General features: G+C 72.1%; 49 protein-coding genes and 1 pseudogene (1 of these 50 cut by a window edge). 21 read left to right on the top strand and 29 right to left on the bottom strand.

The features are described from left to right. Positions 1 to 203 carry the start of an ABC transporter substrate-binding protein gene (locus tag IF20_RS20465; RefSeq protein ID WP_052866707.1) on the bottom strand. The gene continues 775 nt to the left of window position 1, outside the view, so 203 of the gene's 978 nt are visible here — the first part of the coding sequence; its start codon is at positions 201 to 203; the stop codon falls past the left edge of the window. A gap of 189 nt (positions 204 to 392) precedes the next feature. Further along, entirely contained in the window at positions 393 to 974 is a 582-nt protein-coding gene (locus IF20_RS20460) for a helix-turn-helix domain-containing protein (RefSeq protein WP_052866706.1), read from the bottom strand. A 106-nt stretch (positions 975 to 1,080) separates the two neighbouring features. On the opposite strand from IF20_RS20460, the gene IF20_RS20455 reads away from it, so the two are divergent. The 4 genes from IF20_RS20455 to IF20_RS20440 all read left to right on the top strand — a co-directional run bounded on the left by IF20_RS20455 (position 1,081) and on the right by IF20_RS20440 (position 5,237). Then, complete coding sequence (locus IF20_RS20455; protein WP_052866705.1) at positions 1,081 to 1,710, top strand: SAM-dependent methyltransferase; 630 nt, start codon at positions 1,081 to 1,083, stop codon at positions 1,708 to 1,710. Positions 1,711 to 1,852: 142 nt separating this feature from the next. Then, positions 1,853 to 2,851, top strand: coding sequence for an NADPH:quinone oxidoreductase family protein (locus IF20_RS20450; RefSeq protein WP_052866704.1), 999 nt, complete (start codon positions 1,853 to 1,855; stop codon positions 2,849 to 2,851). After that, positions 2,848 to 4,068 carry an acyl-CoA dehydrogenase family protein gene (locus IF20_RS20445; RefSeq protein WP_052866703.1) on the top strand — a complete coding sequence of 407 codons (1,221 nt, stop codon included), beginning with the start codon at positions 2,848 to 2,850 and terminating at the stop codon, positions 4,066 to 4,068. Before IF20_RS20450 ends, IF20_RS20445 begins: the two co-directional genes overlap by 4 nt. Further along, the gene (locus IF20_RS20440; protein WP_052866702.1) at positions 4,065 to 5,237 is read left to right on the top strand and encodes an acyl-CoA dehydrogenase family protein; all 1,173 of its coding nucleotides are present in this window, start codon (positions 4,065 to 4,067) and stop codon (positions 5,235 to 5,237) included. Before IF20_RS20445 ends, IF20_RS20440 begins: the two co-directional genes overlap by 4 nt. Before the next feature lie 162 nt (positions 5,238 to 5,399). On the opposite strand, the gene IF20_RS20435 is transcribed toward IF20_RS20440, so the two are convergent. Then, positions 5,400 to 6,338 (bottom strand): GntR family transcriptional regulator, encoded by a 939-nt coding sequence (locus tag IF20_RS20435; protein ID WP_052866814.1) that lies wholly within the window; start codon positions 6,336 to 6,338, stop codon positions 5,400 to 5,402. 173 nt (positions 6,339 to 6,511) lie between these two features. Here IF20_RS20435 and IF20_RS20430 point away from each other — a divergent pair, with 173 nt between their 5' ends. The 8 genes and pseudogenes from IF20_RS20430 (at position 6,512) to IF20_RS20395 (ending at position 14,774) form a co-directional block, all read left to right on the top strand. Then, positions 6,512 to 7,621, top strand: a complete 1,110-nt coding sequence (locus tag IF20_RS20430) for an FAD-dependent monooxygenase (RefSeq protein ID WP_052866701.1) — start codon at positions 6,512 to 6,514, stop codon at positions 7,619 to 7,621. 72 nt (positions 7,622 to 7,693) lie between these two features. After that, positions 7,694 to 9,127 (top strand): hypothetical protein, encoded by a 1,434-nt coding sequence (locus IF20_RS20425; protein WP_052866700.1) that lies wholly within the window; start codon positions 7,694 to 7,696, stop codon positions 9,125 to 9,127. A 126-nt stretch (positions 9,128 to 9,253) separates the two neighbouring features. Then, a complete protein-coding gene (locus IF20_RS20420; RefSeq protein ID WP_052866699.1) occupies positions 9,254 to 10,864 on the top strand; it encodes an ABC transporter substrate-binding protein in 1,611 nt (536 codons plus the stop codon). Between the two features lie 38 nt (positions 10,865 to 10,902). Continuing rightward, positions 10,903 to 11,859, top strand: coding sequence for an ABC transporter permease (locus tag IF20_RS20415; protein WP_199896693.1), 957 nt, complete (start codon positions 10,903 to 10,905; stop codon positions 11,857 to 11,859). Further along, positions 11,852 to 12,727, top strand: a complete 876-nt coding sequence (locus tag IF20_RS20410; protein WP_052866697.1) for an ABC transporter permease — start codon at positions 11,852 to 11,854, stop codon at positions 12,725 to 12,727. The genes IF20_RS20415 and IF20_RS20410 overlap by 8 nt, the downstream gene beginning before the upstream one ends. Before the next feature lie 62 nt (positions 12,728 to 12,789). Then, positions 12,790 to 13,732 (top strand): annotated as a pseudogene (locus IF20_RS20405) (ABC transporter ATP-binding protein). Further along, on the top strand, positions 13,725 to 14,390 hold the full coding sequence (locus IF20_RS20400) for an ABC transporter ATP-binding protein (protein ID WP_052866696.1): 666 nt from the start codon (positions 13,725 to 13,727) through the stop codon (positions 14,388 to 14,390). Before IF20_RS20405 ends, IF20_RS20400 begins: the two are co-directional and overlap by 8 nt. Before the next feature lie 189 nt (positions 14,391 to 14,579). Then, entirely contained in the window at positions 14,580 to 14,774 is a 195-nt protein-coding gene (locus tag IF20_RS20395) for a hypothetical protein (RefSeq protein ID WP_052866695.1), read from the top strand. A 48-nt stretch (positions 14,775 to 14,822) separates the two neighbouring features. Here IF20_RS20395 and IF20_RS20390 read toward each other — a convergent pair whose 3' ends face one another. Beyond that, a complete protein-coding gene (locus IF20_RS20390; RefSeq protein WP_052866813.1) occupies positions 14,823 to 16,034 on the bottom strand; it encodes a phosphodiester glycosidase family protein in 1,212 nt (403 codons plus the stop codon). 198 nt (positions 16,035 to 16,232) lie between these two features. On the opposite strand from IF20_RS20390, the gene IF20_RS20385 reads away from it, so the two are divergent. Further along, positions 16,233 to 17,075 carry a phosphatidylinositol-specific phospholipase C/glycerophosphodiester phosphodiesterase family protein gene (locus tag IF20_RS20385; protein WP_234426749.1) on the top strand — a complete coding sequence of 281 codons (843 nt, stop codon included), beginning with the start codon at positions 16,233 to 16,235 and terminating at the stop codon, positions 17,073 to 17,075. Between the two features lie 22 nt (positions 17,076 to 17,097). Here IF20_RS20385 and IF20_RS20380 read toward each other — a convergent pair whose 3' ends face one another. From IF20_RS20380 to IF20_RS20295, 19 genes are all read right to left on the bottom strand, one after another. Beyond that, positions 17,098 to 17,724: an N-acetylmuramoyl-L-alanine amidase gene (locus tag IF20_RS20380; RefSeq protein WP_052866694.1), complete on the bottom strand. Its 627-nt coding sequence runs from the start codon at positions 17,722 to 17,724 to the stop codon at positions 17,098 to 17,100. Positions 17,725 to 18,078: 354 nt separating this feature from the next. After that, positions 18,079 to 19,494 carry a family 2B encapsulin nanocompartment shell protein gene (locus IF20_RS20375; protein ID WP_052866811.1) on the bottom strand — a complete coding sequence of 472 codons (1,416 nt, stop codon included), beginning with the start codon at positions 19,492 to 19,494 and terminating at the stop codon, positions 18,079 to 18,081. A gap of 146 nt (positions 19,495 to 19,640) precedes the next feature. Beyond that, entirely contained in the window at positions 19,641 to 21,074 is a 1,434-nt protein-coding gene (locus IF20_RS20370) for a family 2B encapsulin nanocompartment shell protein (protein ID WP_052866693.1), read from the bottom strand. A gap of 276 nt (positions 21,075 to 21,350) precedes the next feature. Further along, the gene (xylB, locus tag IF20_RS20365; protein WP_052866692.1) at positions 21,351 to 22,781 is read right to left on the bottom strand and encodes a xylulokinase; all 1,431 of its coding nucleotides are present in this window, start codon (positions 22,779 to 22,781) and stop codon (positions 21,351 to 21,353) included. 79 nt (positions 22,782 to 22,860) lie between these two features. After that, positions 22,861 to 23,826 carry an acetylxylan esterase gene (locus tag IF20_RS20360; protein ID WP_052866691.1) on the bottom strand — a complete coding sequence of 322 codons (966 nt, stop codon included), beginning with the start codon at positions 23,824 to 23,826 and terminating at the stop codon, positions 22,861 to 22,863. A 158-nt stretch (positions 23,827 to 23,984) separates the two neighbouring features. Then, a complete protein-coding gene (locus tag IF20_RS20355; protein WP_052866810.1) occupies positions 23,985 to 24,827 on the bottom strand; it encodes an amino acid ABC transporter ATP-binding protein in 843 nt (280 codons plus the stop codon). A 5-nt stretch (positions 24,828 to 24,832) separates the two neighbouring features. Then, the gene (locus IF20_RS20350) at positions 24,833 to 25,618 is read right to left on the bottom strand and encodes an amino acid ABC transporter permease (RefSeq protein WP_052866690.1); all 786 of its coding nucleotides are present in this window, start codon (positions 25,616 to 25,618) and stop codon (positions 24,833 to 24,835) included. A 34-nt stretch (positions 25,619 to 25,652) separates the two neighbouring features. Then, positions 25,653 to 26,450, bottom strand: a complete 798-nt coding sequence (locus IF20_RS20345; RefSeq protein WP_052866689.1) for a basic amino acid ABC transporter substrate-binding protein — start codon at positions 26,448 to 26,450, stop codon at positions 25,653 to 25,655. Between the two features lie 183 nt (positions 26,451 to 26,633). Beyond that, positions 26,634 to 27,554 (bottom strand): homocysteine S-methyltransferase, encoded by a 921-nt coding sequence (mmuM, locus tag IF20_RS20340; RefSeq protein ID WP_052866688.1) that lies wholly within the window; start codon positions 27,552 to 27,554, stop codon positions 26,634 to 26,636. 13 nt (positions 27,555 to 27,567) lie between these two features. Further along, positions 27,568 to 30,519 (bottom strand): glycoside hydrolase family 2 TIM barrel-domain containing protein, encoded by a 2,952-nt coding sequence (locus IF20_RS20335; protein WP_052866687.1) that lies wholly within the window; start codon positions 30,517 to 30,519, stop codon positions 27,568 to 27,570. A gap of 71 nt (positions 30,520 to 30,590) precedes the next feature. Then, a complete protein-coding gene (locus tag IF20_RS20330; protein WP_052866686.1) occupies positions 30,591 to 31,781 on the bottom strand; it encodes an SfnB family sulfur acquisition oxidoreductase in 1,191 nt (396 codons plus the stop codon). Then, positions 31,778 to 32,329 (bottom strand): NADPH-dependent FMN reductase, encoded by a 552-nt coding sequence (ssuE, locus tag IF20_RS20325; protein WP_052866685.1) that lies wholly within the window; start codon positions 32,327 to 32,329, stop codon positions 31,778 to 31,780. Before ssuE ends, IF20_RS20330 begins: the two co-directional genes overlap by 4 nt. A 159-nt stretch (positions 32,330 to 32,488) precedes the next feature. Continuing rightward, positions 32,489 to 33,727 carry an acyl-CoA dehydrogenase family protein gene (locus tag IF20_RS20320; RefSeq protein WP_052866684.1) on the bottom strand — a complete coding sequence of 413 codons (1,239 nt, stop codon included), beginning with the start codon at positions 33,725 to 33,727 and terminating at the stop codon, positions 32,489 to 32,491. Beyond that, entirely contained in the window at positions 33,724 to 34,863 is a 1,140-nt protein-coding gene (gene sfnG, locus IF20_RS20315; protein ID WP_052866683.1) for a dimethylsulfone monooxygenase SfnG, read from the bottom strand. Before sfnG ends, IF20_RS20320 begins: the two co-directional genes overlap by 4 nt. Positions 34,864 to 35,105: 242 nt before the next feature. After that, positions 35,106 to 35,213 (bottom strand): putative leader peptide, encoded by a 108-nt coding sequence (locus tag IF20_RS40725; protein ID WP_324605585.1) that lies wholly within the window; start codon positions 35,211 to 35,213, stop codon positions 35,106 to 35,108. Positions 35,214 to 35,520: 307 nt separating this feature from the next. Further along, positions 35,521 to 36,882 carry a cytochrome P450 gene (locus tag IF20_RS20310; RefSeq protein WP_110944369.1) on the bottom strand — a complete coding sequence of 454 codons (1,362 nt, stop codon included), beginning with the start codon at positions 36,880 to 36,882 and terminating at the stop codon, positions 35,521 to 35,523. A gap of 233 nt (positions 36,883 to 37,115) precedes the next feature. Further along, complete coding sequence (locus IF20_RS20305; protein ID WP_234426747.1) at positions 37,116 to 37,967, bottom strand: aminoglycoside phosphotransferase family protein; 852 nt, start codon at positions 37,965 to 37,967, stop codon at positions 37,116 to 37,118. A gap of 273 nt (positions 37,968 to 38,240) precedes the next feature. After that, positions 38,241 to 39,581, bottom strand: a complete 1,341-nt coding sequence (locus tag IF20_RS20300; RefSeq protein WP_052866681.1) for an SWIM zinc finger family protein — start codon at positions 39,579 to 39,581, stop codon at positions 38,241 to 38,243. Next, entirely contained in the window at positions 39,578 to 42,589 is a 3,012-nt protein-coding gene (locus tag IF20_RS20295; protein WP_052866680.1) for a DEAD/DEAH box helicase, read from the bottom strand. Before IF20_RS20295 ends, IF20_RS20300 begins: the two co-directional genes overlap by 4 nt. Before the next feature lie 147 nt (positions 42,590 to 42,736). Between IF20_RS20295 and IF20_RS20290 the strand changes: the two genes are divergently transcribed. After that, positions 42,737 to 42,919 carry a hypothetical protein gene (locus IF20_RS20290; RefSeq protein WP_030612121.1) on the top strand — a complete coding sequence of 61 codons (183 nt, stop codon included), beginning with the start codon at positions 42,737 to 42,739 and terminating at the stop codon, positions 42,917 to 42,919. 192 nt (positions 42,920 to 43,111) lie between these two features. Here IF20_RS20290 and IF20_RS20285 read toward each other — a convergent pair whose 3' ends face one another. Together IF20_RS20285 and IF20_RS20280 are read right to left on the bottom strand one after the other, a co-directional pair. Continuing rightward, positions 43,112 to 43,924: a hypothetical protein gene (locus IF20_RS20285; RefSeq protein ID WP_052866679.1), complete on the bottom strand. Its 813-nt coding sequence runs from the start codon at positions 43,922 to 43,924 to the stop codon at positions 43,112 to 43,114. A 130-nt stretch (positions 43,925 to 44,054) separates the two neighbouring features. Further along, positions 44,055 to 44,366: a hypothetical protein gene (locus IF20_RS20280; protein ID WP_052866678.1), complete on the bottom strand. Its 312-nt coding sequence runs from the start codon at positions 44,364 to 44,366 to the stop codon at positions 44,055 to 44,057. A 94-nt stretch (positions 44,367 to 44,460) separates the two neighbouring features. On the opposite strand from IF20_RS20280, the gene IF20_RS20275 reads away from it, so the two are divergent. Beyond that, positions 44,461 to 45,360, top strand: a complete 900-nt coding sequence (locus tag IF20_RS20275) for an oxygenase MpaB family protein (protein WP_052866677.1) — start codon at positions 44,461 to 44,463, stop codon at positions 45,358 to 45,360. A gap of 33 nt (positions 45,361 to 45,393) precedes the next feature. On the opposite strand, the gene IF20_RS20270 is transcribed toward IF20_RS20275, so the two are convergent. Continuing rightward, positions 45,394 to 46,047, bottom strand: a complete 654-nt coding sequence (locus IF20_RS20270) for a class I SAM-dependent methyltransferase (RefSeq protein WP_110944392.1) — start codon at positions 46,045 to 46,047, stop codon at positions 45,394 to 45,396. Between the two features lie 182 nt (positions 46,048 to 46,229). Here IF20_RS20270 and IF20_RS20265 point away from each other — a divergent pair, with 182 nt between their 5' ends. The 3 genes from IF20_RS20265 (at position 46,230) to IF20_RS20255 (ending at position 49,790) form a co-directional block, all read left to right on the top strand. After that, complete coding sequence (locus IF20_RS20265) at positions 46,230 to 48,512, top strand: sensor histidine kinase (RefSeq protein WP_052866675.1); 2,283 nt, start codon at positions 46,230 to 46,232, stop codon at positions 48,510 to 48,512. Continuing rightward, complete coding sequence (locus IF20_RS20260) at positions 48,512 to 48,934, top strand: roadblock/LC7 domain-containing protein (protein ID WP_052866674.1); 423 nt, start codon at positions 48,512 to 48,514, stop codon at positions 48,932 to 48,934. The genes IF20_RS20265 and IF20_RS20260 overlap by 1 nt, the downstream gene beginning before the upstream one ends. A 247-nt stretch (positions 48,935 to 49,181) precedes the next feature. Continuing rightward, positions 49,182 to 49,790: a GTP-binding protein gene (locus IF20_RS20255; RefSeq protein ID WP_052866808.1), complete on the top strand. Its 609-nt coding sequence runs from the start codon at positions 49,182 to 49,184 to the stop codon at positions 49,788 to 49,790. Positions 49,791 to 49,809: 19 nt separating this feature from the next. Here the strand turns inward: IF20_RS20255 and IF20_RS20250 are convergent, their stop codons facing one another. After that, entirely contained in the window at positions 49,810 to 50,238 is a 429-nt protein-coding gene (locus IF20_RS20250) for a PPOX class F420-dependent oxidoreductase (RefSeq protein ID WP_052866673.1), read from the bottom strand. 164 nt (positions 50,239 to 50,402) lie between these two features. Between IF20_RS20250 and IF20_RS20245 the strand changes: the two genes are divergently transcribed. Both IF20_RS20245 and IF20_RS20240 read left to right on the top strand, forming a co-directional pair. After that, positions 50,403 to 50,810: a roadblock/LC7 domain-containing protein gene (locus tag IF20_RS20245; RefSeq protein ID WP_052866672.1), complete on the top strand. Its 408-nt coding sequence runs from the start codon at positions 50,403 to 50,405 to the stop codon at positions 50,808 to 50,810. A gap of 80 nt (positions 50,811 to 50,890) precedes the next feature. Beyond that, the gene (locus IF20_RS20240) at positions 50,891 to 52,267 is read left to right on the top strand and encodes a DUF6397 family protein (protein ID WP_110944367.1); all 1,377 of its coding nucleotides are present in this window, start codon (positions 50,891 to 50,893) and stop codon (positions 52,265 to 52,267) included. Here the strand turns inward: IF20_RS20240 and IF20_RS20235 are convergent. Both IF20_RS20235 and IF20_RS20230 read right to left on the bottom strand, forming a co-directional pair. Then, positions 52,198 to 53,067 carry an acyl-CoA thioesterase gene (locus IF20_RS20235; protein WP_052866671.1) on the bottom strand — a complete coding sequence of 290 codons (870 nt, stop codon included), beginning with the start codon at positions 53,065 to 53,067 and terminating at the stop codon, positions 52,198 to 52,200. The genes IF20_RS20240 and IF20_RS20235 overlap by 70 nt on opposite strands. A 124-nt stretch (positions 53,068 to 53,191) precedes the next feature. Next, positions 53,192 to 55,705: a DEAD/DEAH box helicase gene (locus IF20_RS20230; protein ID WP_052866670.1), complete on the bottom strand. Its 2,514-nt coding sequence runs from the start codon at positions 55,703 to 55,705 to the stop codon at positions 53,192 to 53,194. A gap of 190 nt (positions 55,706 to 55,895) precedes the next feature. Between IF20_RS20230 and IF20_RS20225 the strand changes: the two genes are divergently transcribed. After that, complete coding sequence (locus IF20_RS20225; protein ID WP_052866669.1) at positions 55,896 to 56,687, top strand: metal-dependent hydrolase; 792 nt, start codon at positions 55,896 to 55,898, stop codon at positions 56,685 to 56,687. Positions 56,688 to 56,782: the final 95 nt, after the last annotated feature.

Here is a 56,782-nt window from a genome sequence, read left to right as displayed (position 1 = left end):
TCGCGGATGTGCTGCGGCAGTTCGGCGGCCAGCGGGGCGGACGGGCTCGTGCCCTTCCGCCCGTCCTCCGCGCCGCCCCCGCCGCCGCACGCCGCCAGCAGGAGCGCTCCGACGGCGAGCGGCGCCGCCCTCGCCACCGCCCGGCGTGCCAGGAACGGCCGGGACCCGGCCGGGGCCGTACGGAAGGCGCTGTTCGCCGTCATGGTCGGACACCTCCGGCAGCGCGGGCCGACGCGGGGCGGCAGGTCTCCGCACGCCGTCTTCGCGCGCCGCGACCCGGTCGTGCGCGCGGGACCGGCCTGCTGCGCATTATGGGCGCGGCGCCGACGGCCCTCCAGACGCCTTGCGGCCATGTCGGCGCGGGGACTGGCCGGGGACGCGCGGCAGCTCCGTCAGCGGCCGTCCGCCGGCCGCGTACGGGTGCGTATCCGTTCGCCCTGGGGCCCGTACAGGTGCAGCAGTTCCACCGGTTCCGGGCCCGCGTTCTCGAAGCCGTGCGGGGTGCGGGTGTCGAATTCGGCGGCTTCGCCCGCGCCGAGGAACAGGTCGTGCTCGGCCAGGGCCAGGCGCAGCGTGCCGGAGAGCACGTAGAGCCATCCGTAGCCTTCGTGCGCCCGTTGCGCGGGCCGCCCGGCGTCGGGGCGTCCGGCGGGCAGGATGCGCTTGTACGCGCGCAGCCCGCCGAGCCGGCCGGTGAGGGGCACGAAGACGTGGCCGTGCCGGGTGACGGGGCGCGGGACGCCCGTGGGCTCCGCGCCGACCAGTTCGTCCAGCCGCACGCCGTACTCCCTCGCCAGCGGCAGCAGCAGTTCCAAGGTGGGCTTGCGCTCCCCGGACTCCAGGCGCGAAAGGGTGCTGGGCGAGATCCCGGTGCGCTCGCTCAGCGCGGCCAGGGTCGTGCCCCGCTGTCGGCGCAGCGCCCGGAGGCGGGGTCCCACGGCGGCGAGCACGAGTGCGAGGTCGTTGTCCGGCATGTGGCTATTTGCTGGTCCGGCAAGAAACTTTGTCAAGCCGTGGCGAGGCGCCGGACCATCGGCAGCGGTGAGTGACGCACCGACTCGACGACGGAGGAGTGCACCGATGACCGAGACGCAGATTTCGGACCGCGAATTCTGGGACGCCCGGTACCGCGAGAGCGGGCGGATCTGGAGCGGCGAGCCCAACGCCGCGCTGGTCCGGGAGGTGACCGGCCTGACGCCCGGCCGGGCCCTGGACGTGGGGTGCGGGGAAGGCGGCGACGCGATCTGGCTCGCCCGGCAGGGCTGGCAGGTCACGGCGGTCGACGTCTCGCGCGTCGCGCTGGACCGCGCGGCCGGGCACGCGGCCGACGCCGGGGTGGCGGACCGGATCGACTGGCAGCGCCACACCCTGGGCGAGACCTTCCCCGAGGGCACCTTCGACCTGGTCTCCTCCCACTTCCTGCACACCCTCGGCGAGCTGCCGCGGGAGGAGGTGCTGCGCACCGCCGCCGGCGCGGTGGCGCCGGGCGGGACGCTCCTGATCGTCGGCCACTCCGGGATGCCCCCGTGGGAGACCGACGCGCATCCGGATGTGCACCTGCCCGGCCCCGAAGAGGTGCTCGCGGACCTGCGGCTGGCCGAGGGGGAGTGGGAGGTGCTCGTCTGCGCGGAGCACGAGCGCCACCAGATCGCCCCGGACGGGCAGCCGGCGGTCCGTACCGACAACACGGTCAAGGCGCGGCGCCTGTAGGGCTGACCGGCCCGGTACACCACGTGCGCGGCGGACCGGCCGCCCGTCCCGATTGCCTCCCTGACACCTGTTCCCTCAGCCATACCGACCGCTTAGTATGCCGGTGGCACCGAGGCCGACCGACGTCGTGAGGGGAAGCTCAGTGAAGGCATGGCGGGTACACGCGAACGGCGAGCCACGCGAGGCGATGCAGCTGGAGGAAGTCCCCGACCCGCAGCCCGGGCCGGGGCAGCTGCTCCTCCGGGTGAAGGCCGCGAACGTCAACTTCCCCGATGCGCTGCTGTGCCGAGGCCAGTACCAGGTGCGCCCGCCGCTGCCCTTCACGCCCGGCGTGGAGATCTGCGGCGAGGTGCTCGCCGCCGGTGACGGCGCCGGGGTCGCCGTGGGCACCCGGGTGCTGGCCCAGCCGCCGCTGCCCGACGGCGGGTTCGCCGAACTGGCCGTGGTGGACGCCGGGACCGTCCTGCCGGCGCCGGACGCGCTGGACGACGCCGAGGCCGCCGCGCTGCACATCGGCTACCAGACCGGCTGGTTCGCGCTGCACCGCCGCGCCCACCTCCAGGCCGGCGAGACGCTGCTGGTGCACGCGGCGGCGGGCGGCGTCGGCAGCGCCGCCGTCCAGCTCGGCCGGGCGGCCGGCGCCCGCGTCATCGGCGTCGTCGGCGGCCCCGAGAAGGCGGCGGTCGCCCGTGAACTCGGCTGCGACGTGGTCATCGACCGGCGCAGCGAGGACGTCATCAAGGCCGTCAAGGAAGCCACCGGCGGCCGCGGCGCCGACGTGATCTACGACCCGGTGGGCGGCGACGCCTACGCGCAGTCCGCCAAGTGCGTCGCCTTCGAGGGCCGCATCATCGTCGTCGGCTTCGCCAGCGGCACCATCCCCAGCCCCGCGCTCAACCACGCGCTGGTCAAGAACTACGCGATCCTCGGCCTGCACTGGGGCCTGTACAACACGAAGGACCCCGCCGCCATCGGGGCCTGCCACGAGGAGCTGACCAAGCTGGCCGCCCAGGGTGTCATCAAGCCCCTCATCGGCGACCGCGTGCCCCTGGAGGGCGCCGCGGGCGCCGTACAGAGGGTCGCCGACGGCGTCACCATGGGACGCGTGGTCGTCGTCCCCGGAGAGGCGGGCACTCGATGAGCATCACCGCCGAGGAGCTGCGCCGGCGCACCGCCGAACTGCTCGCCGCGCACCCGCCCGCCGGCACCGACCGCATGGACTTCCTGCGCGCCCGTTTCGACGCGGGGCTCGCCTGGGTGCACTTCCCCGAAGGGCTCGGCGGCCTCGACGCCCCACGCGCCCTGCAGGCCGTCGTCGACGCCGAACTGGCCGCTGCCGGGGCGCCGGACAACGACCCGCGCCGGATCGGCATCGGCCTGGGCATGGCCGCGCCGACCATCCTGCGCTTCGGCACCGAGGAGCAGAAGCAGCGGTTCCTCAAGCCGCTGTGGACCGGCGAGGAGGTGTGGTGCCAGCTCTTCAGTGAGCCCGGCGCCGGCTCCGACCTCGCGGCCCTCGCCACCCGGGCCGTGCGCGACGATGGGGGCACCTCCCGCTCGAGCGAAGCCGAGAGTGGGGGACACTGGGTGGTCAACGGCCAGAAGGTGTGGACCTCCGGCGCGCACAAGTCCCGCTGGGCCATCCTCATCGCCCGTACGGACCCCGAGGCCCCGAAGCACCGCGGCATCACGTACTTCGTGTGCGACATGACCGACCCCGGCGTGGACGTCCGGCCGCTGCGCCAGATCACCGGCGAGGCCGAGTTCAACGAGGTCTTCCTCTCCGACGTCCGCATCCCCGACGCGCACCGGCTCGGCGAGGTGGGGGAGGGCTGGAAGGTCGCCCAGACCACGCTGATGAACGAGCGGGTCGCCATCGGCGGGGCCCGCATCCCCCGTGAAGGCGGCATGATCGGCGTCGCCGCCGCCGACTGGCGCGAGCGACCCGAACTGCGCACGCACGACCTGCACCAGCGGCTGCTGCGCCTGTGGGTGGACGCCGAGGTGGCCCGCCTCACCGGCGAGCGGCTGCGCCAGCAGCTGACGAAGGGCCACCCGGGCCCCGAAGGCAGCGGTATGAAGCTCGCCTTCGCCCGGCTCGCCCAGGAGATCAGCGGCTGGGAGGTGGAGTTCCTGGGGGAGGACGGCCTCACGTACGACGACTGGACGCTGCGCCGCCCCGAAGGCGTGGACTTCACCGGGCGCGAGGCCGGCTACCGCTATCTGCGCGCCAAGGGCAACAGCATCGAGGGCGGCACCTCCGAAGTGCTCCTCAACATCGTCGCCGAACGCGTACTCGGCCTGCCGTCCGAGCCGCGCACCGACAAGGACGTCGCGTGGAAGGACCTGCCCCGATGACCGACCAGCAGACGCTCGCGGACACCGCGGCGGCCGACCTGCCCGAAGGCCCGGACCTGCTCTACTCGGAGCACGAGGAGGACCTGCGCGCCGCCGTACGGTCCCTGCTGGCCGACCGCGGCGGCCCGGCCGGGGTGCTCGCCGAGCTGGAGTCCGGGCGCACGCACGACACCGCCCTCTGGCGCTCGCTCGCAACGGACATCGGGGCGGCCGGGCTGCTCGTCCCCGAGAAGCTCGGCGGCCAAGGCGCCGGCGCCCGAGAGGCGGCCGTCGTCCTGGAGGAGCTGGGCCGGGCCGTGGCACCCGTGCCGTACCTGACCAGCGCCGTCCTCGCGGTGACCGCCCTGCTCGGCTGCGACACCGGCGCGGCGGAGCCGGCCGGACTGCTGGCCGCCCTGGCCGGCGGCGAGCGCGTGGGCGTGCTGGCGCTGCCGCTGACGGCCGCGCCCGGCGGGCCGCTGGAGCCGACCGTCCGGGCCGGGGCCGACGGCGCGCTGCTCGGCACGGTCACCTCGGTCGCCGACGCGGCCGCCGCCGACGTGCTGCTGGTACCGGTACGCGCGGCGGACGGCATCGAGTTGTACGCCGTGGACGCCGGCGCGGCGGGGCTGCACATCGAGGCGCTCACCCCGCTGGATCTCACCCGCGGGCTCGCTCGCATCACCTTCGACGGGGCGGCGGGCCGCCGGCTCGCCGGCGCCGACCGGGCCGGTGCAGCCGTACGAAAGGCGCTGCTCACGGGAGCCGGGCTGCTCGCCTCCGAACAGCTGGGCGTCGCCGAATGGTGCCTGACCGAGATCGTGGCGTACACGAAGCAGCGCAACCAGTTCGGCCGTGCGGTCGGCTCGTTTCAGGCGCTGAAGCACCGGATGGCGGAGCTCTGGCTGGAGGTGGTGTCGGCACGGGCCGCGGCGCGCAATGCGGCGGACGCGCTGGCGACGGAGAGCCCCGACGCCCCCGTGGCGGTGGCCGTCGCGCAGGCGTACTGCGCCCCGGTCGCGGTCCGGGCCGCGCAGGAATGCCTCCAACTGCACGGCGGCATCGGCATGACGTGGGAGCACCCGCTGCACGTCTTCCTCAAGCGCGCCAAGGCCGACGAGATCGCCCTCGGCGCCCCCGGCCACCACCGGGCGGCCCTCGCCGAATTGGTGGACCTCACGGCCCCTTAGAAGCCCGGGAACGGGGTACCCGCGCCGGACCGGGGAGCGGGGTCGGAACGGACGCCGGCCGGCGGCTGTGGGGGCTGCTGGCCGGCGTCGCGCGTCCGGGCCCGTGTTCGGCTCCGGCCCCGGTCGGCATCCGGACCGCGACCGGGAGCGTGCGGCGGGTGCTCAAGGCCGGGGCCCGGTCCAGCTGTCGAGCAGCGCCCGGAGGCCGATCTCGAACAGCTCGTCCAGGTCCAGGTCGTAACCCTCCGCACCGAAGGACTCCATGACCCGGGTGAACGTCGGCAGGCGGCCCGACGCGACGATCGCCTCGAAGCGGTCCTCCTGCGTCGCCAGCCACTGGTCCTGGGAAAGGCCGGTCGCGCTCTCGGCCTGGGCCTCCCCTTCGAGGTGGACGGCGAGCCCCTGGACGTGGCTGTAGAGGAGCGCGTTGGCGTTCATCATGGTGGCCCCGTCGTACCCCAGGCCATCGAGGCCGGCGAGCATCCACTCGGAGTACGCCAGCAGGCCGGGCAGCGCCAGGGGGCGGGTGAGCGGGCCGAGCTGCGCGAGCCACGGATGGGCCCGGTGCAGGACCCAGAGGGCCCGGGCGCCCGCCTCCAGCCGCGTCCGGCGGCAGGCGGGCGGCTCGGCAGGCAGCCCGATCCCGGCGAACACGCTGTCCGCCATCAGCAGGATCAGTTCGTCCTTGCTCTTCACATACCGGTACGGGGACATCGCAGCAGCCCCCAGGCGGGCCGCCACGCCCCGCATCGACAGCGCGGCCAGTCCTTCCACGTCGGCGATCTCGACGGCCGCACGCACGATGCGCTCACGCGTCAGCTCGTGGTCGGGCGCGGCCGCGGCACGAGGGGAGCGAGCGGCGCGGCCCCCGGAGCCCTGCGCGGGCGCCACCACCGTGCCGACGCGTGGCCGGGCCAGCACCGTGCCTTCCTGGCGCAGGACGTTGAGCGCCTTCGTGGCCGTGGCCAGGGCGACGTGCCACTCCTCGGCGATCTTCCGGGTGGACGGCACCCGGTCCCCCGGAGCCAGCTCGCCCTCCTCGATGCGCCGTCGGATCTCTCCGGCGATGCGCAGGTACGGCGCAACATTTTCCTCGGTCATGAACACCCCTCCCGCAGCTGTACTAGCACAGAGATGAGCGGCGACGATGCGCGAAGCCGGCTCTCTGTACTAGGTCAGGCGGCATGTTACAGGCCCGCTCACCCGCTTGTCCGTCCGTTGCGTACGCCGTACATTCAAGCGCGTACGCTGTACGTACTGTTCTAGGGGGAACCATGAGAACCGTGCTCGTCTCCGGTGCCGGCATCGCCGGTCTCGCCACCGCCTACTGGCTGCGCCGTCGCGGCTTCGCGCCCACCGTGGTCGAGCGCGCTCCCGGGATCCGTCCCGGCGGGCAGGCGATCGACGTCCGGGGCGTCGCGCTCGACGTCCTGGACCGGATGGACGTCCTGGGGGAGGCGCGTCGGCTGCGCACACGGATGCGCGGCATGTCGATGCTCGACAGCGCGGGGGAGGAGCTGTGGCGTTCCACGGAGAAGACCTTCAGCAGCGGGCGGCTGGACAGCGCGGACATCGAACTGCTCCGTGACGACCTCACCGCGCTGCTGCACGAACGGACGGGGCGCGGTGTCGAGTACCTCTACGGGGACTCCATCGCCGCGCTCCACGAGGAGCCGGACGGCGTGCGCGTCGCCTTCGACAGCGGCCGCAGCCGCACCTTCGACCTCGTGGTGGGCGCGGACGGGCTGCGCTCCACGGTGCGCCGGCTGGCGTTCGCCCCCGAGGCGGAGTGCCTGCGCCATCTCGACGCGTACGTCGCCGTGTTCAGCACCGACAATTTCCTCGGGCTGGAGGACTGGCAGGTGTGGCTCCAGGACGACGGCGCGACCTACTGCGTCTACCCGGCGCGCGGCAACGGCGAGCTGCGGGCGACGCTCGGTTTCCGCTCCGGGCCACTGGCGTACGACCACCGCGACATCGAGGGGCAGAAGGCGCTGCTGCAGAAGAGCCTGGAGCACCTGGGGTGGGAGACGCCGAAGCTGCTCGCGGCCATGTGGCGGGCGCCCGACTTCTACTTCGACGCCATGGCGCAGGTGCACCTCGACCGCTGGACCACCGGCCGGGTGGCGCTCGTCGGGGACGCGGGCTACTGCCCCTCCCCGCTGTCCGGCCAGGGGACCGGTCTGGCCCTGGTGGGCGCCTACGTGCTCGCCGACGAACTCGGTCGCGCGGATACCGGGCACGCCGCGGCGTTCGAGCGCTACGAAGCGCGGATGCGACCCTTCGTCGCCCGCAATCAGGCGCTGGTCCGGGCGGTCTCCTCGGGGCCCGCGGACGAGGAAGCCATCGACAGCGCCAAGAACGCCATCGCCCTCGATGGTTGACCCCGGCAACGGGTGCCCCGGGCGACTCGCGCCGCATGTCGGGAAAGCGAAGTTCGCAGTAGCGTCGTAGGCATGAAGGTCGCACCCGGACGACCCCGGCACCGGACGGCCCCGGCCCTGACGGCCGCGTCCGCGGCGCTGCTGCTCGCGGCGCCGGCCGGTGCCGTCGCCGTCCCGGCCGCCCACGCCGCGGCCGGGCATCCGCCCGGCGCCTACGAGGCCCCGCCGGCCGCCGCCGGCTCCGTGGCGCGGGACGGGGGCGGATTGCAGGCGGCGGCCGACGCGCTCTCCAAGGGGCCGGTGTACGTCGACCCGCGGGCCGCTGACCAGCTGCCGGCGGGGCAGGCGGACGCGCTGGCGAAGGACATCGAAGGGGCCGGCAAGCCGGTCTTCGTGGCCGTGCTGCCCGCGACCTCCGAGTACCCGCCCGCGACGCTCTTCGAAGACCTGCGCACCCGCGTCGGCATCAAGGGCGTCTACGCGGTGCAGCTCGGCGACCGCTTCGATGCCCGGGCGGACGGCGACGTGCTCTCCCGCGAGTCGGTACGCCACCTCGTGGGGGCCGCCCAGCGGGCGCACCCGGGAGACGCGACCGCCCAGCTGAAGGACTTCACCGCGCAGGCCACGAAGCAGGTCGGGAAGGGCAGGCCGGAGTCCTGGCAGGGCCCGGGCGGGGCCGGAATCAGCAGCGGCGCCCTGGTCGGACTCGGGGCGCTGGTCGTCCTCGGGGCCGGCGGCGCCTACACCGTCCACCGGCGGGCCAAGCGGCGCCGGGAGGCCGAGGAGCAGGCCGCGCTGGACTCGCTGCGGGTGGTGGTCGACGAGGACATCACCGCGTACGGCGAGGAGCTGGACCGGTTGGACTTCCGGCCCGGCGAGCCGGGCGCCGACGACGCCATGCGCGCGGACTACGCGCACGCCCTGGACGCGTACGAGAACGCCAAGCAGGCCATGGTGCGGGCGCGCCGTCCCGAGGACGTGCGGGCGGTCACCGAGGTGTTGGAGGACGGCCGGTTCGCGCTGGCCACGCTGGCGGCCAGGCGCGAGGACCGGCCGCTCCCGGAGCGCCGCCCGCCGTGCTTCTTCGACCCGCGGCACGGCCCCTCCGTCGCCGACGTGCGGTGGGCGCCGGTCGGCGGTACGGAGCGCACCGTCCCCGTGTGCGCGGCCGATCAGGCGCGGCTGGCGGACGGCCAGGAACCGATGGCCCGTACGGTGCGCACCCCGTACGGCGAGGACCGCCCGTACTGGGACGCGGGCCCCGTCTACGCACCCTGGGCCGGCGGTTACTACGGCGCGCTCGGCGGCGGGCTGCTGCCCGGCCTCTTCCTCGGAACGCTGCTCGGCTCTTCGATGACGGGCCCCGCCGCCTACGGGTGGGGCGACGGTGTTGGCCACGGGGACCAGTTCGGCGGCAGCGACTACTCCGGCGGCGACTTCGACAGCGGCGACTTCGGTGGCGGCTTCGGGGACGGCGGGGGTTTCGGCGGCGGGTTCGGCGACTGACCGCACCGCCGGGCGCTCGGTAAGGACCGCGACTAACAGCACTCTCTTACATGTTGTTTAATTGCAATTCGTTCGCAAAAGCTTTGCGTCGGCATGAGACAGCATGAGGCAAGAGGAGAGTGGTGCATGTCAGCGCGGTCCGTACAAGGAGTCTCGGCAGCGGCCCTGGCGACGACGCTGGCCCTCGGTGCCGCCGCCTGCTCCACGCCGTCCGACGGCAAGAGCGCAGCGGACGCGAAGGACGCGGCCGTGGTCGGCATCGCCTACGAACCGGACAGCCTCAGCCCGCTGCTGGGCTACGGCAAGGACGGCAACTCCAAGATCTTCGACGGGCTGCTGACCCACGATGCGGACATGAAGCTGAAGCCGGCGCTCGCCGCGAAGCTCCCCGAGGTCACCGACGACGGCCGGACCTACACCTACCCCCTGCGCAAGGGTGTGGAGTTCAGCGACGGCAAGCCCTTCACCGCCGACGACGTGGTCTTCACCTACCGGACCATCCTCGACGCGAAGACCAACAACGCCTCCAGGACCGAGCTCGACGCGGTCAGGAGCGTGACGAAGAAGGACGACCACACCGTGGTCTTCCATCTCAAGTACCCCTACGCGCCGTTCGCCGAGCGCACCGTCCTGCCCATCGCCCCGAAGCACATAGCCGGCAAGCAGGACGTGAACAACGGGCCTTTCACCACCCACCCGGTCGGCACCGGCCCGTACGTCCTCACCCGCTGGTCCAAGGGCGAGAAGCTCTCCTTCAAGGCCAACCCGCACTACTGGGGCGGCGCGCCGGCGGTGAAGAAGTTCACCATGGCGATCATCAAGGACGACGACGTGCGCGCCACCCGGCTGCGCTCCGGCGACCTCGACGGCGCCATCCTGCCGCCCAACCTCGCCGCCACCTTCAAGTCCGCGCAGGGCACGAAGACGTACACGGCGAAGACCTTCGACTACCGCAACGTCACGCTGCCCAGCGCGAACCCGGTCACCGGCGCGAAGGCCGTCCGGCGCGCCCTGGACCTCGCCGTGGACCGCGACGCCATGGTCGAGGGCATCCTCAACGGCGCGGGCAAGCCCGCCTACGGGCCCGTGCCCACCGACAGCCCCTGGTTCACCGAGGGCACCGAGCGCGCCCACGACCTGAAGCAGGCGGAGCGCATCCTCGACGACGCGGGCTGGCGGAAGGGCCCGGACGGCATCCGCGAGAAGGGGAAGCAGCGCGCCTCCTTCACCCTCTGGTACCTCTCCGGCGACAAACTCCGCCAGGAGCACGCCCTCGCCTTCGCCTCCGACGCCAAGAAGGCCGGCATCGAGGCCAAGGTCGAGTCCGGCACCTGGGAGGTCATCCAGCCCCGTATGAAGCACGACGCGGTGCTCGCGGGCGGCGGCAGCCCCGCCGACCCCGACTTCGACCAGTACCTGCTGCTGCACTCCTCGCTCGCGGGCGACGGCTTCAACAACATGTCCCGGTACGAGAACGACACGGTCGACAAGGCGCTCGTCGATGCCCGCCGCACCGACGACCACGACCGCCGCAAGGCCGGCTACGACACGATCCAGCGGGAGCTGCGGAAGGACCCGGCGTACATCTTCCTCACCCACATCGACCACCTCTACGTCGTCGCCGACAAGTGGCGGGTCCCGGGCGAGCAGGGCCTGTCCACCCAGATCGAGCCGCACGACCACGGCCTGGCCTCCGGCCCTTGGTGGAACGTCGAGGACTGGCAGCCGACGAAGTGAGAGCGCTGACGTCCCTGCCCTGGGGGCCGATGGCGCGGATGACCGGCCGGCGGGCGCTGCTCGCCGTCCCGGTCCTCCTCGCCGTCACCTTCGGGGTGTTCGCGATCGCGGCGGCCTCGCCGTTCGACCCGGTCAAGGCGTACGCAGGGGCCGCGGGCCTGACCGCGTCCCAGGAGAACCTCGACCAGATCCGCCACAACCTCGGCGTCGACCAGCCGCTCCTCACCCGCTGGTGGGACTGGCTGACCGGCGCCCTCACCGGCGACCTCGGCGACTCCGCCTCGCTGCGCGCCCCGGTCTCCCAGGTCATCGGTGAACGCCTCGGCTGGTCCGTCCTGTTGTGCACGCTGGCCTTCGTGGTCGCCGTCCTGCTCGGCACCGTACTGGGTGTGCTCGCCGCACGATGGCGCGGCGGCATGTTCGACCGCATGGTGACCGGCGCCGCGTACGCACTGGAGGCCGCGCCGCCCTTCTGGCTCGGCCTGCTCGCCATCTGGCTGTGCGCGCTGAAACTCGGCGTGCTGCCGGCCGGCGGCCTCACCGACACCGGCAGCCCTACCGCCACCGCCGGCCAGATCGCCGGCCACGTGGTCCTGCCCGCCCTCGTGCTGGCCGTCTCGCAGCTCCCGTGGTTCGTGCTGTACGTGCGCCAAGGGGTCGGCGACGCGCTGGCCGAGGATGCGGTGCGCGGCGCGCGCTCCAGAGGCCTGCGCGAGCGCACCGTCCTGCTCCAGCACGCACTGCGCAGCGGCCTGCTGCCGGTGCTCACCCTGATCGGCTCCCGGGTACCCGAACTGATCACCGGGGCGCTGCTGGTCGAGACCGTCTTCAGCTGGCCGGGCATCGCCGCGGCCACCGTCCAGGCGGCCACCGGTGTCGACTTCCCGCTGCTGGCCGCTTTGACCGTGCTGGCGACGGCCGCGGTGCTGATCGGGAACCTGCTGTCGGACCTGCTGTACGGACTCGCCGACCCGAGGGTGGCGTTCGATGGCTGAGCTCACCTGGCACCCTGCGCGCCGCGGTACCGCACGGGACCGCGGCAACCGCCCCCTGAGGCTCGTCGCCTCGGCCGCCATCATGGCCGCCGTCCTGCTCGCCGTGCTGCTCGTCCCCTCGCTCGTCCCGATGGACGCGCAGGCCGTCGATCTGGCCGCCAAGCTGCAACCGCCGTCGCCCGCGCACCCCTTCGGTGCCGACGAGGTCGGCCGGGACCTGCTGCTGCGCTGCGTCTACGGGCTGCGCGTCTCCCTCCTGGTCGGTGTGGTCGCCGCGCTCACCGCCACGGTCCTCGGCACCGCGGTCGGCGCGCTGGCGGGTGCGCTCGGCGGCTGGGCGGACCGGGCCGTGATGCGCATCGTCGACCTCTTCTCGTCCGTACCGCACCTGCTGCTGGGCATCTTCATCGTGGCGATGTTCCGGCCCGGCGTCTGGCCGGTGATCATCTCGGTGGGGCTCACCCACTGGCTGTCCACCGCGCGCATCGTGCGGGCCGAGGTGCTCTCGCTGCGCGGCCGGCCGTTCGTGGACGCCGCGGTCTCCGGAGGCGCCTCGCGGTGGCGGGTGGCCGTACGCCACCTCCTCCCCGGCGTACTGCCACGCGCCGGGCTGGCCGCCGTCCTGATGGTGCCGCACGCCATCTGGCACGAGTCCGCGCTGTCCTTCCTGGGCCTCGGCCTGCCCGCCCACGAGGCGAGCCTCGGCATCATGGTCAACTCGGCGCGCAGCTCCCTGCTGGCGGGCGGCTGGTGGCCCACGCTCTTCCCCGGCCTGTTCATCATCGTGCCCACCCTCGCCGTCGCCGGCCTCGCGGGCGCCTGGCGGGAACGGCTCGACCCGCGTCGCCGATCGGAGCTGATGCTGTGACCACCGCAGACGCACCACCCGGGGCCGTGCTGTCCGTACGCGGGCTCTCCGTACGCTTCCGTATGCGCGGCGGCCGGCACGTCGCCGCCGTCACCGACGCCTCCTTCGACCTCGCGCCCGGCGAGTGCCTGGCCCTGGTCGGCGAGAGCGGCTGCGGCAAGTCCGTACTGGCCTCCGCGCTGCTCGGCCTGCTCCCGGGCAACGCGCGGACGGCCGGCTCGGCGCGGCTCGCCGGCACCGCCGCGCAGCCCGCCATCGACCTGCTCACCGCCTCCGAGCGTGAACTCGCCCGCAGCGTGCGCGGCCGGCGGGCCGGCCTGGTGCCGCAGAGCCCGGCCGCGCACCTCACGCCCGTACGCACCGTACGGGCCCAACTGGAGGAGACCGTCCGCGAGCTGACGGACGTCTCCTGCCATGAACTGCGCTCGGCCGCAGAGGGGGCAGCCGAGCGCGCGGCCTTCCCCGTCGACCACCTGGACCGGTATCCGCACCAGCTCTCCGGGGGGGCTCGCGCAGCGCGCGGCCACGGCGCTCGCGCTGGTCGGCGAGGCCCCGCTGCTGATCGCCGACGAGCCGACCACCGGGTTGGACCGCGACCTGGTCGACCGTACGGTGGACGAGTTGCGCCGGCACGCGGCGGACGGGCGCGCGTTGCTGATGATCACGCACGACCTCGCGGCGGCGGAGCGGATCGCCGACCGGGTCGCCGTGATGTACGCCGGGCGAATCGTCGAACTCGGCGCGGCCGCCGACTTCTTCGGCGCCCCGGGCCCCCGGCACCCGTACGCGCGCGGTCTGCTCGACGCGCTCCCCGAACGCGCCTTCACCCCCATCCCCGGGCAGCCGCCCGAGCTGGGCGCGCTCCCGGACGGCTGCGCGTTCGCCGCCCGCTGCCCGCACGCCACAGCCGCCTGCGAGGCCGTCCCCGAGCCGATCGACGGCGTGTCCTGCCACTACGTACCGACGGACGCGCAGGCCCGCGCACAGGAGCCCGCCGATGCTTGAACTGACGGACATCACCGCCGGCTACGAGCGCGGCAGGCCCGTCGTCCGCGACGTCTCCCTGGCCGTGGCCCCCGGCGAGGCGGTCGGGCTGCTCGGTCCCAGCGGCTGCGGCAAGTCCACGCTCGCCAGGGTCGCGGCCCTGCTGCACCGGCCCGAACGGGGCAGCGTCGTCGTGGACGGACAGGCCGCGCCCGGCTGGCGGCACCGCGCACCGCGCACACTCCGCACCGCCTTCGGCGTCGTCTTCCAGCAGCCCCGGCTCGCCGCCGACCCCCGGCTGCGCCTCGCGGACCTGATCGCCGAGCCGCTGCGCGCGGCCGGCCCGCGCGGTGCGGCGGCCGAGCGGCTCGCCGAACTGGTGCCGCGGGTGGGTCTGAGCCCCGAACTCCTCGGCCGCCGCCCGCACGAGGTCAGCGACGGCCAGCTGCAACGCGCCTGTCTAGCCCGGGCCCTGATCCTCCGGCCACGCTGGCTGATCTGCGACGAGATGACCGCGATGCTGGACGCCTCCACCACGGCCGCGCTGGTCGCGGTGGTGGAGGAGTACCGGAGCATGACCGGCGCGGGCCTGCTGGCCGTGGGCCACGACCGGGTGCTGCTGGAACGGTGGTGCAACCGCACGGTCCGCTGGGAGTTGCTGACGCGCGACGCCTCCTGAGCGGTGCCTGACCTCACCCGCACGCCCCCGGCCGGGAGCGCCTCCGGAGCCCCGGCGGGCCCCGCGGCCGTCCGGTGACCCGCAGTGATCACCCGTTCGGCGGACGTCCGACGGCGGGGTGAAGGGCGCGAAATACGCCAAACTGGCGGCGGTGAGATGGCCCGTTCGGGCCACCGAGGGAGGTTCGCCATGGCCATTTCGATCTCAGTCGTCCTGCTGCTCGTCGTGCTCGCCGTTGTCTTCCTGCGCAGCGGCCAGCTGAAGGTGCCGCACGCCATCGTGTGCATGCTGCTCGGTTTCTTCCTGGCCGGCAGCAGCCTCGCCCCGGACATCAGCAACGGTCTGTCCGGCGCCGCCGACCTGGTCAGCAGCGTACGGCCCTGAGGGGAGCACTCCTCAGGGCCGCCGCTCACGGGTGCGGGCCGGGCACGGTCAGGGTTGCCGCGCGAACACCCCGATCCCGTTCGGTACCGGTCGCTCAGCGCCGCCCGAGGGATGATTGCGCACGGTCGCCGCTGCGCTTCCCGGTTCACGTAGGACCAGCGTCGAGGACCCGCCGCCGTCCAGGTTCATCGCGTCCCGGGCCCCGACCCGCTGCAGCAACCCGGCGAGTTCGCCGATCGTCAGCCCGGCGTTCCCCTTCGTGCCGTCCAGCGCGAGCAGGTACAGCACACGACCGCCGGCTCCGATGCCCGCCGCGGTCCGCACCGCCGACGCGACGGTGTCGAGACCGGGGAGCGGGGCACCGTCCCGCACGATCGGGAAGCCGCCCACCGCGAACCGCGGCGTCCCCGGCCGTTGCCCCACCAGCCGATCGGTGACCCGTACCCGTTCGCCCACCGACAACTTCCGCAGCTGCCGCGCCCCTTCCTCGCGGCCGACCAGCACGGTCGTGCCCGCGACCACCCCGCCGCTCCCCGGCGTGTCCGCGACCTTCTCGACCCGGCCGCGACGCACCGTGACCTCCGTGGTGTCCGTACTGCACGGCGCCGCCCGCTCGGTGTCCGTACCGCAGGTGGCGCGGACCCGCGACGTGGTGCCCCACTGCGACGTGTACGCGCCGATGCCTTCGACCGGCAGCGCGTAGAGATTCAGCCCACGCAGCGGAATCGTCCCGTCCGGCGTGGCCACCGAGCCCCACAGGGACAGCCGGTCCAGCCGGGCCCGCCGGTCGGCGCCCACCGCGAGCACGTCCCGGGTCGTCGTGCCGGGTGGCAGCGCCGGCCCGAACCGCTGCCCGTCCGGCACCGCCGACTTCAGCCGCCGCCCGGCGTCGATCGCGGGCCCCACGGAGGCGCCCGTCGCCTCGACGCCCGGATGCTGAGTCTCCGTTATGTTGAAGAAGTCACCGTTCACCCCGGCCACCGCGCCCTGCGCCCCGGCCATCGCGGAGACCGCCTTCCGCGCCCCGACCGCACCCGCGTACAGCAGGCCGACCGAGACGCCCGGTCTCGCCAGGTCCACCGTCAGCAGATGGCCGCGTGCGACGCCGCGCGGTACCGCCATCGAGAACTGCCGATACGTCACCCCGGACGCCGCCGGGGCCGCCCGGCCCGTCCGGAGCACGTCCGCCGAGGCGGCGGCGCTCCCGCCGCCCGCCACCCCTCCGCCGGCCAGCAAGCCGGCCGCCACCAGAACCGTCATCACCGCGCGAACACGACCGAAACGCTGCTTCACGATCACCCCAGTTGTCACGCCAACTGTCCTTTGGGCCAACGAAGTACACCACCGACCGAAGCCATCGGGAATCCCGGAGATGTCATGAATCACTCCGTTCCGATAAATCCGTCCCTGCGCAGTCGTTCGTACACCGGCGCCGGCCCGTTCACGCGCAGAAGCGCCGTGGCGTCGCTATGCGCCGCTCTGCTGGCGGGGGCGGTGCCGCCGGCCGCCGCCCGTGGCACGGGTCCGCACCGGACGGCGGAGCGTGGCCAGGCACCGCTGCGCCGGGCGCACGCCCACAACGACTACGCGCACGACCGTCCGCTGTTCGACGCGCTGGACCACGGCTTCGGCAGTGTGGAGGCCGACGTCTGGCTCGTGGACGGCCGGCTGCTGGTCGCCCACGAGGAGGCGGACCTGGACCCGCGACGCACCCTGGAAGCGCTGTACCTCGATCCGCTGCGGCCGCTGGTCGCGGCCAACGGCGGCACGGTCTTCCGCGGCCATGGGCTGTCCCTGCAACTGCTCGTCGACCTCAAGACCGCGGGCGCGCCGACCTACCAGGAGCTGGCCCGCCGCCTCCGGCCGTACGCGCCGATCCTCAGCGTCTGCGCGGCGGGCCGGGTCCGTACGCGCGCCGTCACCGCCGTGGTCTCGGGCGACCGCGGGGCCCGCGGGCCGATGGCGGCGGAACGGGTACGCCGCGCTTTCTACGACGGCCGGCTCACCGATCTGGGCACCGCCGCGCCCGCGTCGTTCGTCCCGTTGGTCTCCGCGAACTGGTCCGAGCGGTTCGACTGGGTCGGCGTCGGGACCGTGCCCGCGGCCGAGCGCGCCGAACTGCGCCGGATCGTGGCCGCCGCCCACGGGGAGGGACGGCGGCTGCGCTTCTGGGCCACGCCCGACGCACCGGGCCCCGCACGCGAGGCCGTGTGGCGGGAACTGCTCGCGGCGGACGTGGACCACCTCAACACCGACGACCTGGCCGGGCTGGAGCGCTTCCTCCGCGCGGCCGGTCGGTGACGCCCGAAGGCGTGGCCGCCGATTACCGGAAGGACGCCTTCACCAAACTCATGTAGCGCGCCCAGTCCCAGTAGGGGCCCGGGTCCGTGTGGTCGGTCCCGGGCACTTCGACGTGGCCGATGATGTGCTCGCGGTCGACCGGTATGCCGTACCGCGCGCAGACCGCGGCCGTGAGCAGCGCCGACTGCTCGTACATCGCGGCGGTGAACCACTGCGGCTGGTCCACCCAGCCTTCGTGCTCGATGCCGATGCTGCGGGTGTTGTAGCCCCAGTTGCCCGCGTGCCAGGCGACGTCGTCCTCGCGCACGAACTGACCGATGTACCCGTCGGCCGAACGCACGCAGTAGTGCGCCGAGACCCCCTTCTTCGGGTTCTGGAAGATCTTCACGGTGTCGGCGTACGTCTCCTGCGTGACGTGCACGATGACCGTGTCGATCCCGTACTGCGTCGGGCGGTCGGCCGCGGTGAAGTTGGCGCCGGCGGCCGGGGTCCAGTGCACGTCGGGGTAGGCGCGCGGCGCTCTGCCGGCGCGGTGGGGGGCGGCGTGCGCCGAGCCGGTGCCGAGGGGGAGGAGGGCGGCGGCCGCGGCAGCGGCGGCGGCACCGGTGAGCAGTCTGCGGCGGGACGGCCGGGGGATGTCGTGCTGCATGCGATCTCCTGCCTGAGGACCATGGGGGGAGGGGGAAGCTCGCGTACCTGCCATGGCTCACGCGCCACGGCGTGATGTCATGAACATGCGGCTCCGCCATCATGCGGAACCGCACGCCCACTGCCAAGGTTCTTCCCGGTACGCCAATGGCTCGACCAATAACGGCGCAAAAACTTCCGCCGTCGTCCGGCCCCCGCTCCGTCCGCACCGTCGCCACCACAGGAGAACGGCGATGGCCGCCCGGGGCGTCATCGCCGTCACACTCCGAAGGGGGCCTCCTCGCCATGAGGCGCGTACGGAGAGGTGTCCGGTCCCTGCGTGGCACCGCACCGCCCGCAGGGACCGGCGGGCCCCTCAGTGCCCGATCTCGACGTCCTCCAGGACGCCCAGCGCGTCCGGCACCAGCACGGCTGCCGAGAAGTACGCGCTGACCAAGTACTTGATGACCGCCTGCTCGTTGATGCCCATGAAGCGCACCGACAGACCGGGCTGGTACTCGTCCGGCAGGCCCGTCTGGTGCAGGCCCACCACGCCCTGGTTCTCCTGGCCCAGTCGCATGGCGATGATCGAGCTGGTCTGGTCGGGATTGACCGGGATCTTGTTGCAGGGCAGCAGCGGAATGCCGCGCCAGGCCCGTACCTCCTGGCCGCCGAACTCCACGCCTGTGGGGTAGATGCCGCGGGCGTTCCACTCCCGGCCGATGGCCGCGATGGTGCGCGGGTGCGCCAGCAGGACCTGCGTCTTCCGGCGGCGGGAGATCAGCTCGTCCAGGTCGTCCGGGGTGGGCGGGCCGGAGCGGGTGTGGATGCGCTGCTTGAGATCGGCGTTGTGCAGCAGGCCGAACTCCTTGTTGTTGATCATTTCGTGCTCTTGCCGCTCGCGCAGCGCCTCGACCGTCAGCCGCAGCTGCTGGTCCAGCTGGTTCATCGGGTCGTTGTACAGGTCGGCGACCCGGGTGTGAATCTTCAGCACCGTCTGCGCGACGTTGAGTTCGTACTCCCGCGGCTTCAGCTCGTAATCCGCGAAGGTGCCCGGCAGCTGCGGCTCACCGACGTGGCCGGACGCCACCTCGATGGCCGCCTCGCCGTGCTTGTTCTGCGCCGGGATCAGCGCGTCGCGGAACTGCTCGATGTGGCTGCGCAGCGCGTCGGACCGGTCCGCCACCTCCTCGTACGCGGAGCGCGGCAGCACCAGCGCGGTGCCCCGGGTGACCGCGCGGACGGTGTACTCCCAGGTGCCGTCCCCGGAGAGCAGCGCTGTGGCACCTGCGTGGTCGCCGTCGGCGAGCACACCGAGCACCGTGTCGTCGCCGTACTTCCCCTCGCCCACCCGCTCCAGCTTGCCGTGCGCGATCAGTACGACCTGGTCGGTGGGCGTGCCGCGCTCGATGAGCACGTCGCCGGGGGTGAAGTCGCGCTGCTCGAAGCGGCCGGCCAGAGCCTCCAGCGCGGCTTGGTCGGTGAGCCCGCGCAGCGGTGCCAGTTCCCGCAACTCGACGGGGATGACGCTGACCTCGCTGCCGGTGCTGGTGAACTCCACCCGGCCGTCGCCGAGGGTGTGGGAGAGCCGCCGGTTCACCCGGTACGTACCGCCGGAGACCTCCGTCCAGGGCAGGACACGCAGCAGCCAGCGGGAGGAGATCCCCTGCATCTGCGGGACGGTCTTGGTCGTGGTCGCCAGATTCCGGGCCGCCGCCGTGGCGAGGCTCGACCGGGCCTGTTCGTTCGCGGAGTCGTCGAGGCCGGACGTCGGGTCGAGCGGAGTGGTCATGGAGATGCTCACCTATTCCTGTGCCAGTGTGAAACGTGCGGCCGAAGGACCGCCCGGCGGGGCGGGCGGCATTCGGCGGGGTACCGTCCCCCGGGATGTGCCATACGGCGGCTGAAATGCGTGCCCCGCTGGCCGGAATTACTCGCTCAGTGGCCGATGGACACGTCGTCGAGAATTCCGAGTGCGTCCGGGACCAGGACGGCCGCGGAGTAGTAAGCACTCACGAGGTAGTTCAGAACGGCCTTGTCGTCGACGCCCATGAAACGAACGGAGAGGCCTGGCTGGTATTCATCGGGAATTCCGGTCTGATGCAGCCCGACGACGCCCTGACGCTCCTCGCCGGTACGCATCACCATGAAGGAGGTGGTGTTGTCCGCGCTGACCGGGATCTTGCCGCTGGGGAAGATCGGCACCCCGCGCCACGACGGCAGGGAGTGGCCCATGAAGTCCACGGCCGTCGGATACAGGCCACGCTTGCTGCACTCGCGCCCGAAGGCCGCGATGGCCTTGGGGTGGGCCAGCAGGAAGGACGGCTCCTTCCACACGGTGGAGAGGAGTTCGTCCAGGTCGTCAGGGGTGGGCGGGCCGCCGCGGGTGGGGATCCGCTGGCGCGGGTCGGCGTTGTGCAGCAGCCCGAACTCGCGGTTGTTGACCATCTCGTGTTCCTGCCGCTCGCGCAGCGCCTCGATGGTCAGCCGCAGCTGCTCCTCGACCTGGTTCATCGGGTCGTTGTACAGATCCCCGACGCGGGTGTGCGTGCGCAGCACGGTTTGCGCCACGCTCAGCTCGTACTCCCGCGGCTTGAGCTCGTAGTCCACGAACGTGCTGTCCAGGACGGGCTCGCCGCTGTGGCCCGAAGCGATCTTTATGGCCGCCTCGCCGCTCTCGTTGTGCGGCGCCGGGGCGCCGGACCGCTGCGCTTCGAGGTGGTCCCGTAGCCCTTCCGAACGGTCCCGGACCTCGGCCAACGCGGCACCGGGCAGGATCAGGACGGTCACCCGGGTCACCGCGCGGTAGGTGAACTGCCAGGTCGCGTCCGACGCGGTGAACGGCTCGTCACCGAGATGGTCGCCGCCGGCCAGCGCGCCGAGCACGGTCTCGTCGCCGTACTTGCCCGCGCCGATCCGGTCCACCCTGCCGTGCGCGACGAGCACGACGCGGTCGGCGGGGCTCCCGGCCTCGGCGATCACGTCACCCGCTGCGTACTGCTGTCGCTCGAACCGGTCGGCCAGCGCGCCGAGCACCTCGCGGTCCGTGAAGTTCCGCAGTACGGGCAGCTCGCGCAGCTCGTCGGGGATGACGCGCAGGTCCCCGCCCTCCGAGGCGAACTCGATGTGCCCGTCCCCGACGGCATAGGTCAGGCGCCGGTTGACCCGGTACGTACCGCCGGACACCTCTACCCAGGGCAGCAGACGCAGCAGCCACCGCGAGGTGATGTTCTGCATCTGTGGCACGGTCTTGGTGGTGGTCGCCAGATTGCGCGCGGCAGTCGTGGCCAGACTGGTCGGGTTCGTATTCTGGCTTTCGCCTGCGGCGTCGGAGAGTGTTTCTTCCGGAACCGTCACAGCTGCCCCACCCATCTCTGGAAGTTGAAATCGGCCTATCCGCCGAACAGAGAAGGTAGTCGCACTGATTTTATCTACACAATCCCTCAAATGAGTGGCATGAAATAGGAATTGAGTGGAAAGGCTCGCCGGAATAGCTGCATCGTCGGGCGCGCACCGGCCGGTTGGGTCGCAATGATGCGCTGGCGTGCGACGGCACGCACGAAGGCGGCTGCACGCACAGCTTTGAGGGGCGAGGGGCCCGCATGCACGAAGGGCGGCGCGGCACGCCGCCCTTCGTGCTCGGCGTCCTCAGGCTCCGAAGAGCGGCCCCGCCGCCGTGAGGGTGCCCGCCAGCCGCTCCCACGCCACCGCGTCCCGCTCCACCGCTTCGAGCCGCTCGCCGCGGCCCGTTCCCCAACGGCGCGCCACCGCCGCCGGGTCCTCGCCCAGCAGCAGCCCCGCCGCCTGGGCCGCCGCGCCCAGCGCCACCAACTCGCCCTCGGCCGGCACGACCACGGGCCGCCCCGACAGCCGCCGCACGGTGTCCCGCCAGGCCCGGCCGCGCGCCCCGCCACCGATCAGCAGCAGCGCCTCGTCCGCCGCCGTTTCTGGCCCCGCCACCAGGTCCAGCGCCCGGAGCAGTGCGAAGACCGCGCCGTCGTACGCGGCCTGCAACACCTGCCCGCCCCTGGTGTCGTGCCGCAGCCCGTGCAGCAGGCCCGTGGCGTCCGGAAGGTTTGGCGTGCGCTCGCCGTCCAGGAACGGCAGCACCACCGCCGCGCCGCCCGGCTCCACGGCCTCCTGGTCCCGGCCCAGCAGCGCCGCCATCCGGTCCACCGCCAGCGTGCAGTTCAGGGTGCAGGCCAGCGGCAGCCAGTCGCCGCGCGCGTCAGCGAAACCCGCGACCGTACCGGTCGGGTCGGCCGGGCGCCGGCCGGTCACCGCGTACACCGTCCCCGAAGTGCCGAGGCTGATCACCGGGTGCCCGGGGCGCAGCCCGAGGCCGAGTGCCGCCGCCATGTTGTCGCCCGTACCGGCCGCCACGAGGGTGCCGCGCGACAGCGGCAACGCATCGGGCCGTACGGTCCCGGCCGCTTCACCGGGGCGCGCCACCCTGGGCAGCATCTCCGTACGCAGCCCCACATGACCGAGAACGTCCGCGTCGTAGGACCCGGTGGCCGAGGACCACCAGCCCGTTCCCGAGGCGTCCCCGCGGTCGGTGACGGCTTCGCCGGTGAGCCGCTCGGTGAGGTAGTCGTGCGGCAGGCGTACCGCAGTGGTGGCACGCGCCGCCGCCGGCTCCCGGTCGCGCAGCCAGGCCCACTTGGACACCGTGAACGCCGGGCCCGGCAGACTGCCCACCCGCTCCGCCCAGCCCTCCGGGCCGCCCAGCTCTTCCATCAGGCGGCGGCTCTGCGGTGCCGGCCGTACGTCGTTCCACAGCAGCGCCGGTCGCACCGGGCGCCCGGCCGCGTCCAGTGTCACCAGCCCGTGCTGCTGGCCCGCGACGGAGACGGCGGACGCCTGCCGTGCCGCGTCACCGCAGGCCGCCAGCGCCCGACCGAGCGCCTCCCACCACTCCTCGGGGTCGCTCTCCTTGCCGGTCCCGGCGGTGACGGTGTGCGGTGCCTGGCCCCGTGCCGCGACCTCTCCTGTGGCCGCGTCCACGACCACCACCTTGGTCGACTGCGTGGAACTGTCCACGCCGACCACCAGAGGACCCGCTCCCCACGCGCTCATCGCCGCTCCTCCTTAAGGTCCTTGAGGTCCTTCAGGTGTCCTGAGCCCGCCGCTCCTTCGTGGCCCCGCGGACGCGGCCTCATGCGAACAGCTCCCGTACGTACATGATCTCGTCCGCCTGATGGTGCGTCCCGCCGCCTTCGTGGCCGTTGAACCGCCACACCCGAAGGTCCTTCGGGCCCGCGTAGTGGTGGTACGCGGCGAAGCCGGTGGACGCCGGCGTGACGGTGTCGGCCAGGCCCGTACCGAAGAGCGCGGGCGCCTCCGCGCGTGCGGCGAAGTTCAGCACGTCGAAGTGGTCCAGCGTGTCCAGGGCGGTGTCGACGTGCAGCCGCTCCCCGGCGAAGTACGCGGCCAGCTCGGTGTACGGGCCGGTCTCGGCCACCTCCACGGCGCGCCGGATGTGGGCCATGAACGGCACCCGCACCAGTGCGGCGGCGAGTCCCGGCACCAGCCCCGCCACCGCCAGCGCCTGCGCGCCGCCCTGGCTGTTGCCCTCCACGACGATCCGGTCCGGGTCCACCGCCGCGTGCTCGCGGGCCGCCTCCACGGCCCGTACGGCGTCCGTGTAGAGCCGGCGGAAGTAGTACGCGTCGGGGTCGAGCACACCCCGCGTCATCATGCCGCCGACGGACGGATTGTCGGAGCCCACCGGGTCGGGGGTGTCCCCGGACCGATTGGGGCCGGTCTGGCCCCGAGGGTCCATCACGAGGGTGGCGTACCCGGCGGCCGGCCAGAGCAGCCAGTCGTGCGGCAGGCTGCGCCCGCCCCCGTAGCCCAGGTACCGCACGACGCAGGGGAGCGGCCGGCCCGCACCGCGCGGCACGAGGAACCAGCCGCGGACACGGTGCCCGCCGAACCCGGAGAACTCCAGGTCGTAGGTGTCGAACAGGTCCAGGCCCACGTCGACGGCGGTGAAGCGCGCATCGAGGGGGAAAGTACGCGCCTCTTTGAGAGTGCGCTGCCAGAAGGCGTCGAAGCCGGCCGGTTCGGGCCGGTCGGGACGGTAGGTACGCAGGTCTTCGAGGGGCATGTCGCGGAACACCGGCGGGCTCCTGAGGCTCGGGGAAAACCGATCACCGGACACCATGCCCCGGCAGCGGCCGGTCCGACCCCGAACCGGCGCGACCGGTCCAGGAGGTCGCCTCAGCCGCCCGCAGGGCCTCGGCGGTCCCAGGGGCTCACCCGAGTCGTCCACGCGGCTCAGCGGTCCACTCGCTTGCCTTCCGGACCGGCATCGGCGACCTCGCCGACCTCGGCCGCCGCGGGGTCCAGCACGCGGGCCAGGAAGGTACGCGTCCGCTCGTGCTGCGGGGCGCCCACCACGCGGTCCGGTGGTCCCTCCTCGACGATCACCCCGCCGTCCATGAAAACCACCCGGTCGGCGACCTCCCGCGCGAAGCTCATCTCGTGCGTGACGACGAGCATGGTCATGCCTTCGTCGGCGAGCGAGCGCATGACGGCGAGCACGTCGCCCACCAGCTCCGGGTCGAGCGCGGAGGTCGGCTCGTCGAAGAGCATCAGCTCCGGATCCATGGACAGTGCGCGGGCGATGGCCACCCGCTGCTGCTGGCCCCCGGAGAGCTGGGCGGGGTAGGAGCGCTCCTTGTCGCTGAGCCCGACGCGCGCCAGGTTCGCCCGCGCGATCCGCTCCGCCTCGGCCTTGTCCCGGCGCAGTACGCGCTGCTGGGCGATCGTCAGGTTCTCCAGCGCGGTCAGGTGCGGGAAGAGGTTGAAGGACTGGAAGACCATCCCGATCCGGCGCCGCACCCGGTCGATGTCCACGTCCGGGTCGGTGACCTCGGTACCGGCCACCACGACCGTTCCCGAGGTGGGCTCCTCCAGCAGGTTGACGCAGCGCAGCAGCGTCGACTTGCCCGATCCCGAGGGCCCGATGACGCACACCACCTCGCCGCGCCGCACCGTGAAGTCGATGCCCTTGAGCACTTCGAGGTCGCCGAAGGCCTTGTGCAGCCCGGTGACCGCGATGGCGGTCGGGTCCCCGGCGGCCGGTGCCCGGCCGGTCTTCGCCGTATCTGTCGTCATGCCGGTCACCTGGCCTTCGCGGTACGGGCTTCGAGTCGCCGGACCAGGTGGCCGAGCGGGAGGGTGATGACGAGGTAGAGCAGGCCCGCCACCAGGATCGGGGTCAGGCTCTTGTACTCGTTGAGCGCGTCCCGGCCGAAGTTGGCCAGCTCGTACTGGCCGAGCGAGAGCCCCAGCAGGTACACCAGTGAGGAGTCCTTGGTCAGCAGGATCAGCTCGTTGGTGAGCGGCGGCAGGACGATGCGGAACGCCTGCGGGATGACGATGGAGAGCATCGCCCGGCCGTGCGACATGCCCAGCGAGCGGGCCGCCTCGGTCTGCCCCTTGGGCACGGCCCGGATGCCCGCCCTGATGGTCTCCGCCATGTAGGCGGCGCCGACCAGCCCCAGGGAGAGCATCACGGTCACGTACTGGTCCAGCGCCATCTCGAAGGCGAGCGGCACTCCGAAGCCCAGCGCGATGAAGACCAGAAGGGCGGGCACGCCCCGGAAGAACTCGATGTACGTGACGGCGATCCAGCGGTACGGCGGCACCGAAGAGAGCCGCATCAGCGCCAGCAGGAGCCCGGCCACCAGTCCGAAACCGAAGCCCAGCAGGGTGTAGAGCACCGTGTTGACCAGCGCGGTGGTGAGGACTTCGGGGAACAGGTCGGCCACGATGCCGACGTCGAAGAAGGCCCGTTGCAGCCGGCCCCAGTCGGCGACCAGCGCGACGACGATCACGACGAGGACCAGAAGGGCGTACTGCGATCCACGGACCACTCGGGTCCGCTGCCGTTTGGTCAGGGGCATGCGGGCAGAGCTCCTCAGTGGTGGGCGGCGGGGATCAGCTCTGCGGCGCGGTACCGAACCACTTCTTGTAGATGCGGTCGTAACTGCCGTTCGACCTGGCCTTCTTGAGCGACGCGTTGACCTGCTTCAGCAGCGCATCGTTGCCCTTGCGCACCGCGATCCCGTAGTGCTCACCCGTGTCGAACTCGGCGGTGACCTCGGTGTCGGGGTTGGACTTGACGTAGTCGAGCAGTACGCCGTTGTCCATGATGCCGGCGTCCACCTTGCCGGTCTTCACCGCGGTGAGCAGCAGCCCGAGGTCCTCGTACTCCACGAGGTCCACGTCCTTGCCCGCGTGCTTCTTGGCGTAGATGCCGCCGGTGGTGGCCTTCTGGTAGCCCAGCTTGTGGCCCTTGAGGTCCTCGAACTTCTTGTAGGGCTTGCCCTTCTTCGTGATCAGCGCCTGCGTGGCGTTGAAGTACGGGTCGGAGAAGTCCATGACCTTCTTGCGCTCGGGCGTGATCGTCATGCCCGCCGCGGCCAGGTCGCACTTGCGAATATTGAAGTCCTGGCCGGTCTCGATGCCCTCGAAGGGGGTGTTGACGACCTCCTGCTCGACCTTCATGTCCTTGGCCACGAGGTCGACCAGGTCCACATCGAATCCGACGATCTCGCCGCCCTTCTTCACCTGGAAGGGCGCGTACGGCAGGTGTGTGCAGGTCTTGAGCGTCCCCTTGGACACCAGCTGCAACCCGGACCCCTGGTTCCCCTCGGACTTGGTGCTGGTGCAGCCGGCCGCCAGAGCGACGGCCGCGACGGCGGCTATGACAGGCAGCGACGAGCGAGCTGACACCGGTCCTCCAGGGAAGGTGAAGATCAACAGCAGGCTGCTGACGGTGAGTTGCGCTGCATCCTGCCACCGGCCGTGTCCGCTGTCTCCGCCGAGAGGGTTGCGTCTGCATAACGACCTTGATCCGTGACGCACGCGCAACGGCCCCGCCGCATACGGGCGGGGCCGTTGCGAGGCACGGGAGGATCAGGGCGTGAGGAGGCCCGCGAGGGCGGCGACGGAGTCGGGGCCCACGCGGCAGCAGCCACCGATGAGGCGTGCGCCGCCCGTCGCCCACGCCGTCACCCGCTCCGCCGTGAACGTCGCGTGCCCGCGCCACGCACGCGCCTGTGCGTCCCACTCCTCACCGCTGTTCGGGTAGACCACGACGGGCTTGCCGGTCACCCGCGACGCCGTCTCCACCGCCGCGTCCGCGTCTTCCGGCACGCAGCAGTTGACCCCCACGGCCACGATCTCCGGCGCCTCGGCCGCGAGCGCGAAGGCCTCCTCCAGCGGCTGCCCGGCCCGCGTCCGACCGCCCTCGATGCTGTACGAAAGCCAGGCCGGCACCCCGAGCCCCCGCACCGCGCGCACCAGCGCCCGGCCCTCGTCCGCGTCCGGCACCGTCTCCAGCGCCAGTACGTCCGGCTCCGCCGCCGCCAGCTCCTCCAGCCGCGGCCGGTGGAACCGCTCCAACTCCTCGACGCTGAGCCCGTACCGGCCGCGGTACTCCGAGCCGTCCGCGAGCATCGCGCCGTACGGGCCGGCGGAGGCCGCGACATACAGGGGAGCCGGCACGCCGTTCTCCATGGCGCGCCGGGCGGCCTCCCGGGCCGACTCCACACTGCGGCGCAGGAGCCCGGCCGCCGCCTCCCGAGCGATGCCGCGCCGCGCGAACCCCTCGAACGTCGCTTGGTAGCTGGCCGTGATCGCGACCCGGGCGCCCGCCTCGTAGTACGCCTGGTGCGCGGCGGTGATCGCCTCCGGTTGTTCGGCGAGCAGCCGGGCCGACCACAGCTCGTCACTGAGGTCGTGCCCGGCCGACTCCAGTTGGTTGGACAGCCCGCCGTCGAGGACGACGGGGCCGTCGGCCAGGGCGGTCACGAAGGAGTGGGAGGTAGTGCTCATACGGGGAAGCCTGTCATTCCGCCGGCCGGAACGTGAAGGCGAACGTGGCCGGCGCGGCGTCGAGGCGGTAGCGGGAAAGCACCCCGGGACCGCACGACTGGCTCCCGATCCCGTGCTGCGCATGGTCGAGGTGCAGCCACACCCGGTCGCCCGGCACGAGGTCGGGCGTGTGCCGGGCGGCGTCCAGCTCCTCGGTCGTCCACCGCCGGGCCGTGAGAAAGAAGTCCGGCTCTCCCTCGATGCGCAGCCCCGTACCGTCCGGGCGCCTCAGCTCCGCCCATCGCACGCCGATGCGCGCGCCGTTCTCCTGCGGCCGTACGTACGGGGTCTGGAGCTCGTCGACGGACAGCGCCCAGCGGCCCACGCGGGCCGCTGCGGACGTGTCCGGGTACGCCTCACCCGGACCGCCACCGAACCACCGCACGGCGCTCAGCTCGCCGTCCACGCCCATCCGCAGGCCCAACCGCGGCAAGGGGGCCGGCCAGTCACCTTCGGGCGTCACGGCCACCTCCACCCGCAGCGCCGCACCGTCCGAGATCCAGCGGTGCACCACCCCGAAACCGAGTGCCGTGGCGGCCGGCGCGACCCTGGTGCGGACGATCAGCGCGTCCCCGTCCGCGACCACCGCGTCCGTACGGTGCCGCATCCGGTGCAGGCCGATCCGCCGCCACTCGGGTCCGCAGCGCTGCCCCGGCTGCCAGGGCGCGCCCTCGTCGTTGTCCGTGGGCGCCCGCCAGACGTCCAGCCGCGGGCCGGTCACCGCCCGGCCGTCGAACCCGCTCAGAACCCCGGTGGCGGCGTCGAAGACGCCCGGACCGAGCGCGATCGTGCCGCCCTCGCCCCGTCGCGGCGCCACGGCCGACGTGAGTGGTCGCGGTACCGGTCGCGGCCCGGCCGGCAGCTGGCCCCACGCGACCTCGTGCCCGGCGGCGGCCCAGGCGGTGTCCTCGGCCAGCACCGCCCGTACGGTCCACAGGGCCTCGCCGACCGGCGGGCCGTCGGCGGGCGGCGGCAGCTTCAGCTCGGCGCTCTCGCCGGGCAGCAGCGGCGGCACCGTGAGCGTTCCCTCCGCGGCCGGCCGGCCCTCGACCTCGTAACGCCATGGGAAGACCAGTGCCGAGAGGTCCGCGAAGTCCTGCAGATTGGTGACGCGCACTGCTCCGGGCGCGGTGTCCGGACCGACCGCCTCGATGCGCACCGGCTCGATGACCTTCTTGTACTCGACCAGCCCGGGCGACGGCGTGCGCTCCGGGAACACGAGCCCGTCGCACACGAAGTTGCCGTCGTGCAGCTCCTCCCCGAAGTCGCCGCCGTACGCGTGGTACGGGATGCCGTCCGCGGTCTCCTGGCGCAGCCCGTGGTCGATCCACTCCCACACGAAGCCGCCCTGGCAGCGCTCGTATGTCTCGAACAGCCGTTGGTAGTCGCTCAGCCCGCCGGGCCCGTTGCCCATGGCGTGCGCGTACTCGCACAACACGAAGGGCAGACTGCGGCGCCGCGCATCCAGGGCCGCGTCGCGCAGCGGCTCCTCCGTTCGCCGGCCGATGCGTTCGACCTCCGCGTGGTCGGCGTACATCCGCGAGTAGACGTCGGTGTCGGCACAGCTGGGGTCGCCTTCGTAGTGCAGCGGCCGGGACGGGTCGCGCTCCCGCATCCACGCAGCCATCGCGGAGAGCCCGCGTCCCGTGCCGCACTCGTTGCCGAGCGACCACATGATGACGGACGGGTGGTTCTTGTCGCGCTCGACCATGCGGCGGGCCCGATCGAGCAGGGCCGGCGTCCACCGCTCGTCGTCGACGGGGTTGTCCCGCCAGCCCTGCTGGGCGAAGCCGTGCGTCTCCAGATCGCACTCGTCGACCACCCACAGCCCCAGCTCGTCGCAGAGCTCCAGGAAGGCAGGGTGTGGCGGATAGTGGCTGGTGCGGACGGCGTTGATGTTGTGCTGCTTCATCAGCAGCAGATCGCGCCGCATGACGTCCGCGGTCAGCGCCCGCCCGTGCGCGGGGTGGAACTCGTGCCGGTTGACGCCGCGCAGCAGCAGCCGCCGCCCGTTGACCTTCAGCAGTCCGTCCTCGACCGCGACGGTGCGGAACCCGATACGCAGCCGCACGCGCTCCCCGGGGGTGGCCAGCTCTGCGTCGTACAGCCGGGGCGTCTCCGCCGTCCAGGGCGCCACGGGGACCGTTGCGCTCTCGCCGGTGGCCAGGTCCAGGCCCAGTTCCGGCACGGTCACCCGCCCGGCCGGAGCGCAGTCCACCCGAAGGGTCCCGTCCCCGGTGCGGTGGTCGTACCCGGCGTGCACGAAGACGTCCCGCACCGCGCCTTCGGGGCGTTGGCGCAGTTCCACCTCCCGGAAGACGCCGGGCAGCCACCACTGGTCCTGGTCCTCCAGGTACGAGCCGGACGACCATTGGTGCACCCGGACGGCCAGGACGTTGGGCCCGGGGCGCAGCAGTGCGCCCACCTCGAACTCGTGCGGCAGCCTGCTGCCCTTGAAGTGGCCCAGCTCCGTACCGTTCAGCCACACTCGGGCGCAGGACTCGACGCCACCGATGCGCAGCACGGTGGCGCCCGCCGGCCAGTCCGCCGGCAGCTCGAACGCGTACCGGTGGTCACCGGTGGGATTCTCGTCCGGCACCCGAGGTGGGTCCACGGGGAAGGGATAGCCGGTGTTCGTGTAGGCCGGGGCGCCGTGCCCCTGAAGTACCCAGTGCCCGGGCACGGCCAGGCCGGCCCACGCCGAGTCGTCGTACTCGGGGCGGGCGAAGCTCTCGTCCTCAGTGGTCGCCGTCGGCGACGGCCGGAACCGCCAGGTCCCGTTCAGCGACAGTCGCCGGGCGTCCGACCCGGGCAGCCACGCGACGGGCGGCAGGACGCCGCTCCCCGGCGACACGTCTTCGTAGTACGGCACGTCTCCGTCGGAATGCGCTTCGTCCTGCTGCACGTTTTCCTCGTACGACACCATGCCGTCAGCGAAGCACGCGCGCCCTCCGAATGCGACCACATCCGCGTGTTCACCGGGGGAGCGCCCGCCGTTCAGAGGAGGCCGTGCCGGGGCGGCCGGGTGCCGTTCAGTACGTACCGGCCGATGTGCTGCACCTTCCAGCGGACCGGGTCGTGCAACGTGTGCGTACGCGCGTCCCGCCAGTGCCGGTGCAGGTTCAGCCCGTTCAGGGCCGCGCGGGTACCGGCCGCTTCGAAGAGCGCGCTGCCGGCGTCCACCGCGGCGCGGGCGGCCTGCACCTTCGCGGCGGCCACCGCGATCGACGCCGCTGCGGCGCTGTCGTCGGTGAGGTCACCGGCCGCCGCGTCGACCGTGCGCGCGGCCTCGGAGAGCAGCGCACCCGCCGCCCGCACGGCCAGCGCCAGCTCGCCGAACTGCTGGATGAGCAGCGGGTCCTCCGCCGCCGTTTTCAGCCCGCTCTCGAACCACGGGCGGCTCTTGACGCGTACGAACTCCACCGCCTCCGCGAGCGCCCCCTCGGCGATCCCGGTGTCGATCGCCGCGTGCAGCAACTGTGCGAGTGCGCCGTGCAGCTGCGGACCGCGGAAGGTGAGGTGGTGCGGCACCACACGGTCGCGCGGCACCAGCACGGACTCCAGTCGCACCGTGCCGCTGGCGGTGGTCCGCTGCCCCATGCCGTCCCAGTCGTCCACCACCGTCACGCCGGGGGCGTGCCGGGGCACGTAGGCGACGTACAGCTCCTCGTCGGCGCCGCGGGCCAGTACGGGGATCCAGTCCGCGAACAGCGCGCCCGTGGAGTAGTGCTTGGTGCCCTCCAGGACGTGCGAGCCGTCCGGCTGCGGGACGAGCCGGGCACGGATGTCCTGCACGTGCTTGGTGCCCGCCTCGGACTGCGCGTTGCCCAGCCGCCGCCCGGCCATGACCTCCTGGAAGAAGAACTTCCGCTGCTCCGCGTCGCCCTGGCGGCGCAGCACCGCCACGTACACGAAGTGGCTCTGCGGGATCTGCGCCAGGCTCGCGTCCGCGGCGGCCAGCAGCCGGAAGACCCCGGCGAGCGTTTCGGCCGACACCTCGGCGCCACCGTGCTCACGGGGCACGGTGATGCCGAGCAGGCCGCTGTCGGACAGCCGGTCCAGCTCGGGCCGCGGGAGCCGGCGCTCGGCGTCCCGACGGGCCGCGCCGGTGCGGAACTCCGCCGCCAGTTCGGCCGCGACCGCCAGCGCCTCGGCGTCGTCGGCGATCACATGGGCGGTGCCGGTCATGCCGCCACTCGCAAGGGCGTGCGGTCCAGCGCCGCCGCGAACTGGCCGAGCACACCGTCCAGCGCCTCGCGCGTCTCCGGTGCCACGTGGACCCCGCCGCCTTCCTGCACGGTGATGTCGCGGTCCAGGACGAACCAGCCCGGCACGATGTGCGAAGCGCCCATGGAGGACAGCACGGGCCGCAGCGCGTAGTCGATCGCGAGGACGTGCGCGGTGGATCCGCCGGTCGCCAGCGGCAGCACCGTCTTCCCGGCCAGCGCGTACTGGGGCAGCAGGTCGAGGAGCGACTTCAGCAGCCCCGAGTACGCGGCCTTGTAGATGGGCGTGCCGACCACGATGCCGTCGGCGCGCTCGACGAGCCGGGCCGCCCGGACGATCGCCGGGTGTGCGAAGTCCGCGCCGAGCAGTGCCTCGGCGGGCAGCGTCCGGACGTCCAGCGGGATCACCTCGTGTCCCTGCGCGACGAGCGTGGCGTCGAGGTGGCGCAGTAGTCGCGCCGTACGGGAAGTGGGAGAGGGGCTGCCGGAGAGGGACAGCACGGTGGCCATCGGGATTCACCTCGGAGTGTGTGGCGGTGCGGAATGTGTGGTGGTGCGGGACATGCGGTGGTGCGCAGGCACGAGTACCGAGCGGGAGCGGTCCTACGGGGTGCGCGGACCCACGGGCACGAGAGAGCCCGCGCACCCCGAAGGCGAGCGGATGGCCCGTTACGAGTACCAGGTGGGCTGCGGCAGCTCACCCGTGAGTACGAAGCGGCCGACCTCACGGCGCTTGTAGGCGACGGGGTCGTGAAGGGTGTGGGTACGGATGTTGCGCCAGAAGCGGTCCAGGCCCTCGGTGGTGGCCGTGGACCGGGCGCCGGTGACTTCGAATATCCGGTTCGCCACCTCCAGGGCCACGTCCGTGGCCCGCGCCTTCACGGCGGCGACGCGTACCTCGTGCTCTCCCCGGGCTTGCTCGGTCACCGCATCGGGGTCCGAGTGCAGCTCCCACCCCTCCTCGGCGACCTGGTCGGCCAGCGCCTCGGCCGCCCACAGCTTCGCCGTCAGGTCCCCGTAGACGTCGATCACGTACGGCTCGTCGACGGCCTGGTCGTGGCCCCCGTGCAGCCAGGAGCGGGACTTCGTACGGGTGTAGGTGCGCGCGGTCTCCAGGGCGCCGGCCGCGATGCCCAGGTAGAAGTGCGCGAACACGAGCTGGATCGTGGGCACGTTGAGTGTGTTGTAGACACGTCGCTGGAACGACTTGTCGATGTACCCAGCCGCCGCGCTCCAGGGGACGCGTACCTCGTCGATCGACACACTGCCGCTCTCGGTGAGCCGCTGGCCGATGTTGTCCCAGTCGTCGTGGAAGGTCAGGCCCGCGCTGTCGGACGGCACGATGGCGAAGACATGGTCGCCCTCGGGGTTGTCGGGGGTGATGCTGCCCTCCAGGACGCCCTCGAGCACGGTGACGTCGGAGACCTTGCTCCCGGTGGAGAAGGACTTCCGGCCGGTGAACGTCAGCGTGTCGCCCTCGTCCCGTACGGCGACGTCGTTGTCGCGCGGATTGACGGCGCCCCCGAAGAACCAGCGGTTGCGGGCGGCCTCCGCCTCGACGTGTTCCCACTGCTCCCGGGTGCCGACCAGCCGGGCCGCCCAGTTCCACAGGTAGTGGTAGCCGAGCAGCTGCCCGATGGAGCCGTCGGCCTTGGCGACCTCGCGGATCACTCGGTATGCGGTCGGCCAGTCCTGGCCGCCCCCGCCGTGCTCGGTCGGCCCCAGCAGGGTGACCAGTCCCGAGTCCTTGAGCAGCCGGACCTCCTCGTACGGGGTGGCGCCGGCCCGGTCCCGGGCGGCCGCGTCGGTCGCGAGGACGGCGGCGACCTCGGCGGCGCGGTCGATCCACGCCTCGGGAGTGGCCGGCGTGGGACGGTGCTGCCAGTCGGTGTGTGCGGCGGTGCTCATACCAGTACTCCTTCGGTGCGGTTCTCGTCCTGGACTTCCAGTTCACGCACGAGCGGCAGCACCCGCTCGCCGAAGTACTCGACCTCCTCCAGGTAGTGCAGGAAGCCGAGCAGGAAGAGGTCCACGCCGAGCCTCTTGTAGGCCACGATGCGCTCGGCGATCTGCTCCGGGGTGCCGATCAGCCCCGTACGGAACCCGTCGTTGTACTGCACGAGGTCCTCGAACGAGGAGTCCTGCCACATGCCCTTGCCGTCGGCGGTGGAGCTGCCCGCCTGCTGGACGGCCCGGCCGAAGCCGCGAACCGCCTCACTGTCCGCCTTGGCGACGATCTCGCGCAGGACCTCCCGGGCCTCCTTCTCGGTGTCCCGGGCGATCAGGAAGCCGTTCAGGCCGAATTTCGGGGCCGTACGGCCGGCGGCCTCGGCGGCCGTACGGACGTCGGTGAGCTGCTCGGTGACTCCGTCGAAGTCCTTGCCGTTGCTGAAGTACCAGTCGGAGACCCGGCCGGCCATCGCGCGGGCCGCTGTGGAGTTGCCGCCCTGGAAGATTTCCGGGTGCGGCCGATCGGCGGTGTTCAGGGGCTTCGGCTTCAGCGAGAAGTCCCGGATCCGGTAGAAGTCCCCGGCCAGCTCGGCGTGGTCCTCGGTCCACACGGCGCGCAGGGCGCGGATGAACTCCTCCGCGCGCCGGTACCGCTCGTCGTGCTCCAGCCACGGCTCACCGAGCGCGGTGAACTCCTGCTTGAACCAGCCGCTGACGACGTTGACGGCGAACCGGCCACCGGAGAGGTGGTCGGCTGTGGCCCCGAACTTGGCAAGCACACCCGGGTGCCACAGCCCGGGGTGGACCGCTGCGATGACTTTCAGGCGCTCGGTGGCGAGCAGCAGCGCCAGACTGAACGAGGTGGACTCGTGCTGGTTCTCGGCGCCATAGCTGGCCATGTAGCGGACCTGGCTCAGCGCGTACTCGAAGCCGTTGTCCTCGGCGAGCCGGGCGAGCTTGCGGTTGTACTCGTAACCCCAGTCGGTGCGCTGCTCGATGGTGCTGGTGACCAGGCCACCACTGACGTTGGGCACCCAGTAGGCGAACCGCGCCGGGTCCCCGGCGGGCTGTGGAACTTGTTCGGATGCGGACATGGAAGAACTCCGGGGGTGGAAAAGGGCAGGGGGGATCGGGGTGCGGTGTTGCGAGAAAAAAATATTCCGAGCAGACGGAATTGCCGGCGCATTTCTTGTGCGGAGAATGCGCATGTCGAATGCGTGGCAGGGCTGCGCGGAAAGGTGTCCGGCGCGCAGGCAGGCGTGAGACGTCACGCGGATGCGGCGCGTGGAGGCGCGGAATCACCGGTCAGGTGCAGGTCCGCGGAGCGGGAAGGCGCTCAGGCCGAACGGCGACACAGGGCGCTGGAGACCCTGACGAGGTCGACGTGGCGCCGCTCCGTCAGGCACTCCGCCAGGCGCTGGGCCGGCTTCTGTCGGGACTTCATCAACACGTCACCTCCCAGCAACATTTCGTTCGGGTCGAGCCGTGAAAGGCTCAGGTGTGCGCACGGAATACCCGGCGGCACTGCCGGGGAGTTTACCTTCGGAACAGCGCAGGGTCGATACCCCCTGGCGAGAAAGTGAGGGTAGGGCCGTGCGCGGAAAAGTGAGCCGGGAAAAGAAATCGCCCGACCCACTTGCGCCGTCGCTCACGAAGTCGGGCCCGGCGCTCGGATGCTCCCTCCGGCGTAGGGAAGGCACCGCCCGCGCAAAGAAGCTGCGGTCCGCGTGAACGGTGCCGCCCGCGCCCGTTCAGCCGTCGGCGGCCGCCCCGCGCGGGCGGCAGGTCATGAACAGCTTTCCCGGGCCGAGTGTGCCCCTGACCTGGACGCGCAGCGCCGCCCCGGGGTCGGGGTGCACACTCCAGCGGGCGCAGACGCTCGCCAGCGCCATGGTCATCTCGACCAGCGCGTACTGGTCGCCGATGCACTTGCGGTTGCCCCCGCCGAACGGGACGTGTGCCCCTCGGGGAAGGCAGTCGCCGCTCCCGTCGAGCCAGCGGTCGGGATCGAAGCGCTCGGGGTCGGGGAACAGGTCGGGCCGGTGATGGAGGAGGTAGGCGCTGTACAGGAGGGCCGTGCCCGCGGGCAACCGATGTCCGGCGAGCGTGGTCTCCGTCGTGGTGACGCGGGTGAAGAACCAACCGGGGGGATACATCCGCAGCACTTCGTGGACGACGCGTCGCGTGTAGTCCAGCCCATCGAGGTCGGCCGGGGTGGCGGTCCGCCCGGCCAGGGTCTTGTCGACCTCGTCGTGCACACGCTTCTCCGCCTCCGGATGCTGGCTGAGCAGCCAGAAGGCGAACGCCAGCGAATTGGCCGTGGTTTCGAAGCCGGCGCCGCTCATCACCACGAGCTGGTCGCGGATGTCCTTGTCGGACAGCGGCTCGCCGGTGTCCTCGTCGCGCGCCTCCAGCAACATGGCGACCAGGTCGTCACCGCCAGGCGCGGCGCGTCGCTCCGCGATGATGCCGTCGATGGCCCGGTGCAATCGGGTGCAGGCCCGGCGGTACCGCCGGTTGCCGGGGGTGGGCAGGCGGTAGAGCGGGCCGAGGGGCAGCATCACCCGCTGGTAGATGCCGTCGATGACGGTGTGCAGGCTGTGCTGCACGTCGGCCACGGCCTCGTCCTCGGCCTCGGCGGCGAGCACGCTGCGAGTGACGATGCGCAGCGTCAGGGTGGTCAGCGCGGCCGTGAGGTCGAACCGCATGCCGGGGCGCCAGACGGCGGTCATCCGGTCGATCTCCTCGGCCATGACCGCGGCGTACGCGTCGATCCGCTCGGGCTGGAAGGCGGGCTGCATTTGCCGGCGCTGCCAGCGGTGCTCCCGCCAGCCGGCCATCGGCAGACTGCTGCCGAAGAGCACCCGTGCCTTGTCGAAGAACGGCCCGCCCTTGTCGAAGGTACGGGAGTCGGTGAGCATCCGGTGGGCCGCCTCCGGGCCGCAGACGACGTAGGCCGGGTAGGGACCCATGCCGATCCGCACGAGGTCTCCGTGGGCCGGCAGCGAGGCCAGGAACTCCAACGGGCGGGAGTGGAGCTGCCAGGCGTGGCCGAGCAGCGGCAAGCCACCGGGCGCGGCTCCCGTACGCGGAAGGGGGGACGTGGTGGTCACAGCGAGGCACCTCCGGGGAAAGGACCAGGCCTCTGGGCTCTGGTGGCCCCCGAATATCCTCCTTCCCCGCGCGGCCGGGAACCCGGCGCGAAGTAGCCCGCGAGGGCGCGTCGGTGCCACGCGCACCGATGCAGGGGCGGTGCGGCGTAACGTCCCATGGAGCGGGAACGGCGGCGGTGATCCGGAAGGCACCGCGGCACCTTCACCGTGGCCGGCGGCCGGGCGTGCCTCCCTCAGTGCCCGAGGACGTCCGCCGTCAGCGGTGCGCGCTGCCGCCACAGATCGATCGTCGGCGCCATCATCGGACCGAGTTCCGGCATCGACGGCACGACCGCCAGCGCCCCCACGATCTGCAGCAGTCGTGCCCCCTCCATGAAGCCCAGCAGGGAGCGGTCCACAGGGCGCCCGCTCACTCGCTCGTACTCCGCGACCGCGCGCGGCGCGACCAGAGCCAGGTCCCACTCCACGGGGCCACGTGTGACGTCCTCGAAGTCGCTGAAGAGGTGCCCGTCGGCGGTTCGCAGGAGGTTGTACGACGGGCCGTCCCCGTGCAGCGTTTGGATACGTGTTGCGGGGCAGCGACCGGGCAGGTCGGCCACGAAGGCTTCGAGGACCGCGTACTCCTGCTCCGCGCGGCCCAGTTCGGCCGGCGTGAGCCCCTGTGGGTCCTTTCGCAGCGCTTCCAGAAGAGGCGCGAGCGTGGGCACCAAGGGGGAGAGCGCCGGCAGCTCGCCCGGATAGTGGGCCAGGAGGGTGTGCAGTTCCACAGCCCAGCCCGTCTGTTCGACGAAGCGGTCCTCCAGGGCCTCCATGCCGTCCGCTGCGGCCTCCCGCATCGGGTCTTTCTCGTCGACGTACTCCCAGAAGACGAGCGACCTGCCGTCGCACTCGACGGGTTCCCGCGGCACCAGGGGGCTGGGCCGGACGACCGGCGCGCCCGCGTCGGCCAGCCAGCCCACCACGTCCAGTTCGCGGCGTTGCTTGACCGCCAGCTCCTCTGCCGGCACCAGGGCGAGCGACGGTACGCGTACCACGACCGGGTGCGGCGCGAGGTGCACCAGGACGTTGAACATGTCGTGCAGCACTCGGGGCTCGTCCGCAGGCCCAGCCGGTTCCCGGCTCCGACCGCGATGTCCACGGCTCGCTCGGCGCGTTCGCTGCGAGGCATACCGGCGGGGTCGGACTGGTCACGGGTCATGGGCCGATCATGACGGTCGACGAGAGCGGTGTCGACGCAATATCGGCGGAGCGGTGGTGGAGCGTCGTCCGTCGGACAGCGGCTGGGCTGCGCCTACGGGGCATGGGAGCCGTGCCCGAGTGAGCGAGCGGAAGCTCCCTCGGGCCTCGACCGCTCCCGCCTACTCCGTGTCAGCGCCCTCGACCGCCCCCAAGAGGGACGCCAGTGCGGTTGCCGGGTCCTCGTCCGCCGGCCCCGAAGGCAGCCACTGGCCCTGCTCCTTGCAGTACGGCCACCAGCGTCCGTCCCGGCCCAGACGCAGCTGCGCACCGGTGCCCACGACCGTCCAACGGTTGCGCGTGACCCGCGTCCGGGGCCGGTCCGCCGCATCGGGCCAGGCGGCGGCGAGCCGAGTGGTGGCACGGGCCAGCTCCTCGGCGCCCGGCGTCCACTCCTCCTCCAGCACCGCGAGACCCGCAGGGCCGCCCTGCCGCCATGCCCGTACGGCCGCCGCCAGGCCCTTGGCGTCCCGTCCGGAGCCGGTGGCCAGCCGTGCGGCTACCGCGGTGGGCGGTCCGGCCGCGGCGAGCCGCACCGCGTCCTCCGAGGCCGTGGGACCGGCCGTCGGCGGGGTGTCCGCGTGCCGGCCCGAGAGCGCCTCGGCGAGCTGCCTGCCGGCCCGCTCGGCGGTGTCCGCGATCAGGAACTCCAGCGCCGGTACGTCGATCCCGGGAGCGGGCGGGGCGCCGCCGCCCAGTGCCGGCACCGCGCACGGCCCGTCCACCCTGGGCGGTGGCGCCGGCAGCGGGGCCAGGCCCTCCTGAGCGGCGAACGCCTCGACCGCCACCACGCCGTTCTCGGCAAGCGATGCGTCGCTGCCTTCAGGTGCCTCGTCCGGATCCGCAACGTGAGCCTGCGCGCGTGCCGCGCTCCGCTCCTCAAGCTCGCCCAGCAGTTCCTCCTCGCCGCGCCCGCGCAACAGGAGCAGCACGAACGGGTCCTGGTCCAGCAGTCGCGCCAGCTGGTAGCAGAGCGCCGCCGTATGGGGGCAGTGGTCCCAGGCCTCGCAGTCGCAGGACGGCTCCAGGTCCCCGATGCCGGGGAGCAGCTCGACGCCGGCCGCCGCCGCGTCCTCGACGAGCTGGGGCGGCATGTCGCGGTCCAGCAGCGCCGCGATGTGCCCCGCCCGGTCGGCGACCATGTCCAGGAGGCGGTCCCAGTCCGCCGCGCCCAACTCCTGGACCAGCACGTCCGAACGGTGCGCGGTGCGGTCGCGGTCCTGTACGACGGCGGTGATGCGGCCCGGCCGTACGGACACCGCACCCACGGCGCCCGCACGAGCGTGCCGGCGGCCCAGCTTCAGTTGCTGCGTGTCCAGTGCGGTGTCCTCCAGGGCCTTCAGCCAGGCCTGTCCCCACCATGTGGCCGCGAAGCCGCGCCCACGGGCGGGCGGCAGCGCCTCGAAGGTCCGCGCATCGCGATACGTGTACGCGTCGTCCTCGCTGTCGTGGAAGTCGTTCATCGGTCGCCCCCTCGGAGCTCCACCAGCTCCGCCAGTTCCGCGTCGGTCAGTTCGGTGAGTGCGGCCTCACCCGCCCCCAGTACCGCGTCCGCGAGGCGCTGCTTACGGGCGAGCATGTCGGCGATCCGGTCCTCCACCGTGCCCTCGGTGATCATGCGGTGCACCTGCACCGGCTGGGTCTGCCCCATCCGATGGGCGCGGTCGGTGGCCTGCGCTTCCACGGCGGGGTTCCACCAGCGGTCGAAGTGCACGACGTGCGAGGCCCGGGTGAGGTTCAACCCGGTGCCCGCCGCCTTCAGGGACAGCAGGAAGACCGGGACGTCGCCGTCCTGGAAGCGGCGCACCATGTCGTCCCGCCGGGCGACGGGAGTGCCGCCGTGCAGCAGCTGAGCGGCCACACCGCGCATCGCCAAGTGCTCTTCCAGGAGGCGCGCCATGCGGACGTACTGGGTGAAGACCAGCACGCTCGCCCCTTCGGCGAGCAGTGTGTCCAGAAGTTCGTCCAGCAGCTCGACCTTGCCCGAGCGCTCGGCGAACCGCCGTGTGTGCTGCCCGTCGGCGTCGTCCTCCTTGAGGTACTGCGCGGGATGGTTGCAGATCTGCTTCAGCGAGGTGAGCAGCTTGACGACCAGGCCGCGGCGGGCGAGCCCGTCGGTTCCGGCGATGTCGGCCAGTCCCTCGCGCACCACTGCTTCGTACAGTCCGGCCTGTTCCGCGGTGAGCGCCACCGCGCGGTCGGTCTCGGTCTTGGGCGGCAGCTCGGGCGCGATGCCCGGGTCGGTCTTGCGGCGACGCAGCAGGAACGGCCGCACGAGCCGGGCCAGCCGCTCGGCAGCCGCCGGATCGGTCCCGCCCTCGACGGCCAGGGCGTATCGCGTGCGGAAGCGGCTCAGGGGCCCGAGGAGGCCCGGCGTGGTCCAGTCGAGGATCGCCCACAGCTCGGAGAGGTTGTTCTCCACCGGGGTGCCGGTCAGGGCGACCCGGGCGCGGGCCGGTAGCGTCCGCAACTGCCGCGCGGTCGCGGAGAACGGGTTCTTCACGTGCTGGGCCTCGTCGGTCACGACCATGCCCCAGTCCACGCCGGCAAGCTTCCCGGCGTCCACCCGCATGGTGCCGTACGTGGTGAGCACGAACTCGCCGTCGGCCAGGTCCGAAAGGTCGCGCTGCCCTGCGTGGAATCGGCGCACGGGTGTCCCGGGGGCGAATTTCGCGACTTCGCGTTGCCAGTTGCCCATCAGCGAGGTCGGGCACACCACCAGCGTCGGGCCCGCGGCTGCCGCGTCGGCTTGCCGGTGCAGGTGGAGCGCGATCAGTGTGATCGTCTTGCCCAGTCCCATGTCGTCGGCCAGGCAGCACCCGAGACCGAGCGATGTCATTCGGTGCAGCCAGCCCAGCCCGCGCAGCTGGTAGTCGCGCAGTGTCGCGGCCAACGCGGCGGGCTGCGCGGGCATGCCGTCCCCGACGCCCTCCGCGTCGGCGATCCGGTCGCGCAACTCCCGCAGCGCACCGGTCGCCTGCACCTCCAGGTGCTCGCCTTCCTCACTGTCGACCGTCCCCGTGAGCGCCGCGCCCAGCGCATCCATGGGGGTGACCTTCCGGTCCCTCCTCTCGTGCGCGGCACGCAGCGCTTCGGGGGCGACGAGCACCCACTGGTCCTGCAGCCGTATGAGGGGGCGCCCGGCCTCCGCCAGCCGGTCCATCTCGGCCCGGCTCAGCTCGTGCTCCCCGACGGCGAACCGCCAGCTGAACGACAGCAGTGCATCGGCCGACAGCAGGGACGGCAGCGCGGACTCCGTGCGGTCCGGCGCTGAACCTGTGAAGTCCGCATCGTCCGGCGGACCCACGACGGCACGTGTGGTGAGACCTCGGGCGAGCTTCTTGGGCCAGTGCACCTGGACCCCGGCAGTGGCGAGCGCCCGCGCACCGGGGCCGAGGAGCTCGCCGATCTCCTCCTCGGCGAGCTCCAAGGCATCCGGTACGGCGGCGGACAGCAGCGGCGACAGCGGTGCCCATGCCGAGGCCGCGCGCCGCAGCGTCAGCAGTGTGTCCGTACGAGCGCGTGCTCCGAAGGCGCGCCCCGTCGGAGAGTCACCGGCCCACACCTCGGAGACCTCGGCGACCAGCGTCGGGTCGGTCAGGCTGTGCAGCTGGAGCACGGCGGTGAAGCGGGGGTGGACGGAAGAACCGGCGGGAGAACCCGCTGCGGTGCCGGGCGAGCCCTCTGCGTGGTCGCCGGAGAGCCCCTCACAGGCCTCGGCGGGCGCCGCCGCACCACTGTCGTCCGCAAGGTCCCCCAGTCCGCAGACCTCGATCCGGAGGGACAGGCGCACCCCGGTGTCGTGCCCCGCCGCCACATCGGCCGCCCAGGTCCGCTGCTCGGGGATGTGCTGGGGAAGGAACGCCGCGTAGGCCGGTCCGCCCGCGGCGATCTCGGCCGCGGGCGAGCGCGGCAGCCCATCGGCCACGGCGTCCAGGAACGAGCGCAGCAGCCGCTCCGGGCCGGGCAGCCGCACCGGATCGCTCCCGGGGAGCGGCGTGGCATGCGCGTACGGGGGCATCACGGCCGCCAGTTCCCGTATGCGGGCCAGGTCGGACGGCTCGAGGGGGCCGCACCGCCAGGCGTCGCGGTCGCTCCGGCTCAGCCCCGGAAGCAGCTTGCCGCGTGCCACCAGGTGCAACGCGATCAGGGAGGCGGCGCCCCAGAAGGCCGCGGCCGGGTGCGCAGTACGGGAGGCGCGGGCCCGGGTGAGTACGGGGAGCGCGGCGTCGACGGTCAGCAGCACGGCGGGCACCTCACGGGGGACGACCTGGCCGTCTTCGATCGGGAGGGCGACGGTCAGTTCCTCGACGGTCGCGGTGGCCGGCGCGAAGTCGTCGGACAGCGGTTCGCCGTCCGGCCGCCAGAAGGCGATCCGCCCCGTACGCGGCGGATCACCTGGCACGTACACGGCGGCGCACCGGGCGAGGCCGGCGATCCGGTCGGGGCCGATCGCGGGAAGAACTGGCACGGGCCGTCGACTCCTCAAGTTTGACTACCTGCCTTCGGAGCGGCCGAGGGTACAGCACCATCCGTGCTTGCGTGGAACCCCCGGCGCCGATCCGGCGTTCAATGGAAGACAACGGACGCGGCATCCGCCGCGGAAAGGTCGTGAAGGATGTCCACTCGTGCGAAGGTCGCCGTCGGTGGTGTGGCGGCAGGCGTGATCCTGCTGTGGCTGCTGCCGTTCTGGGCGGCGTTGCTGGTCATGATCGGGGTGCCGGCGATCGCCTATCTGACGCTGGATCCCTCGCAGCGGCGGCGGCTGCGCCGCGTCACCCGCAAGGAGCTGGGCCGCTGAACGCCGCGGGCGCCGTGGTGGCAGGCCGGGCGCCCGGGTGCCGAGCTCGGGCGGCCTGACCGTCCGTGGCCCGGTGCCCGGCGATGACAGGCGCCATCGCCGGCCGGCCACGGCAGCGCGTGCGGACCGCGAGGCCGGGGCGCGGCCCGTGGCCCGTCGAAGGATGAGCCGATGCAGTGCGCAGAGCCGCGCTCAAGCCGGCCGCGCCGCCATCGCCTCCAGCGACTGCAGCAGCGTCGGGAGCTCCGGCCCGCGGCCCACCGGCAGGACCTCGCCCGGTTCGTCGTCCAGCAGCACGAAGGCGATGTCGTCGGTTCGCGCGACCATGCTCCAGCCCGGCCCGTCCACCCGCAGCGTGCGGGCCTCACCGGCGGCGAACGACGAGCGCACCCGCCCCGGCGGCGGAGGCTGCTCCACGTACGCCCGTGCCTCGTCCAGCACCCGGCGCACTCCCGGGTGCGGCTTCATACCGGGCGCGACGAAGGTGACCTCGCCGTCGACCTGCTCGCGCCACGCCGCCCACTGCAGGGCGATCTCGTCCGCGCCGAGGCGTCGTTGGGCCGGCCCCCACTCCAGCGCGTCCGGCGGCGTCAGGGGCTCCGGATCGCCCTCCTCCGGCGCCGGGTCGTGCGGCGCCGGCACCCCGGGCGCCGCCACCGCCAGCGCGAGCGGCCAGCCCGGCAGGGCGGCGACGATGCTGTTCTCGTCGGGGGAGAGGTCGTACTCCATACCGCAGTCCCAGGCGGCTATCGCGCAGGCGACCAGGGTGACGTCCTCCGTCGCGACGGTCCAGCGTGCACCTCGGCCGTCCTGCCCGAGCACCAGCCCGTAGCCCTCCTGGTACGGCTCCAGGCGCAGCTTGGCGCACACCTCGGGGTAGTCGTCGCCGAGCACACTCGGGAACTGCCCGGGCGTCAGCAGCACAGCCGTCAGTACGAACAACTGGTCGTCATCGGCCTCGCCGGCGTCGCTTCCGTCGCCGACGGCGCCCTCCGTCGCGGACACTCGGGCCTCCCACTCGCTCGCGGCCGGAAAAGCTGCCGACCACACAGATCACGTTGTCGGCGCACCTTAATTGGCCGGGCAGTCGGTTGTCACGGTCCCGGTGCCCGCTACCGGTGGGAGCCGGTGCGGCTCAGGCGGCCGGCAGGCTGAGCAGGTCCCTGGCCACTTCGTGCGGTGACTGGCGGCGCTCCCGTGCGAGTGCGATCAATGCACGGCAGGCCAGCTCGTTGATCCCGAAGGCGAGCGCTTCGGGTGACACCCAGTCCGCGGCCTCTGCGCCGCGGTCCTCGTCACCTTCGGCGCACGCCGCCACGTGCGTGGCCGCCGCCTCGAAGAGGTTGTGCGGGCCCTTCCTGCCCGGTTCCCGCCCCGGACGCGGCTCTCTGGGCCCGGACGCGTTCCCGGTGAGACGGGACCGGAGTCTGCGCAGGAGGTCGGTCATCGTTCCCCCATCCGGTGGAGAGCATGAGATGCCTTTCAAGTCTCCCCTGTCGTCGTACTGTTGGACCTTCCTCGATGAAAGGGACGGTACTCCCGTGGGGCGTTACGACCTGCTCAAGGAGATTCAGCGGCTGGACCCCGAGAAGGACTACCTGCGGATCTTCCGCACCACTGTGACGCGCGAGTTCCCATGGGACGTCACCAGAGCGCTTGAACTCGCCCTCTACCGTACGTACGCCGTGCCCAGCATCGGCCGTCTGCTCGACGAGACCGCCGAGCTGACCGAGCGTACGCAGAAACGCTACGACGACACCGCGCTTCTACTGGACTCCGTGCTCGAGTACGGCTTCGAGAGCGAGGACGGCCGCACGGCCATCCGGCGCATCAATCAGATGCATCGCAGCTACGACATCAGCAATGACGACATGCGATATGTGTTGTGCACGTTCGTGGTCGTACCGAAGCGCTGGATCGACCAGTACGGCTGGCGGCGGCTGTGCGAGCACGAGAAGCGCGCGATGGCGGCGTACTACCGGAGGTTCGGCGAGCACATGGGGATCCGCGAGCTGCCCCGCACCTTCCAGGAGTTCGAGCGCTGTCTGGACGACTACGAACACGAGCACTTCGGGTGGGACGAGGGCGGCAGGCGTGTCTCGGACGCCTCGCTCGACCTGATGGCGGGCTGGTACGGCCCACTCGCCCCCGTGGTGCGCGCCGCCAGCACGGCACTGTTGGACGACGCCCTGCTGGAGGCCTTCCGTTACGAGCGGCCGCACCCCGTGGTCCGGGGAGCCGTACGGGGCGCGCTGCGGCTGCGGGCCAAAGCAGTCCGACTCATGCCGCCGCGCCGCGCACCGCATTACGCCCGGCAGAACCCGGAGATCAAGGGGTACCCGAACGGCTACCGCATCGCTGAGCTCGGCACCTTCCCCAAGGGGCGGCGCACCGGCGGAGAATGCCCGGTACCGCACACCGGCGGCGCGGCGACGCCCTGACCGAAGTGCACCATGGGGCGGACCGGCGCACGCTCAGCCCTGCCGTACGGCCAGCGCCAGGTAGCGCGCGTCCTCGTCCACGTACCGGATGAGGTCCCAGCCGCTGCCTGCCAGCAACGGCCGCAGATTGGGTTCCGCACGCAGGTCGTCCGGGGTGAGCGGGCGTCCCTTACGGGCGGCGAGGGCGGCCCGGCCGACCGGGTGGAAGAGCGCCAGCCGTCCTCCCGGCCGGACCACCCTGGCCAGTTCGGCGAGGTCGCGTTCCGGGTCCGCCAGGTGCGAGATCAACCCGGCCGCGAAGATGGCATCCAGCGCGGCGTCGCGGAACGGCAGCGCCGAGACGTCCGCGTGCAGCAGGGCCGCCGCGGCGTCCCGTCCGGCCCGTACAGCCGCTTCCAGCATCTCCGGCGTGAGATCCGCCCCGAACACCACGCCGGACGCTCCTACGGCCGTACGCAGCGCGGGAAGCGCCCGCCCCGTACCGCAGCCGGCGTCCAACACGCGGTCGCCCGCCCGAAGGCCCAGCTCCGCGACGCCTGCGGCGTACGCCGGCCCGTCGTCGGGGAAGCGGTCGTCCCAGCACCGCGCCCGCTGCCCGAAGAACTCCCGCACATCGTGTGACCCGTGGCCGGAGCGGGCAGGGGCACCGCCGCTCTCGGCCCGGGCACTGTCACTGAATTCGCTCATGGTGACGACATGATCCCCCATCGACCGGGCCGCATGGCGTTCCGGAGCCGTGACCGGAGCATCCGTGCGGTGCGCACGACCGAGCAAGGGGCGATCGGGGGCTGCCACGGCCCCACCAAATGGCGGCACTTCCGGACTGCGCGCCCGGTGTGTCGCCCCGACGGGTCTAGCGTCCCGGAGCCATGGGACACCTGGACGACGCCGCCCTCGGCCGGCTCCCGCACGGGCGCGGCGCACTTGCGGAACGGGGCGGCCGCGCCCTCCGCCCCCGTACGGTCCACGCCCGCCTCGTCTGCCTGCTCATGGTCCCGCTCGTGGCCCTCGTCGCCTCCCTGGGCGCCGTGACGGCCGGCGCCCTACGGAACGCGTCAGCCGCACAGCAGGCGCAGCACATCGATGACGAGATCCGCACACCTCTGCACCACGTGGTGCGCGCCCTCCAGGAGGAACGCCGGGCCGCCGTCGCCTACCTGGCAGCCCCCACTCGGGCCCGTGAGGACGTCTTCGCGAGGCGCGCCGGAGAGACGGCGCGGGCCGCCGCATGGCTGCGAGGCGACGATCGACACAGGGCCGCGGAGAGCGCCGAACTTCCGGGCCGCGCGGCGGACCGTCTGACGGCCCTCGCCACCGAGCTGAACGCGCTGTCTCAGGATCGCAGGCAGACCACGGAACGCTCCCTCACCTGGCAGCAGGTCCACAGGCGATACACCTCGGCAGTCGCGTCGGCTCTCACCCTCGACGCAACGCTGAGCGGCGCCTCGGGCACGCTTCCGCCGTCGCCACTGGACCGGGCCCGCGAACTGCTCGCCCAGGAAGACGCCGTCCTGACCGCCGCCGACCTCACGGGAACGCTCGGCAGAGAAGAGCAACGGTCGTTCACGGGCACGGTGGCGGCACGGCGCCTCATGGCGCGCCTCGCCACGGAGGGCCTGTCCCACGACGCGGCCGCGGCCTGGCGCACGATCGCCAGGGGGAGGGCGTACACCGATGTGGGCGCCATGGAGAACGCGGTGAGTGCCGCCACCTCGGGCCGCGACGCGGCACGTGCCGCCCCGAATGGCCGCTGGCGGCCCTCTTACGAGGCTCTACGGCGCGGCCTGAGCGACTTCGAGCGTGACGTGGCCCCGGGAGCCGCACGTCACCACGGCCCCTACGTGTACGGAGTGCCGGCCTTCACGGGAGCGGCCCTCGGGCTCGGCTTCGTGGCGCTGGTGCTCTCCTCGATCGTCTTCGTACGGATTGCCCGCGGCCTGACCGGGGAGCTCACCACGCTGCGCGACGAGGCACTCGACATGGCCCGGCGTGAACTTCCCGAGACGCTGAGAGAACCCCACCCGGGACGGCAGGACGACGCTCCCGAAGAGGCCGACGACGACTCCCGGGAGGCGCCCGCCGCCGACGAGATCACCCAGGTCCGGGCGGCGCTGGAGAGCGTGCGCCGGGCAGTGCGGGACGCAGCCGTGGAGCGCGCCGGACTGGCCGACGGCGTCAACGGCGTCTTCGTGAACCTCGCCCGCCGCAACCAGGTACTCCTCCACCGCCAGCTCGCCCTTCTGGACAGCATGGAGCGCCGTTCGCAGGAGCCGGCCGAACTCGGCGACCTCTTCCGGCTCGACCATCTCACCACCCGTATGCGACGACACGCGGAGAGCCTGATCATCCTGTCCGGTGCCGCCCCGGGACGGGCTTGGCGGTCGCCGGTACCGCTCACTGATGTCGTGCGGGCCGCGGTGTCGGAGATCGAGGACTACGCGCGCATCGAAGTGCGGCGCCTCCCCACCGGAGCGGTACCGGGCAACGTGGTCGCCGATCTCACCCACTTACTGGCCGAGCTCATCGAGAACGCCGCGCAGTTCTCACCCCCGCACACCAAGGTGCGGGTGCACGGCGAACAGGTCGGCACCGGCCACGTACTGGAGATCGAGGACCGCGGACTCGGCATGGCCGAAGAAGAGCTGGCCGAGGCCAATCAGCGTATTGCGCAGACCGAAGCGACCGCCCCTCCCGACGGCGAACGGCTGGGGCTCTTCGTGGTGAGCCGGCTGGCCTCCCGGTACGACGTACGCGTCGTGCTGCGCCCTTCGGTGTACGGCGGCACTACGGCGGTGGTTCTGCTGCCGGACGCCCTCGTGCGCGAGGCCCGGCCCCCGGCACGCACCACCTTCGACCCCGGGCCGGCCCTCGACGTGCCACTGGAGCGCGTACGGGCGCATGTCGGACGCCGGGCCGACCGCGCACTGGAGCCACCGCCGAACGAGGCTGCTGCCTCCCCGCCCGCCGGTCCGGACGGCCTTCCGCGCCGCATACGACAGCACAGCCTGGCCGCGCGACTGCGTGAGCCGCCTCCTGCGGAGCGCGACACGCTGCCCGAGGAGAGCCCAGCCGTCTCCCCGGAGCAGGCGCGTAGCCGGATGACCGCCTATCGCGAGGGCTGGGCACGCGGCTCCAGGAAGGGAGAACCCTGATGGACGAGGAACGAACGAGTCGCAGGCCAACGACCCCGAGGGGCTGTCTCGGCCGGTTGCTGGACGACCTGACGGCCCGGGCGCCGGAGATCCGGCACGCCGTGGTGCTCAACGATGACGGCCTGGTCGCCGGGGCCTCCAGCTCGCTGCTACGCGAGGACGCCGACCACCTGGCGGCCGTGGCCTCCGGGTTCCACAGCCTCGCCAGGGGTACGGGTCGGCACTTCTCCTCCGGAGAGCTGCGCCAGACGATGGTGGAGATGGAAGGCGGCTTCCTGTTCGTCGCCGCGGTCGGGGACGGCGCATGCCTGGCGGTGCTCAGTTCACCGGCCGCCGACATCGGGCTGGTCGCCTACGAGACGGCGTCCCTTGTCCGCTGCGTGGCGGAACACCTGTACACCGCGTCGCACATCACCACATGAGACGAGCGACAGCCGCCACGGGTGCGGCGACTGTGATCCATTTCACCGAATCACGCCGCACCGTGACACGAGAGGGGTTACGGTCCTGCCGTGACTCCGGGGGACGTTGCGACGGCCCACCGGCCGCTCCACCGCAGCCGGCCGGTCCCGGCGCACGCCGAACCCCGGCACCCCTGAACGCGTCCACCCTCACCTGCGCGCTCTCCTGACGCGCATCGCTTCCTGGAGGACAGTACCGATGAGTTCCGTGGGCTCCGCGCACTCCGAAACGGTGCGGGACGAGGCCGACATGGCCTTGAAGATCCTGATAGCGGGCGGCTTCGGAGTCGGGAAGACGACCCTGGTCGGATCGGTCAGCGAAATCCGTCCCCTGCGGACGGAGGAGTACCTCAGCGAAGTGGGGGAGGCGGTCGACGACACCCGTGGTGTCGATTGCAAGGCCACCACCACGGTGGCGATGGACTTCGGCCGGATCACCATCAGACAGGGCCTGTCGCTGTACCTCTTCGGGACACCGGGACAGGACCGCTTCTGGTTCCTGTGGGACGACCTCTCCTCAGGCGCGCTGGGCGCCGTCGTCCTCGCCGACACCCGAAGACTGGCGGACTGCTTCCCGGCCGTGGACTATTTCGAGAACCGCCGAGTGCCGTTCCTCGTGGCCGTCAACTGCTTCCCCGGCGCCCGCGATTACGGCGCGGAGGACGTGTCACGAGCGCTGGACCTGGACAGCGGCACGCCCGTGGTGCTCTGCGACGCCCGGGACCGCGACTCCGGCAAGGAAGTCCTCATCCGGCTGGTCGAGCATGCGGGCCGGATGCACACGGCCCGCATGCTCGACACGGTGAGTCGACCCTAGACCTCGTGCCCTCTCGGGTTCAGTCTGCGATCTCCGCCAGCGCCACCGCCTTGTCGACATGGACCCGCACCAGCAGTTCCCCGGGCACGCCGTTGCGTGCCCCGTACTGCTCGGCGCGGTCCTCGCCCATGTAACGCGCGGCGATTCGTGTCGCCCAGGCGCGCACGTCCGGCAGCTCCTCGCTCACCTGCGCCCGCCCCTCGATCACGACGAAGTCGAACGGCGGCCGGTCGTCGTCCACGCACAGCGCCACGCGGCCGTCCCGCATCAGATTCCTCCCCTTCACCGTCTCTGCTCCGGTGTTGAACACCACGTCGTCGCCGTCCAGCAGGAACCACACAGGAGCGAGGTGCGGCCTGCCGTCAGCCCGTACGGTCGCCAGCTTGCCCGTGCGGGTGCCGGCGGAGACGAACGCCTGCCACTCGTCCTTGGTCATCTTTCGCGCCATGGGGCCATCCTGCGATATCCGGCCGCCGAGCGGCAGGAGGACACGGGCCGACCTGTGTGGGCCGCTTGCCGAGACGGCAGAGGTGAGCGAGGCTGGCACAGCGGTACGCGACAGATGATGCCGCATGCCAGTGGATGGCACGGTGTTACGGGGAGGAAGCGGGCATGGCACTGAGCAGCGGACTGGACTGGCTGTTGGACGACCTGACACGACGCGTCGAACAGGTACGGCACGCTCTCGTGCTCTCCAACGACGGCTTGGTCACGGGGGCGAGCGAGGGGCTGGTGCGGGAGGACGCCGAGCATCTGGCCGCGGTCGCCTCCGGGTTGCACAGCCTGGCCAAGGGTTCCGGGCAGCAGTTCCGGGCGGGCCGGGTGCGGCAGACCATGGTCGAATTCGACGACGGTGTGCTGTTCGTGACGGCGGCGGGCGACGGCAGTTGCCTGTGCGTGCTGGCCGAAGCCGATTCCGACCTGGGACAGATCGCGTACGAAATGACGCTGTTGGTCAACCGGGTCGGTGAGCACCTCGCCGTGGCGGCGCGGCAGCCGGAAAGTTATCCACAGGTCTGAGGCGGGGGTTGACCCGCTGTCGCACTCCGCGGCTACAGTCGTGACTGTCAGTAATTGGACTGTAGCGGGGGAGAAAAGACATGACCGCGAGGTATGAGTGCTCGGAAACGCTCGCGATGGGGCGGGCGGCCCGGGAGTTGGAGCTGAAAACAGGCGAGTTCGAGCTCGCCGTGCAGCTCGACGAGGTGAGTACGGTGCCGCCCGGGCCGGGCGCCGCGCCCGGCCGGCGGCGGGTGCCGGCGTCTGAGGTCGCGCGGCTGCAGGGAGAGAGGGGATACCCGGATGCGCTGCGTGAGCGGATCCGGGTCGTCGGCGCGACGGAGGGCGCCGAGCTGATGGGCATCGCGCCCGGTCGGTTCCTGCGGCTTGCCCGGGCAGGTTGCTTCGGCCCTGTCCGCTTTTATGTGAATCGCTACGGCGCGATCGTCTGGCAGTACCTGGCGGCCGAGCTGTCGGCGTTCGCCGGCAAGGAGTGCGGCCTCATCCACGGCCCCACGCCGCCGCCCATGCGGGCGATGCTCTCGTCCGGCCAGGACTGGCGGGGCAGGCTGTGGCGGAGCCGGCGAGTGGCGCAACTCGTCACGGACGCGGACGGCGCCTGGGCGGTGTCGGCTGCGATCGCCGCCGTGCTTCCGCCGGAGGAGCTGGCCTCGCTGGTGCGCGACCCGGCCGAGCGGGTCTGGCTGCGCAAGCTCAGGCCCTGCCTCTCCTCGGCCGGAGCGAACACGACCCGCACCCGCGAGGCCGTGGAACGGGTCGAGACGGCGGAGGACTTCGACGAGGTGATGTGGTATCGCATCAGCCTCTCCCGGCAACTCGACGCCGCCCGCCTGGAACACCCGGCCCCGGCCATGCGCCTATCCGGCGCGAGGGCCGGAGCGGAGGGGACGGCGGCTCCCGCGGACGCCACCGACTCTGCGGACGGCTCGGGAGGCGTGGATTTCGGCGAGCTCGCGCAGACCGGAGCGAATTTCGCCGAAGGCAAAGAGTCCGCTGATACCGGAAGCCCCGTAAAGACGAAGGCCTTCGCAGCGGCCAAGGCTCCCGCCAACGCCAAGGCCCCCACCAAGGTCAAGGCTCCCGCCGGGACCGACGATTCCGCAGAGGCAGAGGCAGAGGCAGAGGCAGAGGCAGAGGCAGAGGCAGAGGCAGAGGCAGAGGCAGAGGCCAGGGCCCAGGCGCCCGCAGTCAGCGGCGATACCCGAGGCCTCCCGGCTCCCGCCGCCGTTCCTTCACCCCGGGCTCGTCTCATCCGGGCCCGCACGGGACCCGGCGCCGCCACCGCATCCCGCGCCCTTCCCAGGGCGACAGCCACCGGCGGCGGTACCGCGCGGCCCGGCGCGTTCCTGACCCGCCGGGCCCGAGCTTCCGCCGGTCGGGCCCGGCCTCAGTCGCCCAGCTTCCGGAAGAGCCCTTCCTGGACCACCGATACGAGCAGCTTGCCCTCACGGTCGTAGATCCGGCCGCGGGCCAGGCCCCGGGCGCCCGTCGCGATGGGGGACTCCTGGTCGTAGAGGAACCACTCATCGGCACGGAACGGCCGGTGGAACCACATCGCATGGTCGAGGGACGCCATGTCGAAGCCGCGCGGACCCCACAGCGGCTCGATGGGAATCCGCACCGCATCCAGCAGCGTCATGTCACTGGCGTAGGTCAGCGCGCAGGTGTGGACGAGCGGGTCGTCACCCAGCGGCCCGACCGCCCGCATCCACACGGCACTGCGCGGCTCTGCTCCCTCGATCTCCTCCGGCCGCCACCGCAGCCGGTCGACGTAGCGAATGTCGAAGGGCTGGCGACGGGCCATGCGTTCCAGCGCCTCGGGCAGCCCGCCCAGGTGCTCGCGGACCTCTTCGGAGACCGTCGGCAGTTCCTCGGGGGCCGGCACCGCCCGGCCGATCGGAAGCTGATGCTCGAACCCCGGTTCGGGCTTGTGAAAGGAGGCGGTCAGATTGAAGATCGTGCGCCCCTGCTGGACGGCCACGACCCGGCGCGTGGTGAAGGAACGCCCGTCCCGCACCCGCTCCACCTGGTACACGATGGGCACCCCCGGCCGGCCCGGCCGAAGGAAGTACGCGTGCAGCGAGTGCACCGGGCGGTCGCCCTCCGTGGTCCGCCCGGCGGCCACCAGCGCTTGCCCGGCGACCTGGCCGCCGAAGACACGCTGCAGGGATTCCTCGGGGCTGCGGCCGCGGAAGATGTTCACCTCGATCTGTTCCAGATCGAGCAGGTCCACCAGCTTTTCCGCCGGACTGGTCATCTACGGGTGCCCTTCGTCGGTGTCGGGGAGCGGTCGGAACGGAGGCCTTCGGTCGGGACCGTGCGGGCTCCGGCGGCCGGTCGTGAGCGAGCGCCCACGACCGGGGCCGGGCAGGTCGTCATGGTCAGAGTTGGCCCACGGAGGTGACTCGCACGACCGCGCGGCCCTCTTCGTCGGAGGCGGCGAGGTCCACCTCGGCGGAGATGCCCCAGTCGTGGTCGCTGTTCGGGTCGGCGAAGGTCTGGCGCACGCGCCACAGGCCGTGCTCCGCGTCCTCCTCGATCTGCAGGAGCTTGGGTCCGCGGGCGTCCGGGCCGGTGCCCAGGTCGTCGTACTCGTCCCAGTAGGCGTCCATCGCGTCCGCCCAGGCGTCCTCGTCCCACCCGGAGTCGGCGTCCATCTCGCCGAGCTCCTCCACCTTGTCCAGCGCTGCGAGCTCCACCCGCCGGAACATCGCGTTGCGGACGAGCACCCGGAAGGCCCGGACGTTCTTGGTGACCGGCTTGACCTCGTCCGCGTGCTCCATGGCCTCTTCGGCCGTCTCCTCCTCGGGGTTGGCGAGCTGTTCCCACTCGTCCAGGAGGCTGGAGTCGACCTGGCGGACCATCTCGCCGAGCCAGGCGATGATGTCCTCGAAGTCCTCGGACTTCAGGTCGTCGGGCACGGTGTGATCCAGGGCCTTGTACGCGCTCGCGAGGTAGCGCAGCACGATGCCCTCGGTGCGGGCGAGCTCGTAGAAGGAGACGAACTCCGTGAACGTCATGGCCCGCTCGTACATGTCGCGGATGACCGACTTGGGCGACAGCGGGTGGTCGCCGACCCAGGGGTGACTGTGGCGGTAGAGACCGTAGGCGTGGGAGAGCAGCTCCTCCAACGGCTTCGGGTACTCGACGTCCATGAGCCGCTCCATGCGGTCCTCGTACTCGACGCCGTCGGCCTTCATCTGGGCGACCGCTTCGCCCTTGGCCTTGTTCTGCTGGGCGGCCAGGATCTGCCGAGGGTCGTCCAGGGTGGACTCCACGACGGAGACCATGTCCAGCGCGTAGGAGGGCGACTCGGGGTCGAGCAGGTCGAAGGCGGCGAGCGCGAAGGTGGACAGCGGCTGGTTGAGCGCGAAGTCCTGCTGGAGGTCGACGGTGAGGCGGACGATCCGGCCCTCGGCGTCCGGCTCGTCCAGGCGCTCCACGATCCCGCCGTCCAGCAGGGAGCGGTAGATCGCGATGGCCCGCCGGATGTGCCGCAGCTGGTTCTTGCGCGACTCGTGGTTGTCCTCCAGCAGCCGGCGCATGGCCTCGAAGGCGTTGCCGGGCCGGGCGATCACGGAGAGCAGCATCGCGTGGGTGACGCGGAAGCGGGAGGTCAGCGGCTCCGGCTCGGAGGCGATGAGCTTCTCGAAGGTGTTCTGTCCCCAGTTGACGAAGCCCTCGGGCGCCTTCTTGCGGACGACCTTGCGGCGCTTCTTGGGGTCGTCGCCGGCCTTGGCGAGTGCCTTCTCGTTCTCGATGACGTGCTCGGGCGCCTGGGCGACGACGAAGCCGGCGGTGTCGAAGCCGGCCCGTCCGGCTCGGCCGGCGATCTGGTGGAACTCCCGGGCCCGCAGGGTGCGCACCCGGTTTCCGTCGTACTTCGTGAGCGCGGTGAACAGCACGGTACGAATCGGTACATTGACCCCCACGCCGAGGGTGTCCGTGCCGCAGATCACCTTGAGCAGGCCGGCCTGGGCCAGCTTCTCCACCAGCCGTCGGTACTTCGGCAGCATGCCAGCGTGGTGCACGCCGATTCCGTGGCGCACGTAGCGCGAGAGGTTCTGTCCGAACTTGGTGGTGAACCGGAAATTACCGATCAGCTTGGCGATCTCGTCCTTCTCGGCCCGCGTGCACATGTTGATGCTCATCAGGGCCTGCGCCCGTTCCACGGCCGCGGCCTGCGTGAAGTGCACGATGTAGACCGGCGCCTGATGTGTTTCGAGAAGCTCGGTCAGCGTCTCCGTCATCGGCGTCGTGCGGTACTCGTACGACAGCGGTACGGGCCGCGTCGCGGAGCGTACGACCGAGGTCGGCTTGCCGGTGCGCCGCGTCAGGTCCTTCTCGAACATCGCGACGTCTCCGAGCGTCGCCGACATCAGGATGAACTGCGCCTGCGGCAGTTCCAGCAGCGGAATCTGCCAGGCCCAGCCGCGGTCGGGCTCGGCGTAGAAGTGGAACTCGTCCATGACGACCTGGCCGATGTCGGCGTCCTTGCCGTCCCGCAGCGCGATCGAGGCGAGTACCTCGGCGGTGCAGCAGATGACGGGGGCATCGGCGTTCACGGAGGCGTCGCCGGTGAGCATGCCGACGTTCTCGGTGCCGAACAGCTTGCACAGGTCGAAGAACTTCTCCGAGACCAGTGCCTTGATGGGGGCGGTGTAGAAGGTGACCTGGTCGTTGGCCAGGGCGGTGAAGTGCGCGCCCGCCGCGACCAGGCTCTTGCCGGAGCCGGTGGGGGTGGACAGGATGACGTTCGCCCCCGAGACCACCTCGATCAGTGCCTCCTCCTGGGCAGGGTAGAGCGAGATGCCCTGCTCCTCGGCCCAGGTCGAAAAGGCTTCGAAGAGGGCATCGGGGTCGGCGTCGTTCGGGAGATGATCGATGAGGGTCACGCCCCCATACTGCCTTCCCCGACCCCGGAAGCGGGAACCGGCGGGTCCTACAGTGATCATCTGACGCTACGCTGTGTCGCCGACCACGCGTCAGCTCCGCGACGCCCGGTGCCGCGATGCCCAGTGCCGGCGGCACGAGGCCGGGGAGCATCGGCGCGAGAACAGAAACGACAAGGGGTGGGGAACAACCATGATGGGACCGGCGCACTCGCTGTCCGGGGCCGCGGCCTGGCTGGGGGTGGGCGCGGCGGCCGGTGCCCTGGGGCACCCGATGCCCTGGCCGGTGGTCGTCGTCGGCGCGCTGATCTGTGCCGGTGCGGCCCTCGCCCCCGATCTGGACCACAAGGCGGCCACGATCTCCCGTGCCTTCGGTCCGCTGTCGCGGGGGCTCTGCGAGGTCGTCGACAACATCTCGCACGCCGTCTACAAGGCCACTCGGATGAAGGGGGACGCACGCCGGTCCGGTGGTCACCGCACCTTGACCCACACCTGGCTGTGGGCGGTCCTCGTCGGGGCCGGCATGTCGGTGCTGGCGGTACAGGGCGGCCGCTGGGCGGTGCTCGGCATCCTCTTCGTGCACATGGTGCTCGCCATCGAGGGGCTGCTGTGGCGGGCGGCGCGAGTCTCCAGCGACGTGCTGGTGTGGCTGCTGGGCGCAGCCTCGGCATGGATCCTCGCCGGCGTCCTGGACCAGCCGGGGAACGGCTCGCACTGGCTGTTCACCGAGCCGGGCCAGGCGTACCTGTGGTTGGGCCTGCCGATCGTCCTGGGTGCGCTGGTGCACGACATCGGCGACGCGCTGACCGTCTCGGGCTGCCCGATCATGTGGCCCATCCCGATCGGCCGCAAGCGCTGGTACCCGGTCGGCCCGCCCAAGGGCATGCGCTTCCGTGCGGGCAGCTGGGTGGAGCTGAAGGTTCTGATGCCGATCTTCACCCTTCTCGGCGGCATAGGCGGCCTGACGGCCCTCGGGTTCCTCTAGGTCGTTTCTGATGGCTCTTGTCAGCAGGGTGGACCAGGCCGTGGTGAGGGCATGCGTCCGGCATGGTGCGACGACATGAACTGAGCGACGCGCAG

The organism is Streptomyces niger (genome assembly GCF_000718305.1).
Lineage (GTDB): Bacteria > Actinomycetota > Actinomycetes > Streptomycetales > Streptomycetaceae > Streptomyces > Streptomyces niger.
This window is presented reverse-complemented; position numbering and strand designations above follow the sequence as displayed.

Excerpts from the sequence above, each read along its gene's own strand:
- IF20_RS20460 (WP_052866706.1), bottom strand. The coding sequence starts at position 974 with ATGCCGGACAACGACCTCGCACTCGTGCTCGCCGCCGTGGGACCCCGC.
- IF20_RS20455 (WP_052866705.1), top strand. The coding sequence starts at position 1,081 with ATGACCGAGACGCAGATTTCGGACCGCGAATTCTGGGACGCCCGGTAC.
- IF20_RS20445 (WP_052866703.1), top strand. The coding sequence starts at position 2,848 with ATGAGCATCACCGCCGAGGAGCTGCGCCGGCGCACCGCCGAACTGCTC.
- IF20_RS20440 (WP_052866702.1), top strand. The coding sequence starts at position 4,065 with ATGACCGACCAGCAGACGCTCGCGGACACCGCGGCGGCCGACCTGCCC.
- IF20_RS20435 (WP_052866814.1), bottom strand. The coding sequence starts at position 6,338 with ATGACCGAGGAAAATGTTGCGCCGTACCTGCGCATCGCCGGAGAGATC.
- IF20_RS20430 (WP_052866701.1), top strand. The coding sequence starts at position 6,512 with ATGAGAACCGTGCTCGTCTCCGGTGCCGGCATCGCCGGTCTCGCCACC.
- IF20_RS20425 (WP_052866700.1), top strand. The coding sequence starts at position 7,694 with ATGAAGGTCGCACCCGGACGACCCCGGCACCGGACGGCCCCGGCCCTG.
- IF20_RS20420 (WP_052866699.1), top strand. The coding sequence starts at position 9,254 with ATGTCAGCGCGGTCCGTACAAGGAGTCTCGGCAGCGGCCCTGGCGACG.
- IF20_RS20415 (WP_199896693.1), top strand. The coding sequence starts at position 10,903 with ATGACCGGCCGGCGGGCGCTGCTCGCCGTCCCGGTCCTCCTCGCCGTC.
- IF20_RS20410 (WP_052866697.1), top strand. The coding sequence starts at position 11,852 with ATGGCTGAGCTCACCTGGCACCCTGCGCGCCGCGGTACCGCACGGGAC.
- IF20_RS20400 (WP_052866696.1), top strand. The coding sequence starts at position 13,725 with ATGCTTGAACTGACGGACATCACCGCCGGCTACGAGCGCGGCAGGCCC.
- IF20_RS20395 (WP_052866695.1), top strand. The coding sequence starts at position 14,580 with ATGGCCATTTCGATCTCAGTCGTCCTGCTGCTCGTCGTGCTCGCCGTT.
- IF20_RS20390 (WP_052866813.1), bottom strand. The coding sequence starts at position 16,034 with ATGACGGTTCTGGTGGCGGCCGGCTTGCTGGCCGGCGGAGGGGTGGCG.
- IF20_RS20380 (WP_052866694.1), bottom strand. The coding sequence starts at position 17,724 with ATGCAGCACGACATCCCCCGGCCGTCCCGCCGCAGACTGCTCACCGGT.
- IF20_RS20375 (WP_052866811.1), bottom strand. The coding sequence starts at position 19,494 with ATGACCACTCCGCTCGACCCGACGTCCGGCCTCGACGACTCCGCGAAC.
- IF20_RS20370 (WP_052866693.1), bottom strand. The coding sequence starts at position 21,074 with ATGGGTGGGGCAGCTGTGACGGTTCCGGAAGAAACACTCTCCGACGCC.
- xylB (WP_052866692.1), bottom strand. The coding sequence starts at position 22,781 with ATGAGCGCGTGGGGAGCGGGTCCTCTGGTGGTCGGCGTGGACAGTTCC.
- IF20_RS20355 (WP_052866810.1), bottom strand. The coding sequence starts at position 24,827 with ATGACGACAGATACGGCGAAGACCGGCCGGGCACCGGCCGCCGGGGAC.
- IF20_RS20350 (WP_052866690.1), bottom strand. The coding sequence starts at position 25,618 with ATGCCCCTGACCAAACGGCAGCGGACCCGAGTGGTCCGTGGATCGCAG.
- mmuM (WP_052866688.1), bottom strand. The coding sequence starts at position 27,554 with ATGAGCACTACCTCCCACTCCTTCGTGACCGCCCTGGCCGACGGCCCC.
- IF20_RS20335 (WP_052866687.1), bottom strand. The coding sequence starts at position 30,519 with ATGGTGTCGTACGAGGAAAACGTGCAGCAGGACGAAGCGCATTCCGAC.
- IF20_RS20330 (WP_052866686.1), bottom strand. The coding sequence starts at position 31,781 with ATGACCGGCACCGCCCATGTGATCGCCGACGACGCCGAGGCGCTGGCG.
- ssuE (WP_052866685.1), bottom strand. The coding sequence starts at position 32,329 with ATGGCCACCGTGCTGTCCCTCTCCGGCAGCCCCTCTCCCACTTCCCGT.
- IF20_RS20320 (WP_052866684.1), bottom strand. The coding sequence starts at position 33,727 with ATGAGCACCGCCGCACACACCGACTGGCAGCACCGTCCCACGCCGGCC.
- sfnG (WP_052866683.1), bottom strand. The coding sequence starts at position 34,863 with ATGTCCGCATCCGAACAAGTTCCACAGCCCGCCGGGGACCCGGCGCGG.
- IF20_RS40725 (WP_324605585.1), bottom strand. The coding sequence starts at position 35,213 with ATGAAGTCCCGACAGAAGCCGGCCCAGCGCCTGGCGGAGTGCCTGACG.
- IF20_RS20300 (WP_052866681.1), bottom strand. The coding sequence starts at position 39,581 with ATGAACGACTTCCACGACAGCGAGGACGACGCGTACACGTATCGCGAT.
- IF20_RS20290 (WP_030612121.1), top strand. The coding sequence starts at position 42,737 with ATGTCCACTCGTGCGAAGGTCGCCGTCGGTGGTGTGGCGGCAGGCGTG.
- IF20_RS20280 (WP_052866678.1), bottom strand. The coding sequence starts at position 44,366 with ATGACCGACCTCCTGCGCAGACTCCGGTCCCGTCTCACCGGGAACGCG.
- IF20_RS20270 (WP_110944392.1), bottom strand. The coding sequence starts at position 46,047 with ATGAGCGAATTCAGTGACAGTGCCCGGGCCGAGAGCGGCGGTGCCCCT.
- IF20_RS20265 (WP_052866675.1), top strand. The coding sequence starts at position 46,230 with ATGGGACACCTGGACGACGCCGCCCTCGGCCGGCTCCCGCACGGGCGC.
- IF20_RS20260 (WP_052866674.1), top strand. The coding sequence starts at position 48,512 with ATGGACGAGGAACGAACGAGTCGCAGGCCAACGACCCCGAGGGGCTGT.
- IF20_RS20250 (WP_052866673.1), bottom strand. The coding sequence starts at position 50,238 with ATGGCGCGAAAGATGACCAAGGACGAGTGGCAGGCGTTCGTCTCCGCC.
- IF20_RS20245 (WP_052866672.1), top strand. The coding sequence starts at position 50,403 with ATGGCACTGAGCAGCGGACTGGACTGGCTGTTGGACGACCTGACACGA.
- IF20_RS20240 (WP_110944367.1), top strand. The coding sequence starts at position 50,891 with ATGACCGCGAGGTATGAGTGCTCGGAAACGCTCGCGATGGGGCGGGCG.
- IF20_RS20235 (WP_052866671.1), bottom strand. The coding sequence starts at position 53,067 with ATGACCAGTCCGGCGGAAAAGCTGGTGGACCTGCTCGATCTGGAACAG.
- IF20_RS20225 (WP_052866669.1), top strand. The coding sequence starts at position 55,896 with ATGATGGGACCGGCGCACTCGCTGTCCGGGGCCGCGGCCTGGCTGGGG.